Annotated in this window: 43 protein-coding genes (1 of these 43 running past the window's edge); 35 read left to right on the top strand and 8 right to left on the bottom strand. The window is 35.3% G+C overall.

The genetic code is table 11. The features are described from left to right. The 5 genes from C240_RS16205 to tig all read left to right on the top strand — a co-directional run. A protein-coding gene (locus C240_RS16205) for a 5-methyltetrahydropteroyltriglutamate--homocysteine S-methyltransferase (RefSeq protein ID WP_271498031.1) crosses the window boundary here: on the top strand, positions 1-407 show its end. Its footprint begins 715 nt before the window's first position; only the last 407 of its 1,122 coding nucleotides appear in the window; its start codon lies off the left edge, out of view; its stop codon occupies positions 405-407. Positions 408-440: 33 nt separating this feature from the next. Further along, positions 441-914, top strand: a complete 474-nt coding sequence (locus tag C240_RS16200) for an S-ribosylhomocysteine lyase (RefSeq protein WP_271498094.1) — start codon at positions 441-443, stop codon at positions 912-914. A 24-nt stretch (positions 915-938) separates the two neighbouring features. Next, positions 939-1,805: a MetQ/NlpA family ABC transporter substrate-binding protein gene (locus tag C240_RS16195; RefSeq protein ID WP_271498028.1), complete on the top strand. Its 867-nt coding sequence runs from the start codon at positions 939-941 to the stop codon at positions 1,803-1,805. After that, entirely contained in the window at positions 1,802-2,494 is a 693-nt protein-coding gene (locus C240_RS16190; protein WP_271498025.1) for a 5'-methylthioadenosine/adenosylhomocysteine nucleosidase, read from the top strand. Before C240_RS16195 ends, C240_RS16190 begins: the two co-directional genes overlap by 4 nt. Before the next feature lie 311 nt (positions 2,495-2,805). Beyond that, positions 2,806-4,089 carry a trigger factor gene (gene tig / locus C240_RS16185; protein WP_271498022.1) on the top strand — a complete coding sequence of 428 codons (1,284 nt, stop codon included), beginning with the start codon at positions 2,806-2,808 and terminating at the stop codon, positions 4,087-4,089. Positions 4,090-4,693: 604 nt separating this feature from the next. Here the strand turns inward: tig and C240_RS16180 are convergent. Continuing rightward, positions 4,694-6,202 carry a helix-turn-helix domain-containing protein gene (locus tag C240_RS16180; protein ID WP_271498019.1) on the bottom strand — a complete coding sequence of 503 codons (1,509 nt, stop codon included), beginning with the start codon at positions 6,200-6,202 and terminating at the stop codon, positions 4,694-4,696. Between the two features lie 297 nt (positions 6,203-6,499). On the opposite strand from C240_RS16180, the gene C240_RS16175 reads away from it, so the two are divergent. Together C240_RS16175 and C240_RS16170 are read left to right on the top strand one after the other, a co-directional pair. Further along, on the top strand, positions 6,500-8,086 hold the full coding sequence (locus C240_RS16175) for a bifunctional aspartate transaminase/aspartate 4-decarboxylase (RefSeq protein WP_271498016.1): 1,587 nt from the start codon (positions 6,500-6,502) through the stop codon (positions 8,084-8,086). 74 nt (positions 8,087-8,160) lie between these two features. Beyond that, positions 8,161-9,552, top strand: coding sequence for an amino acid permease (locus C240_RS16170; RefSeq protein WP_271498014.1), 1,392 nt, complete (start codon positions 8,161-8,163; stop codon positions 9,550-9,552). Positions 9,553-9,974: 422 nt separating this feature from the next. Here C240_RS16170 and C240_RS16165 read toward each other — a convergent pair whose 3' ends face one another. After that, positions 9,975-10,838, bottom strand: coding sequence for an alpha/beta hydrolase (locus tag C240_RS16165; protein WP_271498012.1), 864 nt, complete (start codon positions 10,836-10,838; stop codon positions 9,975-9,977). Between the two features lie 166 nt (positions 10,839-11,004). Here C240_RS16165 and allC point away from each other — a divergent pair, with 166 nt between their 5' ends. From allC to arcC, 8 genes are all read left to right on the top strand, one after another. After that, positions 11,005-12,231 (top strand): allantoate deiminase, encoded by a 1,227-nt coding sequence (gene allC, locus C240_RS16160; RefSeq protein WP_271498010.1) that lies wholly within the window; start codon positions 11,005-11,007, stop codon positions 12,229-12,231. Positions 12,232-12,250: 19 nt separating this feature from the next. Then, positions 12,251-13,036: a (S)-ureidoglycine aminohydrolase gene (allE, locus tag C240_RS16155; RefSeq protein ID WP_271498008.1), complete on the top strand. Its 786-nt coding sequence runs from the start codon at positions 12,251-12,253 to the stop codon at positions 13,034-13,036. 24 nt (positions 13,037-13,060) lie between these two features. Beyond that, positions 13,061-14,128 carry an ureidoglycolate dehydrogenase gene (allD, locus tag C240_RS16150; protein ID WP_271498005.1) on the top strand — a complete coding sequence of 356 codons (1,068 nt, stop codon included), beginning with the start codon at positions 13,061-13,063 and terminating at the stop codon, positions 14,126-14,128. 335 nt (positions 14,129-14,463) lie between these two features. Continuing rightward, positions 14,464-15,513 carry an ureidoglycolate dehydrogenase gene (allD, locus tag C240_RS16145; RefSeq protein ID WP_271498002.1) on the top strand — a complete coding sequence of 350 codons (1,050 nt, stop codon included), beginning with the start codon at positions 14,464-14,466 and terminating at the stop codon, positions 15,511-15,513. Positions 15,514-15,544: 31 nt separating this feature from the next. Next, entirely contained in the window at positions 15,545-17,302 is a 1,758-nt protein-coding gene (gene fdrA / locus C240_RS16140) for an acyl-CoA synthetase FdrA (protein WP_271498000.1), read from the top strand. Positions 17,303-17,434: 132 nt separating this feature from the next. Beyond that, entirely contained in the window at positions 17,435-18,703 is a 1,269-nt protein-coding gene (locus C240_RS16135; protein ID WP_271497997.1) for a DUF1116 domain-containing protein, read from the top strand. A 3-nt stretch (positions 18,704-18,706) separates the two neighbouring features. Next, on the top strand, positions 18,707-19,561 hold the full coding sequence (locus C240_RS16130) for a DUF2877 domain-containing protein (RefSeq protein WP_271497994.1): 855 nt from the start codon (positions 18,707-18,709) through the stop codon (positions 19,559-19,561). 13 nt (positions 19,562-19,574) lie between these two features. Continuing rightward, positions 19,575-20,513: a carbamate kinase gene (arcC, locus tag C240_RS16125; RefSeq protein ID WP_271497991.1), complete on the top strand. Its 939-nt coding sequence runs from the start codon at positions 19,575-19,577 to the stop codon at positions 20,511-20,513. A gap of 185 nt (positions 20,514-20,698) precedes the next feature. Here arcC and C240_RS16120 read toward each other — a convergent pair whose 3' ends face one another. After that, positions 20,699-22,336, bottom strand: a complete 1,638-nt coding sequence (locus C240_RS16120; RefSeq protein ID WP_271497988.1) for a PucR family transcriptional regulator — start codon at positions 22,334-22,336, stop codon at positions 20,699-20,701. Positions 22,337-22,643: 307 nt separating this feature from the next. Between C240_RS16120 and C240_RS16115 the strand changes: the two genes are divergently transcribed. The 6 genes from C240_RS16115 (at position 22,644) to C240_RS16090 (ending at position 31,482) form a co-directional block, all read left to right on the top strand. Next, the gene (locus C240_RS16115) at positions 22,644-23,852 is read left to right on the top strand and encodes a pyridoxal-phosphate-dependent aminotransferase family protein (RefSeq protein WP_271497986.1); all 1,209 of its coding nucleotides are present in this window, start codon (positions 22,644-22,646) and stop codon (positions 23,850-23,852) included. A gap of 217 nt (positions 23,853-24,069) precedes the next feature. After that, positions 24,070-25,347: an MFS transporter gene (locus C240_RS16110; protein WP_271497983.1), complete on the top strand. Its 1,278-nt coding sequence runs from the start codon at positions 24,070-24,072 to the stop codon at positions 25,345-25,347. Between the two features lie 200 nt (positions 25,348-25,547). Further along, the gene (gene allW / locus C240_RS16105; RefSeq protein ID WP_271497980.1) at positions 25,548-27,044 is read left to right on the top strand and encodes an allantoin permease; all 1,497 of its coding nucleotides are present in this window, start codon (positions 25,548-25,550) and stop codon (positions 27,042-27,044) included. 82 nt (positions 27,045-27,126) lie between these two features. Next, complete coding sequence (gene allB, locus C240_RS16100) at positions 27,127-28,494, top strand: allantoinase AllB (protein ID WP_271497977.1); 1,368 nt, start codon at positions 27,127-27,129, stop codon at positions 28,492-28,494. Between the two features lie 236 nt (positions 28,495-28,730). Next, positions 28,731-29,975, top strand: coding sequence for an MFS transporter (locus C240_RS16095; RefSeq protein WP_271497974.1), 1,245 nt, complete (start codon positions 28,731-28,733; stop codon positions 29,973-29,975). Positions 29,976-30,150: 175 nt separating this feature from the next. Continuing rightward, on the top strand, positions 30,151-31,482 hold the full coding sequence (locus C240_RS16090) for a hypothetical protein (protein WP_271497971.1): 1,332 nt from the start codon (positions 30,151-30,153) through the stop codon (positions 31,480-31,482). 65 nt (positions 31,483-31,547) lie between these two features. Here the strand turns inward: C240_RS16090 and C240_RS16085 are convergent, their stop codons facing one another. From C240_RS16085 to C240_RS16070, 4 genes are all read right to left on the bottom strand, one after another. After that, positions 31,548-32,294, bottom strand: coding sequence for an SDR family NAD(P)-dependent oxidoreductase (locus tag C240_RS16085; protein ID WP_271497968.1), 747 nt, complete (start codon positions 32,292-32,294; stop codon positions 31,548-31,550). 268 nt (positions 32,295-32,562) lie between these two features. After that, positions 32,563-34,476 (bottom strand): PTS fructose transporter subunit IIABC, encoded by a 1,914-nt coding sequence (locus tag C240_RS16080; RefSeq protein WP_271497964.1) that lies wholly within the window; start codon positions 34,474-34,476, stop codon positions 32,563-32,565. A 33-nt stretch (positions 34,477-34,509) separates the two neighbouring features. Further along, the gene (gene pfkB, locus C240_RS16075; protein ID WP_271497961.1) at positions 34,510-35,436 is read right to left on the bottom strand and encodes a 1-phosphofructokinase; all 927 of its coding nucleotides are present in this window, start codon (positions 35,434-35,436) and stop codon (positions 34,510-34,512) included. After that, the gene (locus C240_RS16070) at positions 35,433-36,185 is read right to left on the bottom strand and encodes a DeoR/GlpR family DNA-binding transcription regulator (protein ID WP_271497958.1); all 753 of its coding nucleotides are present in this window, start codon (positions 36,183-36,185) and stop codon (positions 35,433-35,435) included. The genes pfkB and C240_RS16070 overlap by 4 nt, the downstream gene beginning before the upstream one ends. A 177-nt stretch (positions 36,186-36,362) precedes the next feature. On the opposite strand from C240_RS16070, the gene C240_RS16065 reads away from it, so the two are divergent. From C240_RS16065 to rlmD, 10 genes are all read left to right on the top strand, one after another. Further along, the gene (locus C240_RS16065) at positions 36,363-37,838 is read left to right on the top strand and encodes an alpha-amylase (RefSeq protein ID WP_271497955.1); all 1,476 of its coding nucleotides are present in this window, start codon (positions 36,363-36,365) and stop codon (positions 37,836-37,838) included. Positions 37,839-38,476: 638 nt separating this feature from the next. Continuing rightward, positions 38,477-38,974 (top strand): hypothetical protein, encoded by a 498-nt coding sequence (locus C240_RS16060; protein WP_271497952.1) that lies wholly within the window; start codon positions 38,477-38,479, stop codon positions 38,972-38,974. A 38-nt stretch (positions 38,975-39,012) separates the two neighbouring features. Beyond that, positions 39,013-39,672, top strand: a complete 660-nt coding sequence (locus C240_RS16055; RefSeq protein WP_271497949.1) for a hypothetical protein — start codon at positions 39,013-39,015, stop codon at positions 39,670-39,672. Positions 39,673-40,170: 498 nt separating this feature from the next. Further along, positions 40,171-42,411: a DNA helicase PcrA gene (pcrA, locus tag C240_RS16050; protein ID WP_271498091.1), complete on the top strand. Its 2,241-nt coding sequence runs from the start codon at positions 40,171-40,173 to the stop codon at positions 42,409-42,411. Positions 42,412-42,423: 12 nt separating this feature from the next. After that, positions 42,424-44,466 carry an NAD-dependent DNA ligase LigA gene (gene ligA, locus C240_RS16045; protein WP_271497946.1) on the top strand — a complete coding sequence of 681 codons (2,043 nt, stop codon included), beginning with the start codon at positions 42,424-42,426 and terminating at the stop codon, positions 44,464-44,466. A gap of 235 nt (positions 44,467-44,701) precedes the next feature. Next, positions 44,702-45,007, top strand: coding sequence for an Asp-tRNA(Asn)/Glu-tRNA(Gln) amidotransferase subunit GatC (gatC, locus tag C240_RS16040; RefSeq protein ID WP_271497944.1), 306 nt, complete (start codon positions 44,702-44,704; stop codon positions 45,005-45,007). Next, entirely contained in the window at positions 45,007-46,476 is a 1,470-nt protein-coding gene (gatA, locus tag C240_RS16035; RefSeq protein ID WP_271497942.1) for an Asp-tRNA(Asn)/Glu-tRNA(Gln) amidotransferase subunit GatA, read from the top strand. Before gatC ends, gatA begins: the two co-directional genes overlap by 1 nt. Continuing rightward, positions 46,476-47,906 (top strand): Asp-tRNA(Asn)/Glu-tRNA(Gln) amidotransferase subunit GatB, encoded by a 1,431-nt coding sequence (gene gatB / locus C240_RS16030; RefSeq protein ID WP_271497940.1) that lies wholly within the window; start codon positions 46,476-46,478, stop codon positions 47,904-47,906. Before gatA ends, gatB begins: the two co-directional genes overlap by 1 nt. Before the next feature lie 17 nt (positions 47,907-47,923). Next, a complete protein-coding gene (locus tag C240_RS16025) occupies positions 47,924-48,988 on the top strand; it encodes a diacylglycerol kinase (protein WP_271497938.1) in 1,065 nt (354 codons plus the stop codon). 123 nt (positions 48,989-49,111) lie between these two features. Further along, on the top strand, positions 49,112-50,479 hold the full coding sequence (rlmD, locus tag C240_RS16020) for a 23S rRNA (uracil(1939)-C(5))-methyltransferase RlmD (RefSeq protein WP_271497936.1): 1,368 nt from the start codon (positions 49,112-49,114) through the stop codon (positions 50,477-50,479). Between the two features lie 427 nt (positions 50,480-50,906). Here the strand turns inward: rlmD and C240_RS16015 are convergent, their stop codons facing one another. Next, positions 50,907-52,334 (bottom strand): helix-turn-helix domain-containing protein, encoded by a 1,428-nt coding sequence (locus C240_RS16015; protein ID WP_271497933.1) that lies wholly within the window; start codon positions 52,332-52,334, stop codon positions 50,907-50,909. Positions 52,335-52,624: 290 nt separating this feature from the next. On the opposite strand from C240_RS16015, the gene C240_RS16010 reads away from it, so the two are divergent. The 4 genes from C240_RS16010 to C240_RS15995 form a co-directional block, all read left to right on the top strand. Next, positions 52,625-53,350, top strand: a complete 726-nt coding sequence (locus C240_RS16010; protein ID WP_271497931.1) for a winged helix-turn-helix domain-containing protein — start codon at positions 52,625-52,627, stop codon at positions 53,348-53,350. 23 nt (positions 53,351-53,373) lie between these two features. Next, a complete protein-coding gene (locus C240_RS16005) occupies positions 53,374-57,045 on the top strand; it encodes a pectate lyase-like adhesive domain-containing protein (protein ID WP_271497928.1) in 3,672 nt (1,223 codons plus the stop codon). 15 nt (positions 57,046-57,060) lie between these two features. Then, positions 57,061-57,399, top strand: coding sequence for an LPXTG cell wall anchor domain-containing protein (locus tag C240_RS16000; RefSeq protein ID WP_271497926.1), 339 nt, complete (start codon positions 57,061-57,063; stop codon positions 57,397-57,399). Continuing rightward, positions 57,400-57,671: WxL domain-containing protein (locus C240_RS15995; protein ID WP_271497923.1), on the top strand; the 272-nt coding region annotated here is incomplete at its 3' end.

Raw genomic sequence — 57,671 nt, 5'->3', positions numbered from 1 at the left:
TGACGACTCATGTTTGTCGAGGAAATTATCATTCCACATGGGCAACTTCTGGCGGTTATGAACCAGTCGCAGATACCTTGTTGGGGAATCAAAATGTCGAAGCATTTTTCTTAGAATTTGATGACGACCGTTCCGGGGATTTTGAACCTTTGCGTTTTGTACCAGATGAAAAGCAGGTCGTTTTAGGTTTGGTAACGAGTAAGGATGGAAAATTGGAAGACAAAGATACCTTGATTTCCCGAATTAAAGAAGCAAGCCAGTATGTTCCGCTAGACCGTTTAAGTTTAAGTCCGCAATGCGGTTTTGCCTCAACAGAAGAAGGAAATATTTTAACTGAAGAAGAACAATGGGCGAAATTAGGTTTAGTTATTGATGTAGCCAATGAAGTCTGGGGTCAAAAAGCTTAAATGATACATTAAAAAATGAAGGGAAGATCAATGATGGCAGAAGTTGAAAGTTTTACATTAGATCATAATAAAGTAATTGCGCCATATGTGCGAGTAATCGCAACAGAAGTCGGAGCAAAGGGTGATGAAATAACGAATTTTGATCTGCGTTTTGCTCAACCGAATCAAGCAGAAATTCCAACAGCAGCCATTCATACGTTAGAGCATTTATTAGCGGATTTGTTAAGGGATCGTTTAAGCGGCATTATTGATATTTCACCTTTTGGTTGTCGAACGGGTTTTCACTTAATTGTTTGGGGAAATCCTTCAGCAGAAGAAGTGGCAAAAGCTTTGAAGGAAACGTTAGAGCAAGTCGTAAATGAAATTCAATGGGCGGATGTACAAGGAACAGATGCAAAAAGCTGTGGTAATTATAAAGATCATTCGCTTTTTTCAGCTAAAGAGTGGGCGAAATTGGTTTTGGACCAAGGAATTAGTCTTTCAGCTTTTGAAAGAGATGTTGTTTAGGTGACTATTTGGTAGGAGGAACTTATGAAAAATACAATAAAGTTATTCATTTTGCTAGGTGTACTGTTAGTCACAGGTTGTACAAATCAGGAACAAAAAAGTCAGGTAGAAGCAGAACAAGAAACGACAAAAGTTGTGGTAGGTTCAGTTGGTAGTGACGCAGAAATTTGGCAGTTTATTGCGGATTCAGATTTAGCAAAAGCTGCTGGTTTGGCTATTGAAGTAAAAGAAATTGATGGCGGGCCGCAATTAAATAATGCGACGGTTGAAAAACAGGTAGATGTTAACGCATTTCAATCGTTAGGTTATTTAGTTAGTTTCAACAAAGATAGCGCTGAAGAATTGGTTCCAATTGCAACGACGTATATGGAACCGATGGGGATTTACTCAGAAAAATATCAGTCAGTTGATGAAGTAAAAGATGGATCTTTAGTCGCTTTAGCAGATAATCCAGCAAATACCGCTCGTGGTTTACGCTTACTTGAAGCTTCTGGCTTAATCACTTTATCAGATGATTTTGATGCTGGGACAGGAACACCGTCCGATATTATTGAAAATCCTAAAAATCTTGAGTTTAAATTGATTGATGATACAACAGGGCCACGGATTCTACAGGATGTTGATTTAGCTTTAATCAGTAATACAGTTGCATTTGAGGGTGGTTTAAATGTATTGAAAGATGCAATTTTTAAAGAAGAAATCGATAAAAATACGAAGCCGAGCATTAACGTTTTAGTGACAACAGAAGATCGAAAAGATGATCCTGCTTTACAAAAATTAGGCGAATTGTATCATACGCAAGAAGTAAAGGACTATAGTAAAGAACATTTTGGTGGAACGAAGGTTGATGTACAAGAAAATAATCAAGAATTATGGGAGTCGGTCCAATGAAAATTGTGATTGCTGCAGCAATGAAGGAGGAGTTACTTCCTTTTCGGGAGCTATATCAAACAGAGCTTGTCATTCAGCGTGGAAAAACAGTCGTTGAAAAAGTGATTGGTTCAGCAAAACATACATTAATTTTAGTAGAAACAGGGATCGGCAAAGTTAATGCAGCAGCTTCTGCAAGTTTAGTGTGTGAAATTTTCCATCCAGATATAATTATTAATACTGGCTCTGCTGGTGGTTTTTCAGAAGAAATAACAATCGGTGATGTCGTGTATGGTACGGAATTAATTTATAGTGATGTAGATGCAACGGGATTTGATTATGCCTATGGTCAAGTTCCTAAAATGCCAAAAAGTTATCTACTTGATCAAAAATGGAGTAAGCTTATTGGTCAGTTAAAGCAGCCTGAAACTTATAAACTGCACAAAGGCCAAATTGTTACAGCAGACTCATTCATGAGTGAGAAATCAGTTGTAAAGACAATTAAAAAACGATTCAAACACGCCTTAGCCTCTGATATGGAAAGTACAGCGATTGCCCAAGTTAGTCAGTTTTATCAGATTCCAGTTTTAAATATTCGTGGAGTTTCAGATATTGCTGGAAAAGAGGCAGCAGTGAGTTTTGATGCACATTTAAATCAAGCAGCAATTCATGCGTTTGAACAAATACAAAAAGTGATTAATTTATTATGATGCACTTCAATAAAAAATATTGATTTTATTCTTCCCTAAGATTCAAATATAGGATCATAATAATATAGAAGGAAAAGGCAAAACTAGTTGAAATAGTCAATCTGGTTTCGCCTTTTCTTGCTTTGTTTTGTCAGGTTTTAAGAAATAATATAGGCTAAATAATTTTCATTTTCAAAAATAATCAAAAAAAATCAGTTTTCTGCACCTTCTTATCACCTAAAATGTTTACATTTATTCAGTGATAGTGTACTATTTAAAGGTATGCATAACATAAATTCATGTATAAAATTAAGTTATTCGGAGGGAAACAAATGTCTGCGAAATGGGAAAAAAAAGGCACTAATGATGGTGTGTTAACTTTTTCAGTTGATCAAACACTAATCGAAAAAGGCTTGAAACAAGCATTTGATAAAGTCAAAAAAAATCTTAACGTTCCAGGATTCCGTAAAGGAAAAGTATCTCGTCAAGTATTTAACCGTATGTATGGCGAAGAAGCGTTGTATGAAGATGCATTGAACGCTGTTTTACCTGAAGTTTATGAAGCAGCTATTAAAGAAGCTGGAATTGATCCAGTATCTCAACCTAAAATTGATGTTGAAAGCATGAACAAAGGTGAAGATTGGGTTGTTACTGCAGAAGTTACTGTAAAACCTGAAGTTAAATTAGGCGAATACAAAAACTTAACAGTTGAAAAACAAGACCGTGAAGTTACTGATGAAGACGTGGATGCACGTATCCAACGTGAGCTAGAATCACAAGCTGAATTAGTAATCAAAGAAGATGAAGCAGCTGCCAATGGCGATACTGCTGTTATTGACTTTGAAGGATTTAAAGACGGCGTTGCTTTTGAAGGCGGCAAAGGCGAAAACTATTCTCTTGAATTAGGTTCAAACTCATTTATTCCTGGTTTTGAAGACCAACTAGTTGGTAAAAAAGCTGGTGAAGAACTTGAAGTGAAAGTTACTTTCCCAGAAGACTATCAAGCTGAAGATTTAGCTGGTCAAGAAGCTGTTTTCCAAGTGAAAATTCACGAAGTTAAAGCCAAAGAATTACCTGAATTAGATGATGAATTTGCTAAAGACGTGGATGATTCAGTAGAATCATTAGCTGAATTAAAAGAAAAATTCCGTACTGAATTAACAGAATCTAAAGACGAAGCTGCAACAGAAGCTAAAGACGAAGCTGCTATTCGTCAAGCTGTTGATAACGCTGAAATCGTTGACCTTCCACATGTAATGGTACATGACGAAGTCCACCGTTCAATGGATGAATTCTTAAATAACATGCAACGTCAAGGTATCGCTCCAGATATGTACTATCAATTAACTGGAACAACTGAAGCTGACTTGCACAAACAATTTGAAGCAGAAGCAGAAGTTCGTACGAAAACAAACCTTGTAATCGAAGCGATCGCAGCAGCTGAAAATATCGAAATCTCTCAAGATGAAATCGATAAAGAAATCACTGATTTAGCAGAACAATACAACATGCCTGTAGATCAAGTAAAACGTGTCTTAACTGAAGATATGTTAAAACATGATATCCGTATGAAGAAAGCAGTAGAAGTTGTTACTGAAACTGCAACTGAAAAATAAGCATAATTAAAATAGCAAACCTGATTTCAGGAGTATTTTAGATCGTAGATAAAGTCTCATTTAGGACTTTATCTACGATCTTTTTTGTACATTAGACATGAAGAAGGAGCAAAAACACAAGTTGCGTTGGATAAATCTATTTATTTAGGTTTTAAAATATAAGAAAGAGGCTGAGACAAAAGCGTTTAGCTCCGAGAACCGGGTAGGTACTGTGCAACATCAACTCGGTTCTCGTTGTGTTTTACAGCAATAAGAAGGGATTCACGAAAATTACCAAGAATCACCATGAGCTTGCGAATGGATGATGACTGGTACCTACTCGGTGCTCTTCAAATTTTTGAACCAAGTAGGTACTATTCTACATCAGTTCGTACCTCACTGTGTTTCATAGCAATTTCGGCTTATTTCCGAAGCCTTCAATTCTTAGAGCTTTAGCTCTTAGAAATTGTTGTGATCGGAACGAAGTGCAGTAGCTGCTTTTTTCTCGTCGTTTAGTCGGATCTAGTGAGTGAAACAAAACGGATCTTTAGTTTTGTCCCACTCACTCTTTTATTTCAAGTAAATAGTAATTTCTTATAAATAGCCCAATCATGGTTGGGTGCCTTTATAACAAGGCAGTCTTTTTTTGTATGATTTGTCTAAGTTGTATTTCAAGATCAATAAAATCCTTTGATTTAAAAGGAAAATCAAATAGATGGATTCTGTACGTGAAACGTTGTTCTTCATCCATGATATTTGGAATATTCGTTAAAATAAGATCGGCTTCCATTGGCTGCGGAGTATCTAAAAAAACAATATTAAAATCATGTTTAAAGCGGTCACTAATTTTAGTCATAATATTTTTTTTAACAAATAAAGGTAAATCACTATCTAAGAAAATTTCGATTGATGGCTCATAAAAATTTAAAGGAGCTATAGCTGAAAATAGTAAAATATATTTTTGAAAAAGAAAGTTCTTTTCTAAAAAGAGATCATCATTACTTTTTTCTTGTAAGGATTTTATGAACAAATAAATTTTTTCTTTCAAAACAGGGTAATCATAATCCAATTCATTTAAGTTTTGATGACCATCAATGTCTACTTTAATATTTTTAAATGTTTTACAGAATAGGTGTGCACAGAAACTGGTGATAAAAAATCTTTCTTGCAGTTCTTTCGGAACAGGCATAAATTCTTCAGAAAATTGCTCCATGAATAATTCAGTGGCTAAGTATACATCAGATTGTCTGGCTTTATGGTAACGGAATACTCTTTTTTTAAATTCAGCGGAATCAAATATTTTGGCTTTCATTTGAAGAAGCAGTACATAGAAATATAATTCTGAATCCTCATAAATATGGTATTCTTCTTTAAAATTTGTCAAAAAAGATAGCGAATTTTTTAAACTAGTAAGATCGACATAGTTTAGCCAGTTATCTTCAATTTCTATAAAATGTTTTTTTCTGAAGCGAATCCAATTTATGGCTAGTATATAAGCCATTTGTTTTCTTTGAATAATAGATAGCTTCAACTTAAAAAACTCAGTGAATACATCTACAGCTTGATATGCTTTTACTTGGTCGATTGAATCAAAAGGCCATGAAGTACCTTTAAAAATGACCCAACCAAGAATGTAAGAAACGATTCGAATATCTTTTTCTTTACCTACAATTTCAAACGTATTTCTTTTTAAAGATAAATTGTATAACGTTAAGAATTGATCTATTTTTTTTAAGCTACGTCGAACAGCACTTTCACTGGTAAAATGCGCGAGTGAATATTTTTTTACTGAATAAAATTCCTCAAACATAACATATCTAAAAATTTGTATTGTTGCATCATTTTCCCAAATATAAGTTTTAAAGTCCATGAAATTGCTACCTGAATCAGAACGTAGCCGAACACCATTATATCTTTCAAAATCTACTTGGAGATTTTTACCTTTTTCTTCATTGTACTGACTAACTAAGTCTTTTAATTGTCGAATATACCTTTGAATACTCCGCTCAGTAACATTAATACGTAGACTTAATTCATTTGTCGAATATCCATGATAGCTCTCTACCAAAATATTAACAAGCTTAAGAATAACTCTATTTTGATCTTCTAACAGTAACTCTATATCCTCATCCATAGTTGAGAAACTCCTTCCTGTAAAAACTTATCATATGTATACTCTACATTTTATTTGAGAAAAAAGGTAGTAATTATGCTCTTTAAAAAATTAATTACTTAAGAAACCAATCTCTCAATCTGTCGTCGATAATGACAGATTTCAAAAAAATATAAGTCTACATTTCTTTTATTATGTATATGTAGTTAAGAAAAGCAAAATTCAAAAAAGATAACAAAGGAGAGTGATTTTCATATAGTACATATAAATGCGGTAGAAATATTTCAAAAAAACATAAAAGAAAGCAGGAAAAATTAAATGAATAATGAAAATACAAAAAAAGAATTAGAACAACTAGGTACATTTGAAATTAGCAGACATTTACTATCTGCAGCTGAAAAAAATAAAGAGATCAAAAATATTTTGAATGCAGGACAAGGAGATCCTAATTGGATTAATACAAAGGCTCGTTTAGCATTTAATAAATTAGTAGAATTTGGTATTAAAGAATCAAGTCGTACAATTAATGAAACTGACTTAGCTGGGTATGTTGTAAAAGAAGATATTAGTAAACGATTTAAAGAGTTTTTAAACCCTTTGAATCAAATTGATTCTTTTTTATTGGAGGGCCTATCCTATACTCACGATAAACTAAACTTAGATGAAGATGCAGTAGTAAACGAATGGACAAATGGTGTGCTAGGCAATAATTATCCAACCCCTTCTCGTATTTTGGAAATGAATGAGCCTGTTTTAAATGCTTATTTGGAAAATGTTCTATATAAAAATAAGGATTTAGCCCATCAAACAGATGTTTTCCCAACGGAAGGTGGAACTGCGGCAATTGTTTATATCTTTCAATCATTAAAAGAAAATCACTTAATTGCGCCAGGAGACAAAATTGCGATTAATACACCTATTTTTCCACCATACTTAGAAATTCCTCAATTAAACGATTATGAGATGGTCGGCGTCGACTTCCAATCGAAAGAAGAAGACCATTGGCAAATTGATCCTGAAGAGTTAAAAAAAGTAATTGATACAGATGTAAAAGCTCTATTTCTAGTGAATCCTTCTAATCCAGGTTCAAAAGCATTTAGTAAAGAAGTTTTAGATACACTTAAAGAAATTGTAAAAATTAAACCAGATTTAATGATTATTACGGATGATGTTTATGGTACTTTTGTCGATGATTTTGAATCTGTTTATGGTGTTTTACCATACAATACATTATTAGTTTATTCATTTTCTAAACTATTTGGTGCGGCTGGATGGCGTCTAGGTACAATTGCGACAAATAAACAAAATATTTTTGATAAAAAAATAGCAGAACTAGATGCCAAAACTAAAGCTCAATTAGAGGAACGCTATCAAATTGCTGCGTTCCAACCATCTAAGCTAAAGTTTATTGACCGAATCGTTGCTGATAGTCGTTCAATTGGTTTATATCATACATCTGGATTATCAACACCTCAACAAATGATGGAAATTCTATTCGCGCTAACTCATTTAGTTGAACAAAACAAAGTAGACAACTATATTAAGCTAGCAAAAAATATTATTTCAACTCGGTACGATTTGCTACACGATAGCTTAAAAATGGAAAAAGATTCTAGTTCTCTAAATGCTAAATATTATTCATTAATCAATATATTTAGTGTTGCCGAAAATTTATATGATAGTGAGTTTTCTACATATCTTAAAGAAAACTATAGAACAATAGACTTTTTAATAGAACTTGCTGAAAAAAAAGGCATAATTCTGGCATACGGCCCAGGATTTGATACACCTAGTGGCTATTTAAGAGTATCAGAAGCAAATTTACCGACTGAAGATTACAAAAAAATTGGAGAAAATATAGTAGAGTTACTTGAAGAATATCATGATACGTTTAAGCAAAAATAAATAGAAAAATCAACTGTTGAGGAGATTAGATTTTTAGTCTCCTTAACTAATTAGAAAATAGGAGGTTTATAAAGTTGAATACTAATAAGAAGATATCTTCATTTGGATTTTTTGCTATGACAGCAGCACTATTTGTAACAGTATATGAATACCCGACATTTGCGGATATGGGAAAATCATTAATTTTTTTCCTACTTCTATCTGGTTTCTGTTTCTTTTTACCAGTTGCATTATGTGCTGCAGAACTAGCTACAATTGAAGATCCATCATATCAAGAGGGAGGAATCTTTAGTTGGGTAGGTAAAGTCTTGGGAGAAAAATTTGGCTTTGCAGCAATTTTTTTCCAATGGATTCAAATAACAGTAGGTTTCGTTACAATGCTCTATTTTATAATAGGCACATTATCAGTCGTTTTCAATGTACCTGTCATTAATGATAATATGTATGTAAAATTTTTAATAGTTGTTCTTTCATTTTGGTTGATAACTATTTTACAGTTTAAAGGTACGCAAATAACCGAAAAAATAGCGAAGTTTGGTTTTTCGATAGGAATTGTACTTTCAGTGATAATAATGTCAATTTTAGCTATAAAATATTTTAGCAATGGAAACCATATTTCCTTAAATTATCAAAAAAGTGATTTTATTCCAAACAAAAAAAGTTGGGGTATGCTAACCTCATTTATATTAGGCTATATGGGCGTAGAAGCAAGTGCTCCTCATATAACAAAATTAAACAATTATTCAAAAACATATCCTAAAATTATGATCGTTTTAGTCTTTGTCGCTGTAGGATTGACCACTTTAGGCAGCTGTATTGTCTCAATGGTTTTACCGGGAAATATATCAGCAAATGCTGGTGTGATAGATGCTTTTAGACAATTGATTTCACCGGGAAAAATTTCTTGGGGGGTAATTTTGTTAGGATTGATGATATCGTTTGGTATAATTGCTCAGATTAGTTCTTGGATTGTAAGTCCAACAGAAGGCTTACGTTTTGTTGCAACTAAAGGTTTGTTACCTCAAAAATTTACTAAGGTAAATAAGGCAGGAGTTCCAATTCCTTTATTAATATTACAGGGAATCGTAGTAACTATTTGGGCAGCTGTTTTAACATTCTCATCAGGGAGTTCAGGTGGTAATATGTCTTATCAGATAGCTTTAAATCTTACCGGGATGATTTATTTAGTAGGGTATATTCTATTTTTTATTTCCTATTTTATTATCATTACTAAGCATAAAGATTTAAAACGTGCATATCAATTGCCGGGCGGTAAAATAGGGAAAGTTATTATTGCAGGAATGGGTTTATTATTAACAATAGGAGCATTAGTAACAGCTTTTATGGTTCCTACAACCATTAGTAGTCAACAATCAAGTGTTTATTTAATTACACTAACGATATCATTTATTGTAACTATTATGCTTCCTTTCGTATTTTACAAATTATATAAAAAAAGAATTTAGAAAAAGCAGTAATGTTTAAACAAGATTTAAGATTGCCAATTTTCGTGAAAAATGAGAAAGCAAGTTTTATAGATGAAATAGATTTTCTTTTGAAAACAATGGGCTTTCTCAGACTGTAGGTAATGTTCTAAAAAACATTATCTACAGTTTTTTTGCTAGTCATGAAGAGAGGACATATGATGAAAGGGAGACTTTTTAAAGTAGGCGGATTTACTTTAAATAATTAACTGATTTTCAGAAAATTTTAAAGAGAAACGCAGGATTGGGTAGAAAAAGTATTGAATATTCAAAATACAAAAAAACATCAAGTTTCACTATAGTGAACTTAAGGAGATTAGCAAGTAGGAAACTACTACTTTCGTATTTAAAATCTTAAAAAGACATTTCTGATTTCCAGGAATGTCTTTTTGAATATGGTACAATTATGAGGCAGTTACACCGCTATCCAACCATTCGATTAAAAGCTGATAAATTCGTAACCCTTCAGGATTAGTCAAATCGCCATCAAAATCATGAGGTAGGTTTTCAACTTCTTCATAAGTAACGCTGGATAGTTTATTTTTAGCTTCTCTTGAAAATGCGACAGGAACATCTTGATCCCCATTACTATGAGCTAAAAAAGCTGGTGGCAATTCAGCAAGTTCTTCATCTGACAAACTAAAGCTTACTTTTTCACTTGGCGAATTTACCAAATAACTTAACCAGTTGCCAAATTGGCGACCTGATAAATAAAGAGAAAAACGTTCATTAATTGACACAGCTGTCATCGGTTTAGCTTGAATCATGGCTTGAGCTGTCATGGGTGCGACTTTTGGAAATTGGTTATAATAGCTATTTGGCTGGCTAAATGTATCAATTGTTAAGTCATAATAACCATAGAAACTAATTAGCCCTTTTTGTGACGCTGTTTTGTGCCGAGCTGATAATAGATAGGTGAGGAAACCTCCAGCAGAACGGCCAAACAAGAAATAATCAGGTTTCTCTAACTTTAATGTTGTTTGATAATTAGTTAAGAACCAGTCAATCGCATCTTTTAAACAGGTTTCAATAGTAGCAAGTTGTACTTCAGGCGCTAATGGATAATCGATTGTAAGTAAGTTATAGCCGCTTTCTACTAATAGCTGACAGTACGTTTCAGGTAAATCATCGCGATCACCATAAATTAAACCACCTCCGTGGAAATAAAGGATGGTCGCTTTTTCAGAAGAAAGTGGGTCTTGGGAATAGAAAGTCATCATTAAATCTAGCCCATCTAATTGACTATAGCAAAATTCTTGTTTTAACATAAAAGTCCTCCTTTTTCACTAACTTATTTCTATTTTAACTCAAATAGCCTCAGTCATTATGTTTAATGCGCACAAAGATAGTAGTTAATTTGTGAAATGTGGATAGTGTGTGAAAGTCGGCAACCGCTTACAATGATTATGATAACAAAAGAGGGAGATGTATCAAATGGATTTAAGAAAAACTTTAAAAGAAAATATCGATCATTTATCAAGTATTGGAAATGACCCAACTGGCGGAATGACACGTTTATTATATTCTGATTCTTGGTTGGAAGCACAAAAATCTGTGAAAGAAAAATTAGAAACCATCGGTATGACGGCTTCATTTGATGAAATCGGTAACCTCTTTGGTAGAGTGGAAGGAACTGAATTCCCAGAAGAAACAATCCTATCCGGTTCACATATTGATACAGTTGTTAATGGTGGAACGTTAGATGGGCAGTTTGGTGTCATTGCAGCGTATGTTGCGATTCAATATTTATTAGAAACACACGGCAAACCAAAACGTTCATTAGAAGTTATTTCAATGGCCGAAGAAGAAGGCAGCCGTTTCCCTACAGTATTCTGGGGTAGTAAAAACTTCGTCGGTGAAGCGAAAAAAGAAGATGTAATTGAAATCGCTGACTTTGAAGGTCTGAAATTTGTGGAAGAAATGCAGCGCCATGGTTTTGATTTTAGAGATGAAAGCAAAGCGGCTAGAGAAGATATCAAAGCTTTTGTTGAAATTCACATTGAACAAGGCACTGTTTTAGAAAAAGAGCAGTTACAAATTGGTGTTGTGAATAATATTGCTGGACAAAGACGTTATACAATTGTATTAAAAGGTGAAGCAAACCATGCTGGAACAACTCCTATGGGCTATCGTAGAGACGCCGTTTACGGATTTGCAAAAATTTGTTCACAAGCAATTGATCGTGCGTTAGAAGTTGGCGATCCGCTAGTGTTAACATTCGGTAAAGTAGAACCAAAACCAAATACGGTTAATGTAGTACCAGGTGAAGTATTGTTCACAATGGATTGTCGTCATACAGATAGCGGAGAACTACATGCATTCACCAAAGAAATCGAAGAACTAATGAAAAAAATTGCTGCAGAACATGAATTAGAAATCGATATTGATCTATGGATGGACGAAGCGCCAGTTCCAATGAATCAAGAAATTGTAGATGCTATCGAAACAGCAGCTAAAACAGAAAATATGAAATACAAAATAATGCATAGTGGTGCAGGACACGATTCACAAGTAATCGCACCGCATTTCCCAACAGCAATGATTTTTGTGCCAAGTATTAACGGAATCAGCCATAATCCAGCTGAAGCAACAGATTTAGATGATTTAGTTAATGGTGTGAAAGTTTTAGCCAGCACACTTTATGAATTAGCTTATAAATAAAGGAAAGAAGGAAGAATAAATGGGTTATAAAAACAATCAAACTGGTTATCTGGATGGTTTATTATCATCTAGAGCAGTGATTAAGAAAAATAATTATGCATTAATTCCACATGATGGACTTGTAAATAATGTGATTCCAGGTTTTGAAAATTGTAGCTGCTCAATTTTAGGTTCTAAACAACTAGGAGCTAATTTTGTTGACTACATCATTACGATGCACAAAGACGGAAAAAATGCCCGTGGTTTTGGCGGCGAAGGTGTTGAAACAATTGTCTATGTTATTGATGGCACTTTGAAAGTCAGTGACGGTAATGAAACTCATGAATTAAAAAAAGGCGGTTATGCATACTTACCTGCCAGTACCTTGATGTATTTAGAAAATGGACAAGCTGAAGACACAGAAATTTTCTTATATAAAAAACGTTATCAGCCATTAGAAGGATATGAAGCTCACAAAGTAGTTGGAAATGTAAACGATATGGAGCCGATTGAATACGAAGGGATGAAAGATGTTCTTTTATGGGACTTTTTACCAAAAGATTTAGGTTTTGATATGAACTTCCACATTTTATCATTTGAACCTGGCGCAAGTCATGGTTACATCGAAACACATTACCAAGAACATGGTGCCTATTTATTGTCAGGTCAAGGAATGTACAACTTGGATAACGAGTGGATGCCGGTAGAAAAAGGCGACTACATCTTTATGAGTTCTTATGTTCAGCAAGCTGCTTATGCTGTTGGTCGTGACGAACCGTTAATGTACGTCTATTCAAAAGATTGCAATCGTGATCCGGAAATTTAATTTAATGGAAGAGGAAGTTTAAGAATGAATGAAACTGTTGTAGTGAAACCAGAAGAATTGCATGAGTTGATTGAAAATAAATTAGAAAAAGCTGGGTTAAAACACGAACATGCAAACGAAGTGGCGACACATTTGGTATTTGCAGATGCTTGCGGTATCCACTCGCACGGAGCTGTCAGAGTAGAATATTACGCAGAACAAATTGACAAGGGCGGTGTGACGCTTGATCCAGTTATTGAGTTTGAAGAAACTGGGCCGAGTACTGGAATTGTTCATGGTAAAAATGGAGCTGGTCAATTTGTCGCTGATGTTGGTTTAGGTTACGCAATTGATATGGCGAAAAAATCTGGTGTTGCTGCGGTAGGTATTTCTAAAATCAGTCACAGTGGAGCATTATCTTATTATGTGAAAAAAGCAGCTCAACAAGATTTAATTGCAATTGCAATGTGCCAGTCTGATCCGATGGTTGTACCATTTGGCGGCAAAGAAAATTATTTTGGCACGAATCCGATTGCATTTGCAGCACCAAGAAAAGGTCATGAACCTGTTGTCTTTGATATGGCAACAACAGTGCAGGCATGGGGCAAAGTGTTAGATGCTCGTTCTAAAAATAAAGCTATTCCAGATACTTGGGCAGTCGATAAAGATGGAAAACCTACAACAGATCCGCATAAAGTGAATGGCTTATTACCGATTGCTGGTCCCAAGGGCTATGGCTTAATGATGATGGTTGATATTTTATCGGGAATGTTATTAGGTTTACCGTTTGGAAAACATGTTTCATCTATGTACGACGATATCACTAAAGGTCGAAATGTTGGTCAAATGTATATCTTGATTGATCCAAAACGCTTTACTGATTTAGAAATGTTTAAAGAGTCTGTTGATGGTATGGTAGAAGAACTACATGAAATTCCAGCAGCTGATGGTTTCGATCAAGTTTACTATCCAGGTGAAATCAATCAAATTAATTATGAAAAATCAATGGAGTCTGGTATTGAAATAGTCAAAGATATTTATGATTATTTGAAGAGTGACACACTTCATTTTGACCGATATGAAAATACCAATGCTTTTGGTGAAAAGAAATAAAACTGTTTTCGAACTAAGATATATCATAAAAAATATTGATTGAATAAACATTGGCGAAGCGGAACGTTGTTACCATATGTTATCTAGCTGCATGGGCTAGTCTCTCGGGAAAAAGATAAAATGGAATGTGACAAAAAGCGTCACAGTCAATTTATCCTATTTTCCAGTCGAGACTAAGTGAGCCCATTCTGCTTTTAATGTTATCTAGCTGCATGGGCTAGTCTCTCGGGAAAAAGATAAAATGGAATGTGACAAAAAGCGTCACAGTCAATTTATCCTATTATCCAGTCGAGGCTAAACGAGCCCGCTTTGCTTTTAAATAAGGAGGCGTTACAATGAGAGTAAAAAAATCTGATTTACATCAATTAATCAAAAATAAAATAGCCAAAGCTGGGTTGTCAGAAGATCATGCAGAAATCGTCAGTGATGTGTTAACTTTTGCTGATGCAAGAGGGATTCATTCACATGGTGCAATGCGTGTTGAATACTATTCAGAAAGAATAGCAAAAGGCGGAATCACTAACGATCCAACTTTTTCTTTTGAACAAACAGCACCAAGTTGTGGTATGTTTGAAGGCGACAATGGTTCTGGTTTTGTTGCAGCAAAATTAGCAATGGATCACGCAATTCAAATGGCAAAGGAAAATGGTGTAGCTGTAGTCGGTGTGCGCAATATTTCTCATAGTGGCGCGCTTGCTTATTATGTTGAACGAGCGGCGGAACAAGATATGGTCGCTTTATCCGTCTGTCAATCAGATCCCATGGTAGTACCGTTTGGTGGCAGTGAACCCTATTTTGGCACGAATCCGATTGCATTTGCAGCACCAAGTAATGATGATCGAATTATTACTTTTGATATGGCAACAACTGTTCAAGCATGGGGGAAAATTCTTCATGCGCGCTCTAAAAAAGAAGCGATTCCAGATTCATGGGCGGTAGATGAAGCCGGTAATCCAACGACGGATTCTACTAAAGTAAATGCATTATTACCGATTGCCGGTCCTAAAGGTTACGGCTTAATGATGATGGTGGATGTTTTGTCAGGGATTTTACTAGGCGTGCCGTTTGGCAAACACGTTTCTTCCATGTATCATGATTTATCTAAAGGTCGTGAACTAGGACAACTTCATATTGTCATTAATCCCGATTTCTTTATTGGGATTGATACCTTCAAAACGAATATTTCATCTATGCTTGATGAGCTGAAAGAAATTAAACCCAGTCCTGGTTTTACTGAAGTTAACTATCCAGGAGAGCGCGGTCGAGCTCGTGAGAAAAATTATGAAGAAAATGGAATCGAAATTGTAGATGATATCTACGAGTATTTGATTAGTGACGATATTCATTATGACCGTTATGATCATAAAAATAAATTCGCTGAATAAGTTATTCGGCTAACTAAACGGAGGAATTTCAATGCTGCATACAATTATTAAAGCAAATAGTTATCAGGATTCAATTGTTTTGATGCTATTGACAAACAAATTAAATACAATTGACGGCGTTCACAACGTTTCTGTAATGATGGGAACTCCTGCCAATAAAGATATCTTTAAAACGGGCGGACTTTATACAGATGAGTTGGAAAAAGCTTCTTCTAACGATATGGTCATCGTTTTAGATATTGAAGATGATTCACTAATCGATCAAGTTTTAGCAGAAATCGACGTCTTTTTAGAAGAGCAAACAAAAGGCGGCGGTGAAGGTTCTGACGAAGAGATTGCTAAAACCTGGGATAAAGCCTTTGAATTAGGTAAAGATGCTGGGGTTGCTGTCTTCTCAATTCCGGGAACGCATGCAGCACTTGAAATTGAAAAAGCACTAGATGAAGGTAAACACGTTTTCTGTTTCAGTGATAACGTTGCAATTGAAGATGAAAAACGTTTAAAAGAAAAAGCGCATGAAGCAGGTCTTTTATTAATGGGACCTGACTGCGGAACAGGTATTATTAACGGAATTCCGGTTGCGTTTACTAATGCAGTACGTAAAGGCAAAATCGGAGTTGTGGGTGCTTCTGGGACTGGTATCCAAGAAGTTACCACGATTATCCATAAATTAGGCGGCGGCGTAACCAATGCAATCGGTACTGGCGGACGCGATTTAAAAGCTGAAATTGGCGGTATAACATTAAAAGACAGCATTATGACATTAGAGAAAGATCCTAATACAGAAGTGGTTGTTGTTATCTCTAAACCACCTGCACCAGAAGTTCGCGATGAAGTATTAAACTTATTAAGAAGTATTTCAAAACCTGCTGTTACAATTTTCCTTGGTGAAAAACCAGCAGCTCATGAAGAAAATCTTTATCGTGCGTATACTCTAGAAGAAGCGGCACAAATTGCTGTTCAATTATTAAATAAAGAAGATGTGCATGCCGTAAAAGAAACATTGACTGTTCCAGCCCATGCATTTAAACCAGAACAAAAATATGTTAAAGGTTTGTATTCTGGTGGAACATTAGCTTATGAAGCAGCAATGTTAATTAAAGAAGGTTTAGCTTTAACAGGGGATGAACATGCTCCAGAAGGCTTTATCTTAAAAAATCAAGGACATGAAATTATTGACTTAGGTGATGATGTTTATACTCAAGGTAAACCGCATCCAATGATTGATCCGACCAAACGAAAAGAAATGTTAGAAGAAGCTGGGAAAGATCCTGAAACAGCAATTATTCTTTTAGATGTTGTATTAGGTTACGGTTCTCATGCAAATATGGCACAAGAATTGGCCCCAACAATTAAAGATATTAAAGCCCAAGCTAAAGCTGACGGTAGAGAATTATTCGTGATTGGTACAATTGTCGGGACAGACGAAGATCTGCAAAATATCCATGAACAAGAAACTATTATGAAAGATGCTGGAGTTGTTCTATGTGCAAGTAATGCGCAAGCTGTTCGTTTGGCTTTAGCTATTTTAGATCATCCGTTGACGCAAGAAGATAAAGTGATTGAAGCTCAACCAGCAGTGACACCAGTTGCAATTGAACCAACGGAAGAAATGCTGGCATTACTAACAAATCAAGGCTTCATTAATATTGGTTTACGTAGTTTCTCAGAAGCGATCATTAATCATGGTGGTAAAGTTGTTCAGTATGATTGGCAGCCAGTTGCAGGTGGAAATATTACTTTGCAAAAAGCATTACAATTTTTAAATAAAGTTGAATTAGGCAAATAAAACTATCCAGCTTTACAGGCTAGCATCTTGAAAAAGCTAAAATATGTTTGCGCTAAAAGCAGCATATTCATATTTTCTTATTTTTCATTGATACTGAGTAGCCTGTTCAGCTTTTAACGGGGGAAAACAAAAATGGCATACAAAACAATCGACGAAGCAAATCAGGCAGTAGCCGCAAAAATCGTTGCTGGTTCTCCTTTCTTATTAGACGTAGTTCCAGCAAAATCAGTGATTAAAGAATTACATGAAGGCAAAGTTTTACTACATGCAGGTCCGCCAATTACTTACGATAAAATGGTTGATCCGATCCAAGGCGCTTGTGTAGGTGCTGCTCTTTTTGAAGAGTGGTGTGAAACAGAGGAAGAAGCCAGAAAAATGTTGGAATCAGGTGAAGTGAAATTAATTCCATGTCATCATGTTAATGCTGTAGGACCAATGGGCGGTATTACGTCAGCGAATATGGCTGTCTTAGTAGTTGAAAATAAAACAGATGGCAACCGCGCTTTCTGTACGATGAATGAAGGTATCGGAGCAGTATTACGTTTTGGTGCATATTCTGACGAAGTTATCACTCGTTTAAGATGGATGAGAGATACGTTAGCACCAGTTTTAAGTGCTGCTTTAAAAACCAAAGAAGATGGCTTAAATATTAACGTTTTAGTAGCAAAAGCAATTGCAATGGGTGATGAGTTTCACCAACGTAACATTGCAGCTTCATTGGCATTCTTAAAAGAAATGGCGCCAATTATCGTTGGTCTAACTGAAATTGACCAAACAAAGCGTGAAGAAGTTGTCCAATTTTTAGCAGATACAGATCAATTTTTCTTAAATATCATGATGGCTTCAGCCAAAGCAGTTATGGATGGCGCTCGACAAATTCAAGAAGGAACAATTGTTACTGCTATGTGTAGAAATGGTCACGAATTTGGTATTCGAATTGCTGGAATGGGCGATGAATGGTTTACTGGACCTGTTAATACACCTCAAGGCTTGTACTTCTCTGGTTTTAGTGAAGCTGATGCGGCTCCAGATATGGGAGACAGTGCGATTACTGAAACTTTCGGTGTTGGTGGTATGGCAATGATCGCTGCACCAGCTGTTACACGATTCGTTGGATCAGGCGGCTTTTATGATGCGTTAAATACAAGTAATGAAATGACGGAAATCTGTATTGACAGCAATCCGAATTTTCCTGTACCAACTTGGGATTTCAAAGGTATTTGTCTAGGTATTGATGCAAGAAAAGTAGTAGAAACTGGTATTCTTCCAGTAATTAACACAGGAATAGCGAATAAAAAAGCTGGCTTAGGTCAAATTGGTGCTGGAACCGTTACACCTCCAATTGATTGTTTTGAAAAAGCTGTTTTAGCATACGCAAAAAAATTAGGCTTTACAGAATAATGGGTGAGAAAATTGTTTGTTAATGCTTGTTTTCTAGATCAGATTCTTTTGACAAATGCTTTTTCAGAGAAAAAATGGCATGTTCATAGCAAATATAAAAATAGTTTCAATATTCAGGATGAAGGGAAAGAACAGTTAGTGGTCATTTCGACCACTGACTATCCTTTTATGCCAAATGGTATCTATATTGAGTCCGTTTATTTTTCAACATTGCTTTCAACTGTTGAGATTGGTGATTCAGTTAGGTGGCAAGAAGATTGTTTGCATTTTTCTAAAAATCATTTGCTATTGAATTATGGAGAACTTTATTCTTCAACAATGGAAATTACTGAAACGCTAAAATCAAGTAATTTACAACATTTTAATGATTATGCGGCGAGTTTGGATAAGGAAACTGGTGCGCAAGTTTCTTTAGCTGATTTTTTGATAGAGGAAAATCCATTTGCTAAAGCGCTTCAATTACTATGTTTGGAAGACGAAAGTAAAAAACAGTCTGCTGTTGCATTTCTTTTAGGGAGAGGTAAAGGTCTGACTCCTTCTGGCGATGATATGTTAGTCGGTCATTTGGCTGCTAGAATATTGTTAAATGAAAAAGATCGAATACTAGAAAAAAGAATACTTACTGAGTTGTCAAAGGAACCCGCTGTGACGACAGATATCAGCAAGCATTATTTGCTATGCGCTCTATCTTGTCGATTTAGTGCACCTGTTATTGAATTTATAGAAAATTTGACGACGATGAGTAGTATCGAACAATTACAAAAAGCTGTCGATAATATTATAAAAGTAGGTCATACCTCAGGACTTGACCTGTTGGCAGGTTTTATGGCAACAATTGAATTTCTAAATAACAATTAAAGGAGATTATATTATGGCAAATCGTGTCGTGTTGGCATTAGGTGGCAATGCTATCTTAAAACCCAATCAAGAAGCAACACTTGAAGTTCAAATGGATAATGTAAAAATTAGTGCAGATCTTGTAGCAAAAATTGAGGAATTAGACTATCAAATCGTGTTAACTCACGGAAATGGCCCTCAAGTGGGCAATATTTTGAGACAAAATGAAGAAGCAAAAGATATCGTTCCACCGTTTCCGTTAGATGTGTGTAACGCAGAATCACAAGGATTTATTGGTTATATGCTAGAACAAAGCCTAAAAAATTCATTAGAAACTAAAGGCTTAACTAGCAACGTTATTACATTGTTGACACAAACTGAAGTTTCAGCAGATGATGAAGCATTTACTAATCCTAATAAACCAATTGGTATTTTTTATTCTGAAGCAGAAGCTAAACAAATGGAGCAAGAGAAAAACTGGGTGATGATGGAAGATGCGGGTAGAGGCTATCGTCGTGTAGTACCTTCTCCTCAACCAAAAGCTATTCATGGTGTGTCTTCAATCGTTAATTTGTTGAATCAAAACACGATTGTTGTTGCTGGTGGTGGCGGAGGAATTCCTGTCGTTCGCGGCGAAGATGGTCTGCTAAAAGGAATTGAAGCTGTAATTGACAAAGATCGTACTGGGAAAAAATTAGCTGAACAAATCGATGCAGATGTCTTTGTGATGTTAACCGACGTAAGTAACGTTTATATCAATTATGGTAAGCCAAATCAAGAAAAACTAGAAACAATTTCTATTAAAAAAGCAGAACAATATATGAATGAAGGTCATTTTGCAGATGGTAGTATGGGGCCGAAAATGGAAGCAGCAATTGCTTTTGCTAAACAAGGAAAAACAGCTATCATCTGTTCTTTAGAAGAAGCAGACCAAGCATTACAAGGTCGAGCAGGTACAAGAATAACTGGGTAGTTAATACAAAAAGACGTTGGGACAGAAGTGTTTAACTCCGAGAAATAAGAAGGAATTCACGGAAATTGCTCTTCAAATTTTTGTGAATTTCAGCTTATTTCCGAAGGAGTTGCTTCTGCTCCCACCGTTTATTCAGAAACTAAGAGCTTGAAACATAACTTTTTGAGTTATGTCCTAAGCTCTTTTTAATGTTGATTGGAACGCTCCGAAAGTTCTAATGCCAATCGTAAGTTTAAACTGTTTGTCGGATCTTGGATATTTTTTCCAAGTAGTCTTGCGCAGTGATCGATTCTATATTTGATTGTATTTCGATGCAAATACATTTCTTTAGCTGTTTTAGAAATTTCACATTGAAAACTTAAATAGCATTGCAGTGTTTTTCTTAGTTCAATATAGGAATCTTCAACTGGATAGGCTAATTCTTTCAATGTAGTTTCACAGAAATAATGAATATCTTCTAAGCTCATTTTTTCAAAGAGACTTTTCATTCCTTTAGGATGATAATGGTGAACTAAAGTTCCATCAGTTATTGTCGCTAACTCTTCATAAGCCGTTTTTGCTTCAATATAAGAGCTGGCAAATTGCTCGATGGTTTCATAATGGTTACCTAAAGCAAATGTTAAATTAATTGGTAATTTTTCTGAAAGTTCTACAGAAATATCACGTAAAATTTTATCTAGATCATCGACCTTACTTTGAATTAGAATAGCAAAGTGATTCGTATTTTTGATTTTAAAAATACTAGTATGCTTAATTTTCAGCGGTAACGTTTCCTGCAACCATTGAAAAGCAACATCGCTTTCTTCTTCTTGGTATTTGATCTTCGTAGCTGTAATAGAAGATTGGCTGCAAACCGCATAAGCAACTTGATAATAGGTGCTCTTTTTTAAATCATAGTTGGCGCCCAAATCAAGCCAATCTCTTTTAGATTGATGGGGTGCTTGCTGATATTCAATTAACTGAGCTAAGAAATCGCTTTTGAAAAAGTCAAAAGATTTTTGAACTTTTTGATTTTTGTAAAGCATAAATGATAGAACTAAACAAGCTTGTTCCACAGCAAATTCTGACATCGGATAGGGCACTTTTTCTGGATTCAAAATTAATAAATAATGTGGGAAATAGCTATTAACTGTAACTGTAAAACCAGCAATTTGCAATGGTGCTTGATTTAAATCATTAATCATAAAGGATGTATTAGTATCTTCAATCCAGTGATCGTATTTTGATACGAGTTGTTCGACGTAATATTCCGCAGGTTTTGATGTTTGAGTAAAATGCTTTGAGTGCGCAATTACTTTTCGATAAGGACTTAGTAAAATTACAGGAGCATTAATCATTTTGCCAAAATCAGCGATGAAACGTGCGATACTTACATCATGGATTAATAGGTTAGAAAAACGTTTTTGAATATCCAGAGCATAACTTAGCTGTTCCGTTTTTGTATCCCACAAGAAATTTAAAAGCTGATGCAGCAAAGCACCTAAAGGTTGTGTACTAGGTACTTGAACGATAGGAAAATCAATTTTATTTGCGTATTCTACAACTTCAGGATCAATTGCTTCAATAAATCGGCCGACTTTAATTCCAATCCCGGCAGCCTCTTGTTCTTTTAAAGAATCAATCAGTGTAATCAATTCTTTTTGGTTATCTTTATAAACCATGGCCGTTGTTAAAAGAAAAATTTTCTTAGGAATAAACCCCGCTACATCCGGTGTTTCAGAAATTTCAATACTTTCAACAACAGTGTTGGCTTTGGTAGGGTTAGTTAATAATTTTAAATCAGAAAATCTGGGTATTTTTAATAAATCTTCTAACGTTGTCAATGGTTGTCCCCCTATATAAAAGCGAAATAAGTTGGTCAGCTCTGAAAGAAAAATAGGAAACTTGGAGGGTGGCGAACTTTGCCACAAACAGAGGTTATCTTTTTTCCTAAGAGCAAACGGGTGAAACATGAAAAACAAAATAATCAGCTTCAAAAATATCGATAGTTCTATTCTAAATGATAGCGCATGCAGATTCAAGAATGTTTTGTGCGAAATAACTGAAAGTTTAAATTATTTAGACAAAAGTGACAATGATTTTTTTTGAGATAAAGGTAGGATGAAAGTAAAATGGAAAAGAGGGATAGTTATGTTTTCAGAATTAACCGTACCAAGTAGAACCATCATGACTCCAGGACCAGTTGAAGCTCATCCCGTAGCTTTAAGAGCAATGTCAGCGTCTATTTTGGGACAATTTGATCCAGCTTTTTTAAGTATTATGGATGAAGTAAAAGAAATGATAAAGATACCTTTTGGCACGAAAAATAAACAAGCTTTTGCAATTGATGGGACATCACGTTCTGGGTTAGAAGCAGCTCTGATTGCTTTGATTGAACCGGGAGATAAAGTATTAATTCCTGTTTATGGTCGTTTTGCTTATCTTTTAGGTGAGATTTGTGAGCGTGCCAAAGCAGAAATTCATTATCTTGAAAAAGAATGGGATGCACCTTTTGAGCAAGAAGCAGTCATTGAAGAAATTAAAAAATTTCAACCTAAAATTGTTGCAATGGTTCATGGCGAAACAGCTAATGGTCAGATGCAGTCGATGGATCAGATTGGACAATTTTGTCAAACAAATGATATTTTCTTTGTAGTGGATATGGTAGCAACATATGGAGGAGTGCCGCTTGAAGTTGATGCATGGGGTGTGGATATTGCCATTGCAGGAACGCAAAAATGTGTGAGTGTACCTTCAGGATTATCATTGATTACTTATAACGATCGTGTAGAAAAAGTATTGGATAGCCGTTATCAAAAAGAGTTAGGTTTAAGCAAAGATATTCGTAATGAAAATCATATTAGCAGTAACTACTTGGATTTAAGCCAGTTACAACGCTATTGGAGTGAAGAACGCATCAATCATCATACAGAAGCAACAAGTATGATTTATGGACTTCACGAAGGACTAAGAATGCTGATTAATGAAGGAATCGAAAATGTTTATGCTCGTCATGCTCAAAATGATGAAGCAATTGTTGCCGGAATTAAAGCGATGGGCTTAGGATTTTATGGCGACTTAACAACGAAAATGCCGACAGTAACACCAGTAATGATTCCATCAGGGATTGATGGAGAAAAAGTTCGTTCATTAATGTTGGATGAATTTGGTGTGGAAATTGCTTCTTCTTTCGGTGCTTTACAAGGAAAAGTTTGGCGTATCGGCAATATGGGATACAGTAGTAGAAAATCAAACGTTCTTCATGTTTTATCAGCGTTAGAGGGTGCGCTTAATTTTTATGGTGCGGATATTGCCAAAGGTGAAGCTGTTAAAGCTGCTCTAACTGTGTATACAAAATAATGACACGTTCAAATGGTTTGTGTAAAAAAACATCTGATTGTTTGTTTTGCACAAACTTTTTGACAAGTTTGTGAAAATTAATGATGAACGAGACTTTGCTACCGCTTACAATTAAAGCGAATAAGAAGTTACTGGAAGAATTATTTGAACTGTAAAAGTGCACAAACTTTTTGTTAATGTTCAAATAGTTGGACGAGTAACAGTTGGAGGAAAAGACATGGATGTAAAAAGTAAGGGTTCAGGAATGGATTATTGGAAAAAGATTATTATTTTGTTATGTTCAGGTTGGGTAACGATCTGGGTGTATCGTTCAGCATTAGCACCTGCTTATCCGCAAATTAATGAGTCACTTGGCGGAAATATATCAGATACTGCATTAGGTTCAATTTCAAGTTTTTACTTTTTTGGATATGTGGCAATGCAGATTCCGGCAGGATTTTTAGTTGATAAAATTGGAAAGAAAAAAGTTTTAATTCCAGGATTTATTTTATTTGGGATTGCAGCGTTGTTAATTTCTCAAGCTTCAAGTATCTCAATGATTTATTTTGGTAGTCTTTTAGCAGGATTAGGTTGTGGTTCTTTCTATGGATCAGCGTATTCATTAACATCGCAAAATATTCCACAAGACAAAAGAAGTTTCTCAACAGCGATTGTAAATAGTGGTTCAGCTGTTGGTTCTGGTTTAGGATTAATTTTATCAAGTTATTTAGTTGTTCAACTGAATTTACCTTGGCAAACAATGATGTATATCTCTGTCGTTTTAATTATTTGTATGTTAGTAGCATTTACAGCAATTATTCGTAATAATAAAGAAGATGCAGAATTTTTAGCACAATCTGAAGCAGCGGAAGCAGCAGCTGCAAAAACAGAAGATACACCAGTTGTAAAAGAACATGTTTCAGTGAAGAAATTATTCTCACCTAAAATGTTATTTGCTTATATCTTATACTTTGCCACTTGTTATGCTTATTATATGACAGTAACATGGTTACCTAACTTTTTAGGTACGGAAAGAGGATTTGAAGGAGCTGCGATTGGTTTTTCAGCTTCGCTGGTAGCATTTGCTTCAATTCCAGGAGCACTATTCTTCAGCCGTTTGGCAGATAAATTTATGCACAAAAAAGTTCAATTTATTGTTATTTTAGAATTTTTAGCGGCAGCGATGTTATTACTTACAGTACAAGCAACTAATTCTACATTATTATTAGTTGGTTTAATCTTATATGGATTCTTAGGTAAATTAGCAGTAGAGCCAATTATTATTTCATGGCTTGGTGAAAATGCACCTAAAGTCGGTATTGGTACAACACTTGGCGTATTTAACTTTTTCGGAATGATGTCATCAGTTATTGCTCCTACTTTAACAGGTTCAATTTCAGATGCGACTGGATCAAAAGAGATGGGCTTTTACATTTCTGTTATTCTTCTAGTGGTAGGAACAACATTATTCTTATTAGCAAATATTAGTAAAAAGAAAGCAGCAACTAAAGCATAAGCTGTAAAATAAATAATGATGTATTTAGCTTCTGAAACTCAATAAGGTGGATAGAGACTAAATACATCATTTTTTTATCTGTTATGTGTCATAATTTCGCAAAAACAGATAAATAATAGAATTACGAACATACCATAAGTGAAAGGAGAAAAATTTTTTTAAAACTTATTTTTTGTAAGCGCTTATAAGGAGGCGAATAAATGAACAACCATGATTATCAAATCACTGAAGAAGAACTTCAGCGTTATCGACAGCGTGGTTATAATGAAGACTTACTTCCAAAACCGCTGTCTAAAAGAATGATGGGAACATTCAACTATTTTACATTGTGGATGGGATCGGTACACAACATTCCCAATTATACAGCGGTAGGAGGATTTCTTTTCTTAGGACTTTCTCCAATTAATATCATGCTAGCATTGGTTATTAGTGCACTAGCAGTAGCTGTGTTTATGACCTTTAATGGTCGAGCAGGGTCAAAGTATGGTATTCCTTTTGCGATTCATTTACGTTCCACTTATGGTGATGTTGGGGCGAAATTACCAGGATTTCTTCGGGGATGTGTTGCAGCAATTGCGTGGTTTGGATTACAAAATTTTACTGGATCTTTAGCGTTATTAATTTTGATAGGTAAAATTTGGCCGGACTTTTTATCACTTGGTGGTAATACAGAAATTTTTGGTATTTCAATCCCAGGGCTAATTGCTTTCACCATTTTTTGGTTGGTTAATATGTTGATCGGTTTAGGTGGTGGAAAGATTCTTAATAAGTTTACTGCGCTATTAAGTCCACTAATTTATATTGTTTTTGGTGGCATGGCGATTTGGGCAATTAGAGTAGCAGGCGGTATTGGTCCGATTTTATCTTATGATGTGTCGGGTGCGACACATAGTGTTTCTCCAATACTTGTATACTTTATGATAATTAGTTCTGTTTTGGCTGTTTGGGCAGCTCCCGGTTCTAGCGTATCTGATTTTACCCAAAATGCTAAATCGACCAGAGATCAAACGATCGGTCAAACGGCAAGTCTTTTAGTGGGATATGGAATTTTTGCTTTTTCTAGTGTAGTGATTTTAATTGGTGGATCTATTCATTATGGGATTCAAGAGTGGAATATTTTAAATATTGTTAATCGTTGGGATAACACTTTTGCAATTGTAGTGGCGATGTTGGTATTCTTACTAACAACAGTTTCAACAAATGCCACAGGTAATATTATTCCAGCAGCTTACCAACTATGCGCTCTATTTCCGAAGAAACTAAATTACAAAAAAGGTGTTTTATTAGCAAGTGTGATTAGTTTTCTGATTATGCCATGGAAATTAATGGAAAATGCAGATAGTATTTATCTATTTTTAAACACGATTGGTGCGGTATTAGGACCTGTTGCTGGTACAATGATTGCGCATTATTATTTTGTTCAAAAGCAAACGATTGATTTGGATCAACTTTACATGGATCAAAAAGCGGATAATCAGGAAAATGAATATAAAGGGTTAAATAAGCCAGCTTACATTGCTACAATTTCAGCTTTATTAATTTGTTTATGTGGTAATTTTATTCCTGCATTGAAAATTATATCTGATGTTTCATGGCTTGCTGGTTTTGCGTCGGCATTTTGTCTATATTTGTTGTCAAGAAAATATTGGGTTAAAAGTGAAAATAGTGAGCTTAATAAGAATAAACAAGTTGATTGATTTTAAGAATTAACTAGCCTGTTGAGTTAGACTTTTGGGGGAAGGTTTAATTCATAGAGCTATAAAATTAGGAGGAAAGTAAATGAGCTTTGATTTATTAATTAAAAACGGTTTAGTGATTCTAGAGTCAGGTGAGATTAAGACGGATGTGGCAGTGAAAGATGGATTGATTGCTGCGATTGGATCAGATCTTGGTGATGCTAAAGAAGTCATTGATGCAGATGGCCTAGTTGTTAGTCCAGGAATGGTTGATGCTCACGTGCATATTACAGATCCCGGCGGCGGTTATCGCGACCAATGGGAAGGGTATATTACGGGAACTGCTGCTTGTGCTAAAGGCGGGGTAACATCTTTTATGGAAATGCCTTTAAACCAAGTGCCGGCAACCGTTGATGGTGAATCACTGCAAGTGAAATACGATGCTGGTGCAAAAAAATTAAAATCAGATGTTGGCTCGTTCGGTGGTTTAGTACCGTTTAACTTAAAAGGCGGTATTCAAGAATTGAATGACGGCGGTGTGGCTGCCTATAAATGTTTCATGGCAACGTGTGGCGATCGCAGCATTGATGGTGATTTTATGAATGTTGATGATTATTCACTTTATGAAGGAATGAAACAAATTGCTAAAACAGGTAAAGTTTTAGCAATTCATGCTGAAAATGCAGCGATCACTGATAAATTAGGTGAAATTGCTTATAAAAACGGTGAAACAACGTTGAAAGCTTATGTGGCAACTCGTCCTGTATTTACGGAAGTTGAACCGATTCGCCGCGCTATTTTATTAGCAAAAGAGACAGGTTGTCGTATTCACATTTGTCATATCGCTTGTCCGGAAGGTGTGGAAGAAGTTACTAAAGCAAGAGAAGAAGGTGTGGATGTAACTTGTGAGACGTGTACTCATTACCTTTACTTCGATACGGATGAATTAGATGCGATTGGTCCGGTGGTTAAATGTTCTCCGCCAATCCGTGATAAAGAAAATCAAAATGGTATGTGGGAAAAAGTTCTTTCTGGTGAAATTGATTTTGTTACATCTGATCATTCACCATGTACACCTGATTTAAAAGATAAAGAAAATGCTTTTGAAGCTTGGGGTGGAATTTCTGGTGTTCAAAACAACGTCGATGTTCTTTATGATGAAGGTGTCCAAAAAAGAGGGATGTCATTAAAACAATTTGCAGATATTATTGCAAGCAATCCGGCAGATCGTTATGATTTAAATCAAAAAGGGCGAATCAGTGTGGGCAAAGATGCAGATTTTGTCTTAATTAAACCAAATGCTCCTTATACATTAAAAGCTGAAGATTTGGAATACCGCAATAAAATAAGTCCGTATATCGGTCGCGAAATTGGTGCTCAAGTGATGCAAACTATTTTAAGAGGTCATACGATTTACAATAAAGCTGACGGTGTATCTGAAGAATTTGTTGGATCGTTTATTAAAAAATAGCTAGAGTAATAAACGAAGATAGAGCAATCAGACATAAGGATAGACTACTTTTCATCTGATTGCTCTAATTTTCAAAGGAATACTTGTAGGAATTCTCATCTGATTTTTGGAAAAAATAGTAGGTTAGGGCACTATATCATTCGATGCATTCGATTAAGAAGTTGTTATGTTTGTGAATTTATACGCATGTGAACTTTGGAATGTGATCGAACCAAGAAGAAGGAGAATATTGGACGATGGAAGAAATAAAAGGGAAAAATAAACGAGCTCCGTATTGGAAACAGATAATCTATATCTTAACGATTGGCTGGATTGTTATTTGGATCTACCGAACAGTTTTAACACCGATTTATCCGATCATTAGCGATTATTTTGGTGGTGCAAGCGATGCTCAACTAGGTAATATTTCAAGCTTCTACTTTTTAGGTTATGTATGTATGCAGATCCCGTCAGGATTGCTTGTCGATAAAATTGGCAAAAAACGAATTTTGATTCCGGGATTTCTATTATTTGGTGTTGGTGCATTGATTGTTGGTTTAGCACAAAGTATGAATGTGGTTTTCATCGGAAGTATTTTGGCTGGATTAGGTTGCGGGACTTATTATGGTGTTGCTTACTCTTTAACAGCAGAACATGTACCTGTTTCAAAGCGGAGTTTATCAACAGCGATTGTTAATAGTGGAACAGCAATAGGAAGCGGTCTTGGGTTAATTTCATCTAGCTTTCTGGTTGGAACGGGTAGATTACCTTGGCAAGTGTTGATTTTTGTGACTGTTGGATTAATTTTGTTATCTATTTTAATGTTTTCGCGTTATATTCGAGCAGATCAACCACAGCAAACAAAAATTATTCATACAAAAGAAGAAGCAAAGCCAAAACTTTCTTTAAAAGCATTGTTTAAACCTCGGATGGTCTCGGCCTATATCTTATATTTTTCTACACTCTATACGTATTATTTGATTGATACTTGGCTGCCTAACTTTTTGGAAACTGAAAAAGGATTTTCAGGAACTTCAGTTGGCTTAGCTTCATCGTTGGTTTTTTTTACAGCGATTCCAGGCGCATTAATTTTTAGCCGCTTGGCTGATGAAATACCGAAGAAAAAAATTCAATTAATTATTTTATTAGAATTATTGGCTGCAGCGGTGTTATTTTTGACTGTTACTACAACGAATCAAACCATCTTGGTCATTGGTATTATGGCTTATGGATTTTTTGGTAAGTTAGCAGTAGAGCCGATTATTATTTCTTGGTTGGGAGAATCTGCGCCAAAAGGCAGCGTTGCGACGATGTACGGTGTATTCAACTTTTTTGGAATGTCAGCTTCGGTTATTGTACCTTCATTAACTGGGAAAATTTCTGATTTGACTGGTTCAAAATTATACGCCTTTTATCTAGCTATTGGCATTATTGGTATTGGGACGTTGCTTTTTTATTTGATTAATCAGGTTTTCCTGAAGAAAGATTTGGATTCAAAGTAAATAAAATAAAAAGCCGCTTTATTTCTTTTAAGTTAGTATAATTAAAAGAGATAGAGTGGCTTTTTAATTGGAAAGAAAAGGTGCTATCTAGCCAGCTACTTATTTCCTTAGTGTAAAATAGATGAAGTCTAGCTTTTTTTTCGTTATACTTAACTTAAGAGATGAGGTGGGTCAAATGAAAAAAACTGGAAAAATCTATATGGTGGCGCAGCAAGCTAATTCTTCTTTAGAAGAACTTAAGCAAGATGTTTCTGATTGGTTAAGTTTTTTGCGTATTTTAACAACACCTGAAAGTTATCGTTTTGATGATGCAGAATTTCAGGAATTTGATCTATTAGCACTTAAAAATCGCATTCAGCAGTTAACGGATGCGGATGATCTTTGGTTTAAAGTGAACAGCCAAGGCGGAGAATTTCAACTGCATATATCTAAACTAGCTTTACACGAGCGTATAATTTTAGACGGGAATGTATTTTTGACCTATCAACAAATGATCGAAAATTATTATGATACAAAAATGATAAAAAATGGTGTTTATGCTTATATTCGTGCATTGGATGAGCAGTTATACAATAATGTCGAAAATGTCGCTAAACGTACTTTTGAGAGTGATGCTGAGATACGTGCATTGCCTAAGCGATACAATAGTAAAAAAGAAGTTATTGTGGATTGTAATCAACTTGCTGGTTATGATGTGTATTTTAAAGGTTTGTGTTTAACTTCGTGCTGGAAAATGTATTATTCAAGTGTATATTTTCAACTAATTCCGAAATCTATCTTTTTGGAAGTTCAGCAGGTTCATGAAGTGGATGAGCTGGAGAATCAATTAATTAAGGTGACCTTATTTAAGGACCCGTTTAATTGGAATCTACCTGTGAATTTGAAATATCAGCGGTTGTTTAGAGATCAGATGGGATTTGATCAGTTAGCGTGGTCAAACGGAACAGGCGTCTTACGACCACCGTATATGGAGTATGCTTTTACAGATGAAATGATTCAAACTGTACAGTATCAAAACGATTACTTTCAGCCAGTCGAAAAAAAGGATGCGACTTATTTTGTGACGAGAAGTTATGATTATCTGCATCAAAAATATAATGAAAATCGTACGAAAGGAATTTTAAATGCACAAGCCTATTTTCCTTGGATTGATGAAAAAAGTCGAAAAATGATGAACTATCGAGTTTTAAATCCGGAGATGACGATTGATGGCGGCCTTTCAGCCTATGAATTTTATATTCGCCAGTTTCTGGAAATCAATGTGTTAGATCAAAAGTATGACGATTTTGTTTCCGTTTTACGTTTTTATTTACCAAAAGAAGCGATTAAAGAAATTCCTTTAGAAGCTTTGTGGGATAAATTGATTGACGTAAATATTAGTAACTTGAAGCAAAAAGAACTGTCTACGCGCTTTGATTTAAAAAAAGCAAAAAATCATTTACGCGTAGTATTTTTAGATTATAGTTATTTGGAATCGATGAACCAAACAATTGATATAAGTGATTGAAAGAAATAAAAAACGGGATAAAAACAGTTATCTGTTTTGCTCCGTTTTTTTTGCGATCCAGCGTTTTACATAGTAATTCTGTCACCATTGATAACTAATTTAGCACCTGTCACAAAACTTGATTCATCACTAGCTAGGTAAATGATGCCATTTGCGATATCTTCTGGTTTGCCTAAATAAGGGAAATAGACGTTTTGCTTGTATTGAAGGTTAATTTTCGGGAAACTAGTTTCAATTATCGGCGTATGAATCGTTCCAGGGCAAATAGAATTTATTCGGATGTGGTCTTCGCTATATTTCAGTGTGGCTTCTGATAAAATTGAATGTAATGTTTCTTTTGCTATTTCATAAGGAGTATTACTTCCTAAATTTATTAACCCCTCTATAGATGAGATATTAATAATTGAACCACCGCCATTTTGTTTCATAATTGGAAGAGTTGTTTCCAAACCATAGATAAAACTGTTTATTTCTACAGCTTGAATTTTTGCTCGATCTTCTAACGATAAATCTAAAAGCATTTTAGGAGAAGATATTCCAGCAGCGTTCACGAGTACATCAATTTTTCCATATTTTTCAGTAATTTTTTTAGTGACTTGTTGCCAACTTTTTAAAGAATCAATTTCATGTTGAAAAGCTGAACAGCGTCCGCCATTTTTTTTGATTTGTGAAATGACGGGCACGAGTTTATTTATATTTTTTCCTGTAAAAACAATAATAGCGCCTTCTTTAGCGGCTAACTTGGCAGTAGTTTTACTAATATTGTTGTTGCTGTCGGCAATTAAAAATACTTTATCCAATAATCTATCCATACAAAAACCGCTATAATGAATTGTTCATTATAGTTATCCTTTCTAACTATTTTAAATCAGTCTTATTTTATTTAATCAAAATGTTTGTTAAACACTTGAAGGTCTCGTGTGTTAGTGAAAATGTATCTTACACCGTAAGTGTAATATAGAATTTTTTTTAAATCCAATAATACAGATTTTAATTAAAAATAATTAAAAAATAAAACTAAAAACATTTCGTAATTCTGCGAAATGTTTTTAGTTTTAATAGTTGAATCATGTTTTAAGATTAGTTCTGTACAGGTTTTTTTACTAGACCTAAGATGACAGCAGAGACAACAGAACCAATCGCGATAAAGACTAAATACAAAATTGGATGACTTAATAACAAAGCAACAAAAATTCCGCCGTGTGGAGCTAGTAAACGAATACCGAAACCACCAACTAAACCGCCAGCTAAGGCAGAACCTACGACAAAGCTTGGAATAACTCGTAATGGGTCAGCTGCTGCAAAGGGAATTGCCCCTTCTGTGACGAAAGATAGTCCCATTACAAGGTTAGTTAAGCCGGCATCTTTTTGATCTTTTGTAAATTTATTTTTAAAGAGTAATGTTGCAATAAAAATTGCTAAAGGAGGCACCATTCCGCCAGCCATAACAGAAGCCATAATAATACTACCGCCCTCTGTAACACTTGCGGCGATAGAAGCTGTTCCGAAAACATAAGCAGCTTTATTAATGGGACCGCCTAAATCAATTGCCATCATTCCTCCAAGTAAAGCGCCTAATAAAGCAGCGTTTGTACCATCAAGACCTAATAGGAAATTATTTAAGCCATCGTTGATAACTTTCATAGGTACATTGATTAAAAGCATCAAGAAACCGGTAATCAGCAAGCCGAAGACTGGATAAAAGAGAATCGTTTTAATTCCATCCAGAGACTTAGGCAAACCTTTGAAGACTTTTTTCAAGAGAATAATCACGTAACCTGCTAGGAAACCACCGACTAGTGCGCCTAAGAAACCAGCACCGCCAGTGTTAGCCAAGGCACCTGCCGCAAAACCAACAATTAACCCTGGACGATCGGCAATACTAGAAGCAATAAATCCGGCTAAAACAGGTAACATAAAACCAAAGGCTGCACCGCCAATTTGGTTAAACCATGAAGCAGCTTCGTTGTATGAGCCAAGATATTGTAGCTGATCTTGAGGAACACCGATAAATTGGTCGATCATAAATGAAAGTGCAATCGCGATTCCACCACCGATAACAAAAGGTAGCATGTGCGAAACGCCGTTCATTAAATCTTTATAAATTCTAGAACCGATAGAACCTGAAGCAGACTCATCTTCTTCACTTGAATCAGAACCAGTACTATGAAAAATTGGCGCTTTTCCACTTGTTGCTAAAGTAATCAATTCTTCTGTTTTACGAATACCGTCACTCACAGGTCGGTTAACTAATTCTTTACCATCAAATCGATCCATTTCAACTTTCTTATCTGCAGCAACAATGACACCATCTGCACGTGCAATATCTTCGGCAGTTAAGCGATTCTTAATTCCTTCAGAGCCATTGGTTTCAACTTTGATATCAATACCCATTTCTTTCGCTTTTTTCTTTAGAGAATCTTCTGCCATGTAAGTATGGGCAATACCAGTTGGACAAGCAGTTACCGCCACAACAAATTTTCGATCAGTATTTTGTGATTCTTGAGCTGCTTGCTCTTGTTTTTCTTCAGCTTCTTTTGCGTCTTCTGCAGCTTGGAAGATTGTTTGAACATCTTCTGGTGTCTGAGCTTCTTTTAATTTTCCAACAAATTCAGGATCAATCAGTAAGCGAGAAAGTGCAGCTAAGGCTTGTAAATGTGTATCATTTGCACCTTCTGGAGCAGCGATCATAAAGAATAAGTAAGTTGGTTGACCATCAAGTGCTTCATAGTCAACACCTTTGTTACTTTTGGCGAATAGTACGGTTGCTTCTTTCACTGCACTATTTTTGGCATGGGGCATTGCAATTCCATCACCAAGTCCAGTTGAGGTTTGTGCTTCGCGTGCTAAAATACCATTTTTATATGTTTCAATATCTGAAATTCTACCACCATCGTACATCTTTTGAACCATTTCATCGATGGCACTTTTTTTGTCAGTTGCCTGTAAATCCATGATCATCACATCTTTGACTAATAAATCTTTGATGTCCATTGTTATTCCTCCTTAGGTTTAAACCTGAATGTTTTATTTATTATTACTTGAAATTTTTTCTATTTTTACTTCACCAATCAGTTCATCAATTAGTTCGGCAGAAGCTAAATCGTCAGAAAATGCTGTAGCACTGCCACAAGCAACGCCCCATTTAAAGGCTTCGATCGGATCATTTGTTTTTGCGAAACTACCTACAAACCCTGCGATCATTGAATCGCCAGCACCAACAGAATTTTTTAACGGACGTTTTAATACATTAGAACGATAAATCCCTTCAGTAGTGAATAGTAGCGCACCATCACCAGCCATTGAAATAATGACGTTTTTAGCGCCATCTGCTAGTAATCGTTCACCAAAAGGCAGTATATCTTCAACGGATTCAAATGATACATTAAATAGTTCTGCCAATTCATGATTGTTTGGTTTGATTAATAGAGGTTTTTTCGGTAAGGCATTTAGTAAATCTTTTCCAGTTGTATCAATGATAAAATCAGCTTGTTTAGCCTCGATAATTTGAATAAGTTCTTCGTAAAAGCCAGCACGTAATGTTGCTGGAGTACTACCTGATAAAATAACTATGTCACCAGCTGAAAGTTTGCTCAAAGTTTCTTTCAATTCTTGCATTTCTTCATTGCTGATAGCAGGCCCTAAGCCATTAATTTCGGTTTCTGTTTCGGATTTTAGTTTTATGTTAATTCGTGTATCTTCACGAACAGATGTGAAATTGGTTTGAATTTGTTCTTTTTTTAGCCAGTCGGCAATAAAATTTCCGGTAAAGCTGCCTAAAAATCCAAGCGCAGTTGATTCTGCATGGATTCTTTTTAAAATTCGGGAAACGTTGATGCCTTTTCCACCAGGTAGTTTAAAATCGTTCGTCATTCGATTTAAATCACCAATTTTTAACTCTTCTACATGAACAATATAGTCAATAGAAGGATTTAATGTGACTGTGTAAATCATTTTATAGCCTCCTCAATTATTGTTTTTTTCTGAAATTTTTCTAGTAATTCTGGCGGGCAAGTGTCGATTAAAAGGGTGACGTCGCTAAGATCAGTGACTTTTGTAAACGTTACTTTATTTAATTTTGTCTGATCGACTAAGACGTAAGCTTCTTCTGCTTGAGCGATTGCCAAGCGTTTGAGTGCAGCTTCTTCAGGATCTGGTGTCGTTAATCCAAATTCGAGATGTACACCATTCATACCCATAAATACTTTGTTAAAGCGAAAATGACTTAATTGATCCATTCCGGTTGAGCCAGTAATTGCCTTGGTAGACAATTTTAAAGCGCCACCTAAAATAATCGTTTGAATATTTAAGTCGCCTAACTTAGCTGCATGATGAACAGAATTAGTAACGACAGTGATGTCTTTACCAACTAGAAAAGGCAACATTTCTAAAGTAGTCGAGCCGGCATCAAGGTAGATAACATCGCCATTTTGAATATATTGGGCTGCTAAAGCACCAATTAATTGTTTTTCATGCGTGTTTTTGCTTGATTTTTCAGTCATATCTTGTTCAAAGCCTAAATTTAAAATTCGCTTAGCACCACCGTGAATTCTTTCTAATAATTTTTCGTCTTCTAATTCTTGTAAATCTCGACGAATAGTGGATTCCGAAGCATTTAGTAATGTAGCTAATTCCTGCGATTTAACTACTGATTGTTGATCCAATAAACGTAAAATTGCTTGGTGTCTTTCTTCTGTAAGCATTTTCACACCTCTTTTCAATGCTTATAATAGCATATTAAAATTCGTGATGCAATCATAAACGTTCAAAAACGTTCAAATTCATTATAAAACAGTCGTTGATTTTTTTGGATTTTATTAGTTGACAAATTCATTCGTTCTTTGGCTTAATGAAGTTAAGTGGAAAACGGAGGGATACCTATGGATAGTCGAACAATCTTACAAGGATTTGAATGGTACTTACCGGCAGACGGGCAACATTGGCGTCGCTTAGCTGAATCAGCGGTGAAAATAAAACAATTAGGTTTTAATGGAATTTGGTTACCGCCTGCTTATAAAGGTGTAAAAGGTCGGAATGAGGTTGGCTATGCTCCGTACGATTTATATGATTTGGGTGAATTTGACCAAAAAGGGACTATCCCAACTAAATATGGGACCAAAGATGAGTATTTAAATTGCATAAAAGCATTAAAAAAAAACGGAATAGCAGTTTATGGCGATATTGTTTTCGATCATTTTATGGGTGCAGATGAAAAAGAAGATGTTTCAGCTATTAAATACTGTCCGAAAAATCGAAATGAAGCGATCAGTGGAGAAGAAGAAATTTTGGCATGGACAAAATATACATTTCCCGGTAGGAATAAAAAGTATAATGATTATATTTGGACATGGAAAAATTTTTCTGGAGTTGATTTTGATGAGCGTCGGAAAGATCATGGCATTTTTAATTTTGAAAGAAAAGGCTGGGAACAGCAAGTCGATCAAGAAAACGGCAATTTCGACTATTTAATGGGCTGTAATTTAGATATGGACTATCCAGAAACTGTTGAACAATTAGATAAATGGGGAAAATGGTATCAAGAACTGACTGATGTAGATGGCTATCGTTTAGATGCAGTTAAACATATTAAATTTAACTTTTTCACTAATTGGCTATTAAATAGAAGGAAAGAAAAGGGTCAAGATTTATTTGTTGTTGGAGAGTATTGGAATGGATCTATCGGAAAATTAGTTGAGTATATTGATCGTTCAGGCGCAATTATCTCCATGTTCGATGTGCCATTGCATTATCATTTATATCAAGCTGCCACGTCAAATGGAAACTATGATATGCGAAATATTTTTAAAGGAACCTTAGCGCAAGAACGAGCCGAGTGGGCAGTGACTTTTGTTGATAATCATGACACGCAACAAGGTCAAAGTTTAGAATCTTGGGTACCAAGCTGGTTTAAGGTTCAAGCGTATGCTTTAATTTTACTTAGAAAAGCTGGGACACCAGTGGTTTTTTGGGGCGATTTATTTGGGATTCCTTCACGAAATATTGATCCTGTCGGAAGGCAGTTGGATTTATTGTTGAAAATTAGAGAAGACTTAGCTTACGGTAAAGAAATGGATTATTTTGATGACCCTGATATTATTGGCTGGGTTAGAACTGGTACTCTCGATCAAAATAAATCTGGTTATGCGGTTGTTATGACTAATGCTCAAGCTGGCAGCAAAAAAATGACAATAAGTGCGATTCATGCAGGAAAAACATTTATTGATGTGTTAGGAAATTGTACTGAAAAAGTTATTTTGGATCAGACTGGTTCAAGTTTGTTTCCTGTAAAAGATGGTTCAATATCTGTTTATATAGAAGAAGAGCTGGTGAGAGAGTTGAATAAAATAATAGTGTGAACAATTGTTTCTTTACTTATAAGAAAAGAATAGATAGACTAGAGTTGTAGGAAATAAAAATTTGATTTTTGGTGCGAACCCTAAGTGCACATAAATTTACTGAGGGATTCGCACCAAATTTTATCGAAAATAAGCTAATTTAGATTGTTTTTCTAATTGAATTCACATTTTTATGATGAATTAAATGGAAATAGAGACTTTTTCTTTTGAGAACGCTCTATTTCACGGTCTCACTCTTTACTGAGTGAGTGGATTGCAATTACCTGAAACCCACATTCTCGCTCCTTCAAAAGCGTCTCACTCTTTACTGAGTGAGTGGATTGCAATAATGTGGTTGTCTTGTTCTCTCTGATCTAACCATGTCTCACTCTTTACTGAGTGAGTGGATTGCAATACAGATAGCAAAAGCTTCTACTTTCCATTTATAAGTCTCACTCTTTATTAAGTAAATAATAAATAGAGGAAAAACTCGTCCACTAATGAGTTTTTCCTCTATTTTTAGTACCCACTTTTCCTCTATAAAATTTATAGCAATTTTTTAATCATGTCGAGTAAAACGACAAAAACTGAAAATTTCTATCTTTCTTTAACGGATACAATATGTATGTAAACAAAATTAAAGAGAGAAGGAAATAGTTATGAAAAAAATTGCTTTAGTGACATTTGAAGATCAAGCAAAAACCTACGAGGCTTTATCTCAAGTAAAACAAATTTCAAAAAGTAACACACTTGAACTTAAACAAGCAGCAATTATTCAAAAAAATGATGATGGATCAGACTTTACTATTAAAGATAGTTTAGATTATGAAAGTGGTGACCGGATTGCAACTGGCGGGATTATCGGTATGATTGTCGGTATTTTAGGTGGACCGCTAGGTGTGTTGTGCGGCTGGATTGTTGGAGATTTAGCTGGAATTGGTACAAACTATGTTAAAAACAAGAAAACCATGACGATTTTTGATTTTATTGCAAGTAGATTAGCTAAAAATGAAGTAGGCCTATTGCTTTATATTGATGAAAAAGATAATGACCTATTAAACACGATGCTTGTTGAAAAATTAGGTGGTACAATCGAACGCATTAACTATGATTCAGTTGATGAAGATATTAAAACAGCTAAAAAACATTTAAATTAATAGTAATTAACTAAAAAGAAAAATTTGGAGGAATTATCATGAATAAAAAAACTTTAGGCATTTCATTACTTACATTAGGAACAGTACTTGCACTTGGTGCATGTGGTCGTCATACAGAAGAATCTGGAGAAATTATTAAAGAATCAGGTAGTGAAACAGTTTATACAGACAGCTCAGGTCATACATTGGTAGAGACTGATACAGCCTTGAAAGACGATGGCTATTTTAAAGTATTAGTAAGAGATGGTGAAAATCCGAAAATTAAAGATATTGTTTCATACGATACAGATTTTAAAAATTCAGATTGGGATAATATTACACTAGATGTAGATCATGTTAAAGCAGTAAATGTAGCTGATTTTAAAGATAATGATAATACAACTTACAAAGAACTACTATCTTTAAAATATAAATTAACGAACGAAGATTCTTCAGACAAGCACATTACTCCAGAAAAAGCAGTTTTAGTGATGAATGATGGTGAAGAAGTTGATGCAGAAGCATTCTTAGATTATTGGGATGACGAAGTTTTAACATCTGATGCACATAAAGACGGCTATATTCATTTTAAAGTTAAGGATGAAAATAAATTAGAAGATATCAAAAAAGTAAATGTAAAATTTAAGGCTAAAGATGATCAAGATAACGAAACAACACATACCTACACAATTGATTTACCAATAGCATTAGCAAATTAGTCATAAATTGAAATAAGCATTTCTTCCCCAAGATTAAGCTGAACCGAAATAGTTAAATATAAATAAACAGGAAACAAATAGTTCTTTGAACGAAAAACAAAGAGGTTGAGAAAAAAGCGTTTAGCTCCGAGAACCGATTAGGTACTAATCTACATCAGTTTGTACCTTACTGTATTTCATCGTAATTTCAGCTTATTTCCGAAGCCTTCAATTCTTAGCGCTTTAGCTCTTAGAAATTGTGGTGATCGAAACGAAGTAAAGTAGCTGCTTTTTTCTCGCCGTTTATTCGGATCTAGTGAGTGAAACAAAACTGATTTTTAGTTTTGTTTCACTCACTTTTTGTTTTCGTTTATTTATGTTTATTCAATGTTTTTTACGCTACTAGTTGAGCAACTTCTTCGTACTTTTTTCCTACAATAACATTTAGCCAATCGGTTCAGCTTTCTTCATTTTTTTGGTATAATAGATAAGATTGAAAATAGAGAGAGGACGTTGATGATGGCACAAGAAAACGCCTTGATCCAAGGTATGAACCCGAAACAAAAAGAAGCTGTTCTACATACAGAAGGACCTTTATTAGTAATGGCAGGTGCGGGTAGTGGTAAGACACGGGTCTTAACTCACCGAATTGCTTATTTAATTGAAGAAAAAGATGTTAATCCATGGAATATTTTAGCGATTACCTTTACCAATAAAGCAGCGAAAGAAATGAGAGAACGGGTCGAAAAATTACTAAAAAGTGGCGGCAGTGATGTTTGGGTATCCACATTTCATTCAATGTGTGTGCGAATTTTACGTCGTGATGTCGATCATATTGGCTATAATCGCAATTTTACGATTATTGATACATCAGAACAGCGGACTTTGATGAAACGGATTTTGAATGAACTAAATATTGATCCAAAAAAATATGATCCGCGTTCAATTTTAGGCACAATCAGTAATGCAAAAAATGAATTGCAGACACCAGAAAAAGTTGAAGAACTGCAAGGCACACCGTATGAACAGGTAGTTGCTAAGTGCTATAAAATGTACCAAAAAGAATTAAGAAACAATCAATGTATGGATTTTGATGATCTGATTATGAATACAATCCGTTTATTTAACGAGCATCCTGATTCATTAACTTACTATCAAAATAAATTTCACTACATCCATGTAGATGAGTATCAAGATACGAACCATGCCCAATATACATTAGTAAATATGTTAGCAGCGCGCTTTAAAAATTTATGCGTAGTTGGTGATGCAGATCAAAGTATTTATGGTTGGCGTGGAGCGGATATGCAAAATATTTTAGATTTTGAAAAAGATTATCCTGATGCATATGTGATTTTACTTGAACAAAATTACCGTTCAACGAAGAAAATTCTAGATGCTGCTAATAATGTCATTCAAAATAATCGGAATCGTCGGGATAAAAAACTTTGGACTGAAAATACCGATGGCGAAAAAATAGTTTATTATCGCGGTGATAACGAACGTGATGAAACACAGTTTATCGTAGGGCAGATTCAAAAAGAAATGCGTGATAAGGATCGGATTTATGGTGATTTTGCTGTATTGTATCGGACGAATGCTCAATCTCGGGTTATAGAAGAAATGTTGCTAAAATCAAATATCCCTTATACGATGGTTGGCGGTCATAAGTTCTATGATCGTAAAGAAATCAAAGATATTTTAGGTTATTTAAATATTATTTCTAACCCAATGGATTCATTAAGTTTTGAACGCGTAGTAAATGAGCCAAAACGTGGTATTGGTAAGAGTTCAGTTGAAAAGTTAAGAAGTTTTGCTGAAATGCACGGTTGGTCTTTACTGGAAGCTGCTCAAAATGTTGATTTAGCGAATATTAGCGGAAAAGCTGGGAAAGAATTAGGCAATTTTGGCTTAATGATTCAAGATTTAACTCAAATGATCCCTTATTTAACGATTACTGAATTAGTAAAAGAAGTGCTAAATCGCAGTGGTTATCGCGATGAATTAGTTCGACAAAATAATTTAGAATCACAAGCTCGCCTTGAAAACTTGGATGAATTTTTAACGGTAACCCAAGAATTTGATAAGCGTTATGAGCGCCAAGATGAAGAAGATGCGGATGCACCAGATGAAAAACTAGCAGTGTTTTTAAATGATTTGGCTTTAGTTTCTGACTTAGATAACTTAGAAGAAAGCACTTCTCAAGTAACGTTGATGACGCTACATGCGGCTAAAGGACTGGAATTTCCAGTGGTCTTTTTGATTGGTATGGAAGAAGGGGTATTTCCTTTATCTCGTGCAATGCTTGAAGAAAGTGAACTTGAAGAAGAACGCCGTTTAGCCTACGTTGGGATTACTCGTGCAGAAGAAATTCTGTATATCTCTAATGCTTTTTCAAGAACATTATATGGAAAAACACAATACAATCGTCCAAGTCGCTTCTTAGACGAAATTGATGAAGAATTATTAGACTTGCAAGGCTCGATTGCGGCTCCAAAAATGCCAGCAAGAACCTTTGAACCAAAAGTCTTCAAACCTGCCTATGCTCAGCCAACTAAACAGCCGGTAACAGATAAAGTTGCCAGCGGTGGTGAGTCAATGGCGTGGCAAGCAGGGGATAAAGTAAAACATAAAGCGTGGGGAACTGGTACTGTCGTGAGAGTTGGCGGAACAGCTAAAGATTTGGAATTAGATGTCGCTTTTCCAGAAAAAGGAATTAAACGCTTATTGGCAGCATTTGCTCCGATTGAAAAAATATAGGAGGGATCACATATGGCAGATCAGCCACTAACATTAGCTGAAGCAACTGAAAAAGCGCAAGAATTGCGTACGCAGCTAAATCATTATTCTCATGAATACTATGTAGAAGACAAACCAACTGTAGAAGATTATGTGTATGATCGCTTATATAAAGAACTTTTAGACATAGAAACGAATTATCCAGATTTAATCACAGCGGATTCGCCAACTCAGCGAGTGGGTGGGAAAATTCTCCAAGGCTTCGAAAAAGTCACTCATGATGTTCAGATGTTTAGTCTAAATGATGGTTTCAGCAAAGAAGATATTTTTGATTTTGATGAGCGTGTTCAAAAACTAGCTGGGAAACAGGTTGGCTATTGCTGTGAATTAAAAATTGATGGACTGGCAATTGCACTAAAATATGAAAATGGCAAATTTGTTCAAGGAGCAACTCGCGGTGATGGAACTGTCGGTGAAAATATTACCGAAAATCTAAAAACAGTCAAATCAATTCCTTTAGAATTGAAAAAGCCAATTTCAGTTGAAGTTCGCGGTGAATGTTACATGCCGAAACAATCATTTGTTAATTTAAACAAAGAACGTGAAGAAGCTGGACAGGATGTTTTCGCAAATCCTAGAAATGCGGCAGCGGGTAGTTTACGTCAATTAGATACGAGTATGGTTGCAAAAAGAAATCTGAATACCTTTCTATATACAGTGGCAGATTTTGGACCGATGACCGCTCAAACGCAATTTGATGCCTTAAATGAACTATCAGAAATTGGACTGCGAACCAATCCTGAAAAAAAATTATGCGCCACGATTGAAGATGTCTGGGCATATATTGAAGAATATCATGAAAAACGTACAGATTTACCTTATGAAATTGATGGGATTGTCATTAAGGTTAATGATTTTACTGTCCAAGATGAATTAGGTTTTACGGTAAAAGCGCCACGTTGGGCAATTGCCTATAAGTTTCCGCCAGAAGAAGCTCAAACTGTTGTAGAAGAAATCGAATGGACAATTGGCCGAACAGGTGTGGTTACGCCAACCGCAGTTATGCAGCCAGTTCGGGTCGCTGGTACTACAGTTAGTCGGGCAAGTTTGCATAATGCAGATTTTATCGCGATGAAAGATATTCGTTTAAATGATACAGTCATTATTTATAAAGCCGGTGACATCATCCCCGAAGTAGCCCAAGTTTTGACCGATCAGCGAAGTGATGACAGTCAGCCGTATGAAATTCCTACTCATTGTCCAGTATGTGACAGTGAATTGGTTCATTTGGATGAAGAAGTGGCGTTACGCTGTATCAATCCTAAATGTCCGGCACAGATTAAGGAAGGCTTGAATCACTATGTTTCCAGAAATGCTATGAATATTGATGGCTTAGGCCCCCGTGTTTTAGAGCAAATGTATGATAAACAATTAGTAGCAGACGTTGCGGATCTTTATTTCCTAACGCAAGAACAGTTAATGACGTTGGATAAAATTAAAGAAAAATCAGCAAACAATATTTATCAAGCAATTGCCGCTAGCCGGGAAAATTCTGTTGAACGCTTGATTTTTGGCTTGGGTATTCGTCATGTGGGTGGCAAGGCTGCAAAAGTTTTAGCGGAACACTTTGGTGATTTACGGGCGATTAGTAAAGCAACTAAAGAAGACGTTGTGGCGCTGGATTCAATGGGTGAAATTATTGCCGACAGTTTAGTCACTTATTTTGATAATGATGAAGTTCATGAGTTAATGGATGAGTTGACTAAAGCTGGAGTGAATTTTGAGTATAAGGGCATTCGAACGAGTCAGTTAGCCGCTGTTGAATCTCCATTTAAAGACAAAACAGTCGTTCTGACTGGAAAACTAACCCATTATACTCGTGAAGAAGCGAAAGAAAAAATTGAAAATCTTGGTGGGAAAGTCACTGGCAGTGTCTCTAAAAAAACTGATATTGTCGTTGCAGGTGAAGAAGCTGGCAGTAAGTTAACGAAAGCGCAAGACTTGGGTGTTACTGTTTGGAATGAACAAGAAATGGTAGAGGCACTTGATAATAGCTTTACAAAAGAAGCTGAATAATAGCTGAATGTACTGATCTCATCGTTTTTTTTTACAAATGTAGGCTATTTTCTTTCATCTCTTTTAAAATTTCAAAGAATTTTATGATAGAATAAGAAAAAAGCTGTTTTTTAATCAAATATATCATTAAGCAGTCTAAAAAATGAACTAGTGAGCACAGGAGTTTGATCTTTTTTGTTTTAAGAACAGAAAAGATCAACTTAACTGGGTTTTTCTAAAGGAAAGAAGGGTATCCATGGCAATTAGTGAAGAACAAGCAAAACATGTAGCAAAATTATCTAAACTGTCTTTTTCCGATGGGGAGTTAAAAGATTTTACTGATCAATTAGGCAAAATTATTGATATGGTGGAATTATTAGAAGAAGTTGATACACAAGGCGTTCCGTTTACTTCTAACGTAGCGCAATCAATTAATGTTATGAGAGAAGATGTTGCAACTCAAGGAATGGATCGTAAAGAATTAATGAAAAACGTACCTGAATCAGAAGATGGTTACATTAAAGTGCCAGCGATTATTGACAATGGGGAGGCTGGTGCATAATGGAAAAATTATATGATAAATCTTTGACAGAACTGCATAATTTACTTGTTTCTAAAGAAATTACTGCGACAGATTTAACCCATGCAACATTAAACCGCATCAAAGAAACAGAAAAAGATGTTGATTCTTTTATTACAATCAGTGATGAAAAAGCCTTGGAATTAGCCAAAGCTGTTGATCTTAAGGGCATTACTGAATCAAATCCATTAGCTGGTATTCCGATTGGGATCAAAGATAACATCGTTACAAAAGATATTTTAACGACAGCAGCCTCAAAAATGCTGCACAACTTTAACCCAATTTATGATGCAACAGTTATGGATAAAATCTATCAAGCAGACATGATCCCAGTTGGGAAATTAAACATGGACGAGTTTGCGATGGGTGCAAGTACTGAAACATCATACTTCAAACAAACAAAAAATGCTTGGGATCATTCAAAAGTACCTGGAGGTTCTTCTGGTGGTTCAGCAGCAGCGGTTGCTGCTGGTCAAATTCCTGTTTCATTAGGTAGCGATACTGGTGGAAGTATTCGCCAACCAGCTTCATTCAATGGAATTGTAGGGATGAAACCGACTTATGGACGCGTTTCTCGTTTTGGTTTGATCGCTTTTTCTTCAAGTTTAGATCAAATTGGTCCAATGACTAGAAATGTACAAGACAATGCGTTAGCACTAAATGCTATCAGTGGTTTTGATGCAAAAGATGGCACGTCTGCCGGTGCATCCGTACCAGATTTTACCGCTGGTTTAACAGGTGACATCAAAGGAATGAAAGTCGCTTTACCAAAAGAATATTTAGGTGAAGGTGTGGATGCTGGTGTTCGTGAAGCTGTTCTTAAAGCAGCAGAAACCTTCAAAGCTTTAGGTGCAACAGTTGAAGAAGTTAGCTTACCACATTCTAAATATGGCGTAGCTGTTTACTATATTATTGCCTCGTCAGAAGCAAGTTCTAATTTACAACGTTTTGATGGTATTCGTTATGGTTACCGTTCTGAAAACGTCAAAAATCTTGAAGATGTTTATGTAAACTCACGTTCAGAAGGCTTTGGTATCGAAGTAAAACGCCGTATTATGCTTGGAACTTTCTCTTTAAGTGCTGGCTATTATGATGCCTACTTTAAAAAAGCCGGCCAAGTTAGAACGTTAATTAAACAAGATTTCGATAAAGTCTTTGAAAATTATGATATTATCATTGGTCCAGCATCACCAACTGTTGCTTTTGGTTTAGGTGAAAATATCAATGATCCGATTACTATGTACATGAACGATTTGTTAACAATTCCAGTTAACTTAGCTGGTTTACCAGGAATGTCAGTACCAGCAGGATTTTCTGAAGGATTGCCGGTAGGGCTACAAATTATCGGAAAACCTTTTGCTGAAAGTACAATGTATCAAGCAGCGTATGCTTTTGAACAAGCAACTGACTTCCATACGAAAAAACCTGTGATCTTAGGGGGGAATGACTAATGAACTTTGAAACTGTCATCGGACTTGAGGTCCATGTAGAATTAAAAACAAACTCTAAAATCTTTTCACCTGCACCTGCTCATTTTGGTGCAGAACCAAACAGCAATACCAATGTTATCGACTGGGGTTATCCAGGCGTTTTACCAGTGATGAATAAACAAGCATTGGAATTTGGAATGAAAGCAGCCCTTGCCTTAAATTGTGAAATCTCTAAAGATACACATTTTGACCGTAAGAACTATTTTTATCCTGATAATCCCAAAGCTTACCAAATTTCGCAATTCGATCAACCAATCGGACATGACGGCTGGATTGATATTGAAGTAGAAGGTCAAACAAAACGTATTCGTATTGAGCGTGTTCATTTAGAAGAAGATGCAGGGAAAAATATTCATGGTGACGGCGGCTATTCGTTTGTCGATTTAAACCGTCAAGGAACGCCATTGATTGAAATCGTGTCAGAAGCTGATATGCGTTCACCAGAAGAAGCTTATGCTTATTTAGAAGCATTACGTTCGATTATTTTATTTACGGATGTTTCTGATGTGAAAATGGAAGAAGGTTCTATGCGCTGTGATGCTAACATTTCATTGCGCCCTTATGGTCAAGAAGAATTCGGAACCAAAGCTGAATTGAAAAACTTAAACTCAATGAGTTTTGTAAAAAAAGGTTTGGCTTTTGAAGAAAAACGCCAAGCAAAAGTATTATTATCAGGCGGTGAAATTCAACAAGAAACTCGTCGTTTTGATGAAGCTACAAGCAAAACATTATTAATGCGTGTCAAAGAAGGTTCAAGTGATTACCGTTACTTCCCGGAACCGGATGTGCCTCGTTTTGCTATTGATGATGAATGGATCGAAAAAGTTCGTCAAAGCTTACCGGAAATGCCGGTTTCTCGTCGTAATCGTTACATCAATGATTTTGGTTTACCTGAATATGATGCGATGGTCTTGACTTTAACGAAAGAAATGTCTGATTTCTTTGAAGCAACATTAACTGAAGGAGCAGACGCTAAACAAGCCTCAAACTGGTTAATGGGAGAAGTTTCAGCATACTTGAACAGTGAAAAAGTTGAGTTACCTGATACAAAATTAACACCAGCTAACTTAGCAGGAATGATTACATTGATTGCTGACGGTACAATTAGCTCAAAAATTGCGAAAAAAGTCTTTAAAGAATTGATTGAAAATGGCGGCGATGCAAAAGAAGTTGTTGAAGCAAAAGGCTTAGTTCAACTATCTGATCCATCACAATTATTACCAATCATTAATGAAGTATTAGATAATAATCAACAATCTGTCGATGATTTCAAAAATGGAAAAGATCGTGCAGTTGGATTCTTAGTTGGTCAAATTATGAAAGCAACCAAAGGACAAGCCAATCCAGGCGTTGTGAACAAGTTGTTACAAGAAGAATTGGCAAAACGATAGAAAGCAGCAGATGACGTATGAAAAAAGCAAGAGTGATTTATAATCCAACCTCTGGTAAAGAGCTAGTCAAAAAAAATCTAGCTGATATTCTTTCTATAATAGAAGAATGCGGATATGAAACCAGTGCTTTTGCCACAACTCCAGATGAGAATTCCGCTAGAAATGAAGCTCGGCGTGTAGCTGAAGTAGGTTTCGATCTAATTGTTGCCGCTGGAGGCGATGGAACTATCAATGAAGTCGTTAATGGAATTGCTCCTTTAGATAATCGACCATCTATGGCGATCATACCTGCTGGAACAACCAATGATTACGCAAGAGCATTAAAAATCCCTAGAGATAATATTGTGAAAGCAGCAGAAGTAATCAAAAAAAATCAAACAGTTAAAATGGACATCGGTAAAGCAAAAGAGACTTATTTTATTAATATTGCGGCCGGTGGACATTTAACGGAACTAACTTACGAAGTCCCGTCAGAGCTAAAAAGTATCTTTGGCTACCTTGCTTATCTGGCTAAGGGAGCTGAGATGTTGCCTCGTGTAAAACCAATCAAAGTACGTATGGAATACGATGAAGGTGTTTACGAGGGAAATGCCTCAATGTTTTTCTTAGGTTTAACTAATTCAGTTGGCGGTTTTGAACAGATTGCACCAGATGCCAAATTAGATGATGGGAAATTTTCACTAATTATTGTTAAAACAGCGAATGTTTTTGAAATTTTACATCTAGCTGCGTTAATGTTAAATGGTGGAAAACATGTTGAAGATAATCGTTTGATTTATACAAAGACCAGCCGTTTACATGCGGAAACATTGGAAGCAGATAGCCGTATGATGATTAATTTAGACGGTGAATATGGTGGAGATGCACCAATGGAATTTGTTAATTTACATCAACATATTGAAATGTTTGCCAATGCTGATGCTATTCCATCGAATGCTATTATGGGTTCAATTTTGGAAGACTACGATGGCGAGTCTGAAGATGAGTATTCAGAAACTAGCAAAGAGTTTGTGAGGGAAGTCGAAAGATTGACCGAAGAAGACATTGATGGTGATGGTAAAATTGCTGATCGTGAGAAATAGAAAAACAGCTTTCTGTATTTTGTTTTGCAGAAAGCTGTTTTTTACAATGAGATAAAAGTCTTTATTGCTTTTCTAATGTTTTTTCATTAGAATGAGTGAAGCGCATAAAAGAAGGAGCGACTTATGAATAATTTTCCAGTGAAAAAAAATGAAACAATTCAAGTAGATATTATTGATTTAACCCACGAAGGAATGGGTGTTGCCAAAATTGATGGCTATCCCTTATTTATTGAAAATGCCTTGCCAGGTGAAAAAATTGAAATAAAAGTCTTAAAAGTAGGGAAAAGCTTTGGTTACGGGAAAGTTTTGACGATTTTAAAATCAAGTGAAGACCGTGTTCCAGTAAAAGATGAAAACTTTACTAAAGTTGGGATTAGTCCACTGCAGCATTTAGCATACGGTGTTCAACTAAAATTTAAAACCGATCAAGTGAAAAATGTTATGCAACGCGTTGCAAAATTACCTGATGTTCCAGTTTTAGATACTTTAGGAATGAATAATCCGTGGGGATACCGTAATAAAGCCCAAATTCCAGTAAGAAAAATTGGTGACAAATTACAAACTGGTTTCTTCAGAAAGAATAGCCATGATTTAATTCCTTTAGAACATTTTTATATTCAAGATCCAAAAATCGATGAAGCTGTAATTAAAATTCGTGATATCATGAGACGTTACAGCATCAAACCTTATAATGAGTCTGATAATACAGGGAATCTACGACATATCGTAGTCCGTCGCGGCTACCATACAGGTGAAATGATGGTGGTTTTAATTACAAGAACGCCTAAATTATTCCCAACAAGCAAAATCATCCCTGATATTTTAGAAGCATTGCCGGAAGTAGTTAGCATTGTCCAAAATGTGAATACTAAAAAAACAAATGTGATTTTTGGTGATGAAACGATCTTATTACATGGTGAAGATCGTATGATTGATACTATTTTTGATTTGAAATTTGAAATTTCGTCTCGTTCATTTTATCAAGTGAATCCGCAGCAAACCGAAGTTATGTACAACAAGGTAAAAGAATACGCAGCATTAACGGGTGAAGAAGTTGTCGTAGATGCGTACTGTGGAATCGGTACAATTGGTTTAACTTTAGCAAAAGATGCAAAGCATGTATATGGCGTAGAAGTTATTGAAGAGGCTGTTAAAAATGCTGAAACAAATGCTAAATTAAACAACATTACTAATGCAACATTTACAGCTGGATTAGCAGAAGAAGCTTTACCAAGAATGATTGAAAATGATATTTTACCAGATGTTGTCATTGTTGACCCGCCACGTAAAGGTTTAGAAACTAGTTTAGTAGAGACTCTAATCGAAACAAAACCAAAGCGTATTGTCTATGTTAGTTGTAATCCAGCTACCTTAGCGCGTGATCTTGCCTTGTTTGTAGAAGGTGGCTATGAGGTAAAAGAAGTTCAACCAGTAGATAATTTCCCGCAAACAACACATATTGAATCTGTCACATTGTTGCAAAAAAAATAAAAGCAATAAAATAATTAGTTTAAATTTGTCTTGAACAAAAAGACGTTTCTGAAAAAGAAGCGTCTTTTTGTTGTTTTATAAACGTTCATAGTTATATTTTGAGAATGTTGCTACTAATATTCTAAAATATATTTCACTGATGAGCTATAAACAAAAAAATTGGAGCAGTTATCGATGTTTTTGGTTCAGCTAAATTTTTTGATTATATTAGATAAACAAAATGCTCAGGAGTGTGAATCAGCTACTGATACTCCGATAGCGTTACTTAATCAAGACTAGCCAAATGTTTAGTCCGTTTTTTAACTTAATAATTAATCAAAAAAAACTAGTGAGAAATCTTTTTATGATCTCAAACTAGTTTTTTTGATCGGCAAAATTGAGGGTAGGAATTTTTTTCTTCTATATTATAGCGCTATTTTTTTACCAATCAAATAGTCATTAATTTTTTAGAGAGCATTTCCCATTCACGATCTAATGGTACACTGGAAAATTTAAAGAAGGTGCAATTTAAACTAGATGGTGCTAAAGGAAAATTACAAATACAAACATCAATATCTAATCGTTCAATTAAATTATTATCGATGGGCTGATTGAAGATAAATGAAAGATCAGCTGTGGTTGGTACGTATTTATGTGCTAAGTATTTATAATAAGCGGTTTCTGCTGATGTTCCACTTAAAGCAAATAACACTTTGCTGCTGCGATTTACTTTTGCTTCCGTTAAAGAAGTCAAACTTGCTGCCAAATCTTCCTTGTAAAGAAAATCTTCATTATCCTTTAGTATGTCATTCCAGATAGAAATAGTTTTTGGATATTTTTTCTCCATAAGTGCTTTAAAGTTTGAATTATTTTTATGGAATAAGGGTGAGAGTTCCTGTAATGCTTTCTCATTTACCAAAAAGGCTTTAATAATAGCTTTTAATTCGACGTTTAAAGAGTAGCTTAAGTTAGAATAGCGGAAAAAATCAGTAGCTAAATGCTCAAAAGCTTCCATTTCACTTAAAAAACTATTTGGTAAAAAGTGACTTTTCTCATCATAAACGATTGTATCCAAAGAAATAAGAAAAGAAAAAATAATCTCTGCATCAGTTATTCTACTAAATAGTTCTGGACTTAAAGATTTGCCCATTGCACTTTTTAAAACAATAAAAACTTCATTTTGAGAATATTTATCAAAAATTTCCTGATCTAAATAGATTAATTTGTGTTGCTTTATCCGTTGTTCTGTAACAGCTAGCCATCGAATTAGGCGGTGATAATCAACATTTAGGATTAAACCATAGGTGTGGATTAGGTTTCTTAAAACAGCATATAAATCCGCCTGTTTCTGTTCAGGATAGGAGTATTGGCTATATTCTGCAACTTGTTCAAAAAAATGAAAGTAAAAATAGCGAATGTTCACTTCATCCCCTAGTATTTCAATTGGTGAAAGATTTAGCGTTAAATCAAAATCTTCAAGTACATCTTTTAAAATCGCCAAGTGTTTTCTGAGTGTAGATTCTGAAATGAAAAACTTTTCTGATAAATAATCGATTGTTTCACTTCTTGCATAAAAAGTATCTTCCACGATCATAAACAGAATATTATTCCTTACCTCGTCTTCAATATAATCCAAAATAGGGTTCATATTACTAGTAGCTTTTAAAAAAATTGTAGCATTTTCAAGAATAAATGCATCTGGAAATTGTTCAATCAATGCTTGGGCATCTCGTCGTAAAGTTTTTTGCGAAACATCACAAATTTCAGCAAGATCAGAAATTAAAACTGGTAAATCGGATTCTAATAATATATTTAAAATGGTAACTTTCCTCTTTGTTGATGCATCTGATAATAAGTTGTAACCTATTTCATTCATAAATATTTCCTCCTAAATCATTACTTTATAGAATCATAACAAAAAAAACATGCAAAATTTATCTAAAATTTCTCTTTGATGAGAAAAAACAGATAAAAACGTTTGTAATTTTACGCAAATATTTAAACAAAAATAAAATATTTATTAAAAAATAGAGAGATTTCCGCTCTAAAGCTTTAATTAATAACACTTTTTGCTTTGTCCCTTTGAAAGACAAACATGGTTTGAATAAAAAAAGTAAATAATATATCTTTTTCATATACAAAAAAACATGAAGGAGGAAACAAAGTATGTATAATTTAGCAATGTTTAATTCACATGATTATTCCATACCTGCATCAATCAAACTTTGCGATTTTTATTTTTCTGATGAAAGTCAATTATTAAATCAGTTAGATAACGTTCATGGTGTTGTTATTCACAGTTCTGCTGAAGAAAATCAAAACAAAGTCCTTGAGTTAATTTTATCAATAAAAAGAAGATTCACACTTCCTATCTGGGTAAGAACTGAAAAAAATAACGCAATTAGTAAAAAACTAAATCTGGAATTAGGTGTTCTTGGTAATCTTGATGAAAATGTATCAAATGAAGAAATGTTTGTCATTATAGAAAATACCTTAAATCTTATTCATGATACTGATGGAGAAAGTACTACTGAAATAAAACCTAGTAATGAATTACAACTTAACTCTTTAAATTGTAGCATGAAAATTCCTAATAAGGCAGAAGTAAGCCTTACCCGTTTAGAATACAAAATGATTTCTTTACTAGCAACACGAGTGAATCAAGCATTTACATATGAAGAAATTTATAAATATGTTTGGGAAGATGGAGAAGAAACTGATAATTCGTCTAAACGATACCGAACGTCGAATTTAGCTTTTCACATAAGGAATAAATTAAGCCAAAATGGAATGAATCCTAAAATTTTAAGAACGGTTCGTTCAGTTGGCTATCTGCTTGATTCAAATTTGGAAAGTGATAATTTAAAGGAGGTGATGGAGTTCACTAGCTGAAAAAAATAAGTAAAGGAGGCAAGATGATTGAAGTGAATAAAATAAGAAAAAAACGATTAATTTATATCAATATTTTTATGATTTCGATCCTATGCTTAGCAGCTTTCGGTCAGTTTTATTTCTCAGCTACTAAGTTATTTGCCAAAACGCCGCTTTCATTAACTTTAGTGGAAGAATCTGTCAAAGAAAATCAAGCATTTCATTTAGACATTAGCGATGAGCGTGACCTAGAAGAGCTGGGGCAACTGACAGAACCAGAAATTCCAACGCCAATTGCTACCGAGGAAACGAATTCAACTAAGAACGAAACAAGTAACATCAAAAGAGAATTAATATTATCAATTCCTGAAGGAGTAACATTTAATGAAGCGGCAGAAATTGCTCTGCTTCAAGAGGATAAAGAACTTGAAGAGCTTCCAGTTTTTAACTGGAATCAGACAGAGCGAACACTAGCTATTTCAATGTCTCCTTCGCAAACATCGTTGCGAGTAGTATTAACTGCAGAAGATAGTGGAGATTATACATTTAAATTGAGTAATAAAATCAATGATATAATCCCAGAAGTTTTAAAGATTTCAGTAGAAAGATCGGAAAGTGATTATGAAATAGAAAAAAATTCAGTGACTAATGCTACTTCAAGATCAACTGAAGGTAGTACATTTGGTTCTGAAGCAGCAGCAACGAACATTATTGAAGTTGGAACGTGGGCGGAATTAAATAATGCAGTGATTAACGGTTTTACTGGAGCAGATGCTTATAAGAATAATGCAGATTATATCAAAATTACTGCAGATATTGAAAACCCAGGGAATTTAGGTACTGGGGATACGCGTATAAACGCGCCTGCCAGTAGAGTTGACTATGTCATTGACGGACAAGGACATACTGTTGATTTTAACCAAGTGCGTTTCACGTGGGCTGCAAGTACATCTATTGATAGAAATATTTACATTAAAGATATTAAAATGTATGGTCAAAGTGCTTATGGTCCTTTTGCAATTGGGGACACATCAACGATTACTTCAACTATCAGTTATGAAAATGTCTATTATAGAGGTTCACAATTAAGTGCCTCATGGCAAGCAACAATGATTTTTAAAGGAATAAATGAATTTTATTCAGTCAATTCTTATGAGGCGCCTCTTAGACCTGGGATAATAAAAAATACGTGGGCAAACCAGTCTGGTTTAGAAGCATTTCGAGCAATTTATGAAGAGAATAGTAAGACAACTGTAGAGGTCCAAAATGGTAATGGTTTTATATTAGCAAGCTTTCTAGGGAATACAGGAACCACGTTGAATCAGAGCGCTTATGCTGATCTTCAAAAAAATGCTGAACTAAACTTGACAACACTAGGTAATACTGGGGAGGCAGTTGGTACTGGTAATAATGTTATGGGGATGTTAAAAGGATCTATTTCATTAGGCGATGGAGCTAAAATTAATGCTACTACAGCCGATGGTACAACACGAGGTGGAGTATCGTTAGCTGCTAATACCTCGATTTCCATTGCTGATTCTGCTGAGTTTAATTTAGCTATCAATGGACCGATGGGTTCTGGTTTAAATGCTATTTCAATAGGGGCAAATGCTAACTTTAGTGTGGCAGATGAAGGTAAGTTGAATATTACATTAAAAAACCAAGGAACAAGTACCAATAATATAATTAATTCTGGGAGTAACAGTCAGTTTGTAATTGGGCAAAAAGGTACTTTTAATATTCAGTTGTTGGATGGTACAGGGACAAGGAACTTGATAAATGTAGGTAGTAACGGAACTTTCCGCTTTCAAGATGCTTATTCAATCGATTTAGATGCTCGAGCTAATACTTCAGCCAGTCTAATCTCTATGGCAAACCCAGGCCGTTTTATTGCGGATGTTCAAAAAGTATCTGCTTGGCTAAAGTCACCCCAGAGTGAAGAGCCTTTTAAAACATGGAATCCTATCTATGGGGTTAACGTTACCTACAATGGAACCACTACTACCAATATTGTAGGACAAAGTGTAACGCCAGCAATAACGGAAGACTTTCTAACTAATTACCGTACAAATACAACTGGTGGAAATCCTCATTCTGGATTTTCCAGAGTTCTATATGAACATATACCAGATGTAGTGATCGGATTGGATCAACCAACAGATAATCCAACTGAGACATCAAGTCGAGTATTATCAGGGGTTGTTAACCCAGATCCAGAATTTATGAATGGTGCAGGGATCACTTTTTACTTAGTTCAGGATGAAAATGATCCAAGCACGGATGTTTTATTAACTGAAACTACAACAATATCTCCTATTGAAGGTGATACACGCTTATTCCATACTATTGCTGATTCAACTACAGGAAGATTTAGTTTTGAATTGCCGGAAGATATTATACTTGAAGCTGACCAAAGAATAAAAGCAGTTGGTTGGCTGAATGGTAAAGAATCTTCGGATAGTAAAATTGTTTTGGATACAACACCTCCCAAAGGTGAACCACGTACAGTTTATACGGCTGTTGGAGAACTTACCCCTACGCCGAATCAATTTATCATAAATCCAACCGATACAAATCCAGTAATACCAGACTTTGGTTATGAATTTGCGGAAGAAAATCCTCAAGCAAGTATTGAGCAAATGATGACTGTTGCAGGAGAATATGACGTGTATGTCTATCTTCTAGATAACGCAGTTGACGCCACTGGTGCACCGGCACCAAATCGAACGAAGATTTTATCCAAATTAATTGTGTATGAAACACTAAGCTCGATTACAGGGACAGATTTTGAAGCATCTTATGTCGATATTCGCGATTTAAATGAATCTGAGTTATTAGAATATATTTTAACAAACAGTAAACCAGAAGCATACAGTATTGTAGATGGGGTTAAAACAGATATCAGTTCAATAGTCACAGTTTCAGACTTCGGTGGATTAAATGATATTGCGAATATTCAGCCGAAAGAATACACAATAACCTTAGTCGTTAAAGCTGCAGATTCTGGATTGTCACAAGATATTACTGGAACAATCAACGTTACAGTAGTTGATGTCGATGCTGTTTTAACCGTTGAATTTGTCAATGAAATCAATCAATTACTGCCAGGCTATACAATTAAGATTGACGGTCAGGTAGGAGATCAAATTGATTTAACGAAAGACGAACAACTAATGAAGCAGTTAGCTGACTTAGAAAGTGCCGGTTATGAAATCGCAGAACGTCCTGAAAACGAAACGGCTATTTCCATTAATAATACAGAAGTGACTGTTCAATACAAACTACAAGGTGTCTTGAGCTTAGCTTCAGCGCCAAGCAATCTAGATTTTGGCTCATTGACGTATAATGCTACTACTAAACGAGTAGACAACCCAGATGTGGATCAACCGCTAATTGTTACCGACACACGTGCGGAAACAGCGAATGGCTGGACCCTGACGGCATCCTTGTCAACGCCGATGAGAAATAGTGAAGGTCAGGAATTAATCAATGCCTTGCGCTATGTTTATAAAGGTGAAGAAACAATCTTAGATACGAATGCTCAAACTGTGTTCTTAAACACAGAAGGTTCAGCTGGAAGTTTCGATATTAGTAACAGTTGGGGCAACCAACAAGGGACTGATGGCGTGAAACTTCAAATCGGTTCCGCAGATACGATTCACACAGGCAGTTATGTTGGCATAATCACTTGGAAAGTAATGGCTGGTCAGCCCTAAAAGGAGAGGAAAAAAATGAGAACAAACAAAATGATCATCTTATTCTGCTCCCTAATAGTGCTGGTTAGTCTAGTGATGTCACCAGTCATTAGTTATGGAACAGATGGCGCTGGCGGACAGGTTAATACAGGCGGGAAAATCACATTTTATGAGGAAGAAGTTACTCCAGATGAGTCCAAACCTCAAGAACCAGGCTCGTCTTCAGAACAAGAAGCTGAGCTGGTGAAAAAGCCGGCAGGTAACCTTCCGAGTACTGGTGAATTGATCGGGAATTTTGGTTTTATCGGTATTGGGCTAGTGTTACTTTTCCTTCTGCTGATTGTATTACGTAGATGGACAAAGGAGGAGAAGTAGATGAATATGCAGAAGTTTAAAGCTGTTAATAGTTTACTCCTTATACTAGCTGGATTGACTCTCTATACTCCGTCAGTTCATGCAACGACTGATTCATTAGGACAAACTGGAACAGTAACGGTTGAAGGAAGTTCGATTTCTAATCCAATTGATCCAGAAAATCCTGGTGAGGTTATTGACCCGGGAGAGGGACCTTCTACTGAAGGACCATTGAGGATAGATTATGTCTCATCCCTTGACTTTGGTCGAGCACAATTAACCGATACCAACCG

Source organism: Enterococcus sp. 5H, from assembly GCF_028128615.1.
Classification (GTDB): domain Bacteria; phylum Bacillota; class Bacilli; order Lactobacillales; family Enterococcaceae; genus Enterococcus_L.
Note: the sequence above shows the minus strand (reverse complement) of the source record. Positions and strands in the feature narration are given on the sequence as shown.

What these genes read in the sequence shown, in the direction of transcription:
- C240_RS16190 (WP_271498025.1), top strand. Translation starts at nt 1,802, where the DNA reads ATGAAAATTGTGATTGCTGCAGCAATGAAGGAGGAGTTACTTCCTTTT.
- C240_RS16005 (WP_271497928.1), top strand. Translation starts at nt 53,374, where the DNA reads ATGATTGAAGTGAATAAAATAAGAAAAAAACGATTAATTTATATCAAT.
- C240_RS16115 (WP_271497986.1), top strand. Translation starts at nt 22,644, where the DNA reads ATGTTTTCAGAATTAACCGTACCAAGTAGAACCATCATGACTCCAGGA.
- rlmD (WP_271497936.1), top strand. Translation starts at nt 49,112, where the DNA reads ATGAATAATTTTCCAGTGAAAAAAAATGAAACAATTCAAGTAGATATT.
- C240_RS16165 (WP_271498012.1), bottom strand. Translation starts at nt 10,838, where the DNA reads ATGTTAAAACAAGAATTTTGCTATAGTCAATTAGATGGGCTAGATTTA.
- C240_RS16055 (WP_271497949.1), top strand. Translation starts at nt 39,013, where the DNA reads ATGAATAAAAAAACTTTAGGCATTTCATTACTTACATTAGGAACAGTA.
- C240_RS16180 (WP_271498019.1), bottom strand. Translation starts at nt 6,202, where the DNA reads ATGGATGAGGATATAGAGTTACTGTTAGAAGATCAAAATAGAGTTATT.
- fdrA (WP_271498000.1), top strand. Translation starts at nt 15,545, where the DNA reads ATGCTGCATACAATTATTAAAGCAAATAGTTATCAGGATTCAATTGTT.
- C240_RS16070 (WP_271497958.1), bottom strand. Translation starts at nt 36,185, where the DNA reads ATGCTTACAGAAGAAAGACACCAAGCAATTTTACGTTTATTGGATCAA.
- gatB (WP_271497940.1), top strand. Translation starts at nt 46,476, where the DNA reads ATGAACTTTGAAACTGTCATCGGACTTGAGGTCCATGTAGAATTAAAA.
- C240_RS16135 (WP_271497997.1), top strand. Translation starts at nt 17,435, where the DNA reads ATGGCATACAAAACAATCGACGAAGCAAATCAGGCAGTAGCCGCAAAA.
- C240_RS16110 (WP_271497983.1), top strand. Translation starts at nt 24,070, where the DNA reads ATGGATGTAAAAAGTAAGGGTTCAGGAATGGATTATTGGAAAAAGATT.
- C240_RS16090 (WP_271497971.1), top strand. Translation starts at nt 30,151, where the DNA reads ATGAAAAAAACTGGAAAAATCTATATGGTGGCGCAGCAAGCTAATTCT.
- pcrA (WP_271498091.1), top strand. Translation starts at nt 40,171, where the DNA reads ATGGCACAAGAAAACGCCTTGATCCAAGGTATGAACCCGAAACAAAAA.
- gatA (WP_271497942.1), top strand. Translation starts at nt 45,007, where the DNA reads ATGGAAAAATTATATGATAAATCTTTGACAGAACTGCATAATTTACTT.
- C240_RS16065 (WP_271497955.1), top strand. Translation starts at nt 36,363, where the DNA reads ATGGATAGTCGAACAATCTTACAAGGATTTGAATGGTACTTACCGGCA.
- C240_RS16085 (WP_271497968.1), bottom strand. Translation starts at nt 32,294, where the DNA reads ATGGATAGATTATTGGATAAAGTATTTTTAATTGCCGACAGCAACAAC.
- C240_RS16195 (WP_271498028.1), top strand. Translation starts at nt 939, where the DNA reads ATGAAAAATACAATAAAGTTATTCATTTTGCTAGGTGTACTGTTAGTC.
- allC (WP_271498010.1), top strand. Translation starts at nt 11,005, where the DNA reads ATGGATTTAAGAAAAACTTTAAAAGAAAATATCGATCATTTATCAAGT.
- arcC (WP_271497991.1), top strand. Translation starts at nt 19,575, where the DNA reads ATGGCAAATCGTGTCGTGTTGGCATTAGGTGGCAATGCTATCTTAAAA.
- C240_RS16175 (WP_271498016.1), top strand. Translation starts at nt 6,500, where the DNA reads ATGAATAATGAAAATACAAAAAAAGAATTAGAACAACTAGGTACATTT.
- allW (WP_271497980.1), top strand. Translation starts at nt 25,548, where the DNA reads ATGAACAACCATGATTATCAAATCACTGAAGAAGAACTTCAGCGTTAT.
- tig (WP_271498022.1), top strand. Translation starts at nt 2,806, where the DNA reads ATGTCTGCGAAATGGGAAAAAAAAGGCACTAATGATGGTGTGTTAACT.
- ligA (WP_271497946.1), top strand. Translation starts at nt 42,424, where the DNA reads ATGGCAGATCAGCCACTAACATTAGCTGAAGCAACTGAAAAAGCGCAA.
- C240_RS16060 (WP_271497952.1), top strand. Translation starts at nt 38,477, where the DNA reads ATGAAAAAAATTGCTTTAGTGACATTTGAAGATCAAGCAAAAACCTAC.
- allD (WP_271498005.1), top strand. Translation starts at nt 13,061, where the DNA reads ATGAATGAAACTGTTGTAGTGAAACCAGAAGAATTGCATGAGTTGATT.
- allE (WP_271498008.1), top strand. Translation starts at nt 12,251, where the DNA reads ATGGGTTATAAAAACAATCAAACTGGTTATCTGGATGGTTTATTATCA.
- gatC (WP_271497944.1), top strand. Translation starts at nt 44,702, where the DNA reads ATGGCAATTAGTGAAGAACAAGCAAAACATGTAGCAAAATTATCTAAA.
- C240_RS16025 (WP_271497938.1), top strand. Translation starts at nt 47,924, where the DNA reads ATGAAAAAAGCAAGAGTGATTTATAATCCAACCTCTGGTAAAGAGCTA.
- allB (WP_271497977.1), top strand. Translation starts at nt 27,127, where the DNA reads ATGAGCTTTGATTTATTAATTAAAAACGGTTTAGTGATTCTAGAGTCA.
- C240_RS16080 (WP_271497964.1), bottom strand. Translation starts at nt 34,476, where the DNA reads ATGGACATCAAAGATTTATTAGTCAAAGATGTGATGATCATGGATTTA.
- C240_RS16095 (WP_271497974.1), top strand. Translation starts at nt 28,731, where the DNA reads ATGGAAGAAATAAAAGGGAAAAATAAACGAGCTCCGTATTGGAAACAG.
- C240_RS16010 (WP_271497931.1), top strand. Translation starts at nt 52,625, where the DNA reads ATGTATAATTTAGCAATGTTTAATTCACATGATTATTCCATACCTGCA.
- pfkB (WP_271497961.1), bottom strand. Translation starts at nt 35,436, where the DNA reads ATGATTTACACAGTCACATTAAATCCTTCTATTGACTATATTGTTCAT.
- C240_RS16000 (WP_271497926.1), top strand. Translation starts at nt 57,061, where the DNA reads ATGAGAACAAACAAAATGATCATCTTATTCTGCTCCCTAATAGTGCTG.
- allD (WP_271498002.1), top strand. Translation starts at nt 14,464, where the DNA reads ATGAGAGTAAAAAAATCTGATTTACATCAATTAATCAAAAATAAAATA.
- C240_RS16200 (WP_271498094.1), top strand. Translation starts at nt 441, where the DNA reads ATGGCAGAAGTTGAAAGTTTTACATTAGATCATAATAAAGTAATTGCG.
- C240_RS16015 (WP_271497933.1), bottom strand. Translation starts at nt 52,334, where the DNA reads ATGAATGAAATAGGTTACAACTTATTATCAGATGCATCAACAAAGAGG.